This window comes from Spirosoma flavum, assembly GCF_042686045.1.
GTDB lineage: Bacteria > Bacteroidota > Bacteroidia > Cytophagales > Spirosomataceae > Spirosoma > Spirosoma flavum.
Genome location: NZ_JBHUOM010000035.1, coordinates 1 through 52,555, shown reverse-complemented (window position 1 = coordinate 52,555; position 52,555 = coordinate 1). Strand labels below are relative to the sequence as shown.

46 protein-coding genes and 1 pseudogene are annotated in these 52,555 nt (G+C 51.2%); 21 read left to right on the top strand and 26 right to left on the bottom strand.

What is annotated here, in order from left to right; all coding sequences use genetic code 11:
- Nucleotides 1-361: 361 nt before the first annotated feature.
- The 5 genes from ACFS25_RS27480 to ACFS25_RS27460 all read right to left on the bottom strand — a co-directional run bounded on the left by ACFS25_RS27480 (nucleotide 362) and on the right by ACFS25_RS27460 (nucleotide 3,237).
- Nucleotides 362-625 (bottom strand): hypothetical protein, encoded by a 264-nt coding sequence (locus ACFS25_RS27480; protein ID WP_381507736.1) that lies wholly within the window; start codon nucleotides 623-625, stop codon nucleotides 362-364.
- Between the two features lie 33 nt (nucleotides 626-658).
- The gene (locus ACFS25_RS27475; protein WP_381507734.1) at nucleotides 659-1,075 is read right to left on the bottom strand and encodes an Imm63 family immunity protein; all 417 of its coding nucleotides are present in this window, start codon (nucleotides 1,073-1,075) and stop codon (nucleotides 659-661) included.
- 57 nt (nucleotides 1,076-1,132) lie between these two features.
- Nucleotides 1,133-1,420, bottom strand: a complete 288-nt coding sequence (locus ACFS25_RS27470; protein WP_381507731.1) for an osmoprotectant transporter permease — start codon at nucleotides 1,418-1,420, stop codon at nucleotides 1,133-1,135.
- 94 nt (nucleotides 1,421-1,514) lie between these two features.
- Nucleotides 1,515-1,823 (bottom strand): hypothetical protein, encoded by a 309-nt coding sequence (locus ACFS25_RS27465; protein WP_381507730.1) that lies wholly within the window; start codon nucleotides 1,821-1,823, stop codon nucleotides 1,515-1,517.
- A gap of 463 nt (nucleotides 1,824-2,286) precedes the next feature.
- Nucleotides 2,287-3,237 carry an alpha/beta fold hydrolase gene (locus tag ACFS25_RS27460; RefSeq protein ID WP_381507728.1) on the bottom strand — a complete coding sequence of 317 codons (951 nt, stop codon included), beginning with the start codon at nucleotides 3,235-3,237 and terminating at the stop codon, nucleotides 2,287-2,289.
- Between the two features lie 1,080 nt (nucleotides 3,238-4,317).
- Here ACFS25_RS27460 and ACFS25_RS27455 point away from each other — a divergent pair.
- The 9 genes and pseudogenes from ACFS25_RS27455 (at nucleotide 4,318) to ACFS25_RS27415 (ending at nucleotide 16,443) form a co-directional block, all read left to right on the top strand.
- Nucleotides 4,318-4,929 (top strand): PepSY-like domain-containing protein, encoded by a 612-nt coding sequence (locus ACFS25_RS27455; protein WP_381507726.1) that lies wholly within the window; start codon nucleotides 4,318-4,320, stop codon nucleotides 4,927-4,929.
- 142 nt (nucleotides 4,930-5,071) lie between these two features.
- Nucleotides 5,072-6,253, top strand: coding sequence for a cytochrome-c peroxidase (locus tag ACFS25_RS27450; protein WP_381507724.1), 1,182 nt, complete (start codon nucleotides 5,072-5,074; stop codon nucleotides 6,251-6,253).
- 445 nt (nucleotides 6,254-6,698) lie between these two features.
- Complete coding sequence (locus ACFS25_RS27445; protein WP_381507721.1) at nucleotides 6,699-8,102, top strand: DUF3500 domain-containing protein; 1,404 nt, start codon at nucleotides 6,699-6,701, stop codon at nucleotides 8,100-8,102.
- A 100-nt stretch (nucleotides 8,103-8,202) separates the two neighbouring features.
- On the top strand, nucleotides 8,203-9,597 hold the full coding sequence (locus tag ACFS25_RS27440; protein ID WP_381507719.1) for a HupE/UreJ family protein: 1,395 nt from the start codon (nucleotides 8,203-8,205) through the stop codon (nucleotides 9,595-9,597).
- Nucleotides 9,594-9,866 (top strand): hypothetical protein, encoded by a 273-nt coding sequence (locus ACFS25_RS27435; RefSeq protein WP_381507717.1) that lies wholly within the window; start codon nucleotides 9,594-9,596, stop codon nucleotides 9,864-9,866. Before ACFS25_RS27440 ends, ACFS25_RS27435 begins: the two co-directional genes overlap by 4 nt.
- Before the next feature lie 451 nt (nucleotides 9,867-10,317).
- Nucleotides 10,318-10,656, top strand: a complete 339-nt coding sequence (locus tag ACFS25_RS27430; protein ID WP_381507715.1) for a hypothetical protein — start codon at nucleotides 10,318-10,320, stop codon at nucleotides 10,654-10,656.
- Nucleotides 10,586-12,826, top strand: a pseudogene (locus tag ACFS25_RS27425) (TonB-dependent receptor); the annotation flags it as partial. The gene ACFS25_RS27430 and the pseudogene ACFS25_RS27425, both read left to right, overlap by 71 nt.
- A 723-nt stretch (nucleotides 12,827-13,549) precedes the next feature.
- Nucleotides 13,550-15,205: an alpha-amylase family glycosyl hydrolase gene (locus tag ACFS25_RS27420; protein ID WP_381507713.1), complete on the top strand. Its 1,656-nt coding sequence runs from the start codon at nucleotides 13,550-13,552 to the stop codon at nucleotides 15,203-15,205.
- 74 nt (nucleotides 15,206-15,279) lie between these two features.
- Complete coding sequence (locus ACFS25_RS27415) at nucleotides 15,280-16,443, top strand: dipeptidase (RefSeq protein WP_381507710.1); 1,164 nt, start codon at nucleotides 15,280-15,282, stop codon at nucleotides 16,441-16,443.
- Nucleotides 16,444-16,485: 42 nt separating this feature from the next.
- On the opposite strand, the gene ACFS25_RS27410 is transcribed toward ACFS25_RS27415, so the two are convergent.
- Nucleotides 16,486-17,379, bottom strand: a complete 894-nt coding sequence (locus tag ACFS25_RS27410; RefSeq protein WP_381507707.1) for a helix-turn-helix domain-containing protein — start codon at nucleotides 17,377-17,379, stop codon at nucleotides 16,486-16,488.
- A gap of 137 nt (nucleotides 17,380-17,516) precedes the next feature.
- Here ACFS25_RS27410 and ACFS25_RS27405 point away from each other — a divergent pair, with 137 nt between their 5' ends.
- The 7 genes from ACFS25_RS27405 (at nucleotide 17,517) to ACFS25_RS27375 (ending at nucleotide 24,724) form a co-directional block, all read left to right on the top strand.
- Nucleotides 17,517-19,100: a subtype B tannase gene (locus ACFS25_RS27405; RefSeq protein WP_381507704.1), complete on the top strand. Its 1,584-nt coding sequence runs from the start codon at nucleotides 17,517-17,519 to the stop codon at nucleotides 19,098-19,100.
- A 44-nt stretch (nucleotides 19,101-19,144) separates the two neighbouring features.
- The gene (locus ACFS25_RS27400) at nucleotides 19,145-20,449 is read left to right on the top strand and encodes an MFS transporter (RefSeq protein ID WP_381507702.1); all 1,305 of its coding nucleotides are present in this window, start codon (nucleotides 19,145-19,147) and stop codon (nucleotides 20,447-20,449) included.
- Nucleotides 20,446-21,450 (top strand): VOC family protein, encoded by a 1,005-nt coding sequence (locus ACFS25_RS27395; protein ID WP_381507700.1) that lies wholly within the window; start codon nucleotides 20,446-20,448, stop codon nucleotides 21,448-21,450. Before ACFS25_RS27400 ends, ACFS25_RS27395 begins: the two co-directional genes overlap by 4 nt.
- Before the next feature lie 77 nt (nucleotides 21,451-21,527).
- Nucleotides 21,528-22,247, top strand: a complete 720-nt coding sequence (locus ACFS25_RS27390) for a PIG-L deacetylase family protein (RefSeq protein WP_381507697.1) — start codon at nucleotides 21,528-21,530, stop codon at nucleotides 22,245-22,247.
- Between the two features lie 5 nt (nucleotides 22,248-22,252).
- A complete protein-coding gene (locus tag ACFS25_RS27385) occupies nucleotides 22,253-22,852 on the top strand; it encodes a 4-carboxy-4-hydroxy-2-oxoadipate aldolase/oxaloacetate decarboxylase (RefSeq protein WP_381507695.1) in 600 nt (199 codons plus the stop codon).
- Nucleotides 22,839-23,645: an NAD(P)-dependent oxidoreductase gene (locus tag ACFS25_RS27380; RefSeq protein ID WP_381507692.1), complete on the top strand. Its 807-nt coding sequence runs from the start codon at nucleotides 22,839-22,841 to the stop codon at nucleotides 23,643-23,645. The genes ACFS25_RS27385 and ACFS25_RS27380 overlap by 14 nt, the downstream gene beginning before the upstream one ends.
- Complete coding sequence (locus tag ACFS25_RS27375) at nucleotides 23,645-24,724, top strand: 4-oxalomesaconate tautomerase (RefSeq protein ID WP_381507690.1); 1,080 nt, start codon at nucleotides 23,645-23,647, stop codon at nucleotides 24,722-24,724. The genes ACFS25_RS27380 and ACFS25_RS27375 overlap by 1 nt, the downstream gene beginning before the upstream one ends.
- Nucleotides 24,725-24,732: 8 nt before the next feature.
- On the opposite strand, the gene ACFS25_RS27370 is transcribed toward ACFS25_RS27375, so the two are convergent.
- From ACFS25_RS27370 to ACFS25_RS27330, 9 genes are all read right to left on the bottom strand, one after another.
- A complete protein-coding gene (locus ACFS25_RS27370; RefSeq protein ID WP_381507688.1) occupies nucleotides 24,733-25,419 on the bottom strand; it encodes a PepSY-associated TM helix domain-containing protein in 687 nt (228 codons plus the stop codon).
- Entirely contained in the window at nucleotides 25,364-26,887 is a 1,524-nt protein-coding gene (locus ACFS25_RS27365; RefSeq protein WP_381507687.1) for a DUF2271 domain-containing protein, read from the bottom strand. Before ACFS25_RS27365 ends, ACFS25_RS27370 begins: the two co-directional genes overlap by 56 nt.
- Before the next feature lie 37 nt (nucleotides 26,888-26,924).
- Nucleotides 26,925-28,775, bottom strand: coding sequence for a TolB family protein (locus tag ACFS25_RS27360; protein WP_381507685.1), 1,851 nt, complete (start codon nucleotides 28,773-28,775; stop codon nucleotides 26,925-26,927).
- 32 nt (nucleotides 28,776-28,807) lie between these two features.
- Complete coding sequence (locus ACFS25_RS27355) at nucleotides 28,808-29,902, bottom strand: DUF3500 domain-containing protein (RefSeq protein ID WP_381507683.1); 1,095 nt, start codon at nucleotides 29,900-29,902, stop codon at nucleotides 28,808-28,810.
- Nucleotides 29,903-29,935: 33 nt separating this feature from the next.
- Nucleotides 29,936-32,392, bottom strand: coding sequence for a TonB-dependent receptor domain-containing protein (locus ACFS25_RS27350; RefSeq protein ID WP_381507681.1), 2,457 nt, complete (start codon nucleotides 32,390-32,392; stop codon nucleotides 29,936-29,938).
- A 171-nt stretch (nucleotides 32,393-32,563) separates the two neighbouring features.
- Complete coding sequence (locus ACFS25_RS27345) at nucleotides 32,564-33,340, bottom strand: LytR/AlgR family response regulator transcription factor (protein WP_381507679.1); 777 nt, start codon at nucleotides 33,338-33,340, stop codon at nucleotides 32,564-32,566.
- Nucleotides 33,337-34,452: a sensor histidine kinase gene (locus ACFS25_RS27340; protein WP_381507677.1), complete on the bottom strand. Its 1,116-nt coding sequence runs from the start codon at nucleotides 34,450-34,452 to the stop codon at nucleotides 33,337-33,339. The genes ACFS25_RS27345 and ACFS25_RS27340 overlap by 4 nt, the downstream gene beginning before the upstream one ends.
- A 113-nt stretch (nucleotides 34,453-34,565) precedes the next feature.
- Entirely contained in the window at nucleotides 34,566-34,934 is a 369-nt protein-coding gene (locus ACFS25_RS27335; RefSeq protein ID WP_381507675.1) for a T9SS C-terminal target domain-containing protein, read from the bottom strand.
- An 849-nt stretch (nucleotides 34,935-35,783) separates the two neighbouring features.
- On the bottom strand, nucleotides 35,784-38,000 hold the full coding sequence (locus ACFS25_RS27330) for a catalase (RefSeq protein WP_381507673.1): 2,217 nt from the start codon (nucleotides 37,998-38,000) through the stop codon (nucleotides 35,784-35,786).
- 292 nt (nucleotides 38,001-38,292) lie between these two features.
- Between ACFS25_RS27330 and ACFS25_RS27325 the strand changes: the two genes are divergently transcribed.
- Both ACFS25_RS27325 and ACFS25_RS27320 read left to right on the top strand, forming a co-directional pair.
- Nucleotides 38,293-38,619: a hypothetical protein gene (locus ACFS25_RS27325; RefSeq protein ID WP_381507670.1), complete on the top strand. Its 327-nt coding sequence runs from the start codon at nucleotides 38,293-38,295 to the stop codon at nucleotides 38,617-38,619.
- A gap of 493 nt (nucleotides 38,620-39,112) precedes the next feature.
- On the top strand, nucleotides 39,113-39,427 hold the full coding sequence (locus tag ACFS25_RS27320; protein WP_381507667.1) for a hypothetical protein: 315 nt from the start codon (nucleotides 39,113-39,115) through the stop codon (nucleotides 39,425-39,427).
- A 102-nt stretch (nucleotides 39,428-39,529) separates the two neighbouring features.
- Here the strand turns inward: ACFS25_RS27320 and ACFS25_RS27315 are convergent, their stop codons facing one another.
- The 6 genes from ACFS25_RS27315 to ACFS25_RS27290 form a co-directional block, all read right to left on the bottom strand.
- A complete protein-coding gene (locus ACFS25_RS27315) occupies nucleotides 39,530-39,808 on the bottom strand; it encodes a hypothetical protein (RefSeq protein ID WP_381507665.1) in 279 nt (92 codons plus the stop codon).
- A gap of 587 nt (nucleotides 39,809-40,395) precedes the next feature.
- Nucleotides 40,396-42,972, bottom strand: coding sequence for an AMP-binding protein (locus tag ACFS25_RS27310; protein ID WP_381507663.1), 2,577 nt, complete (start codon nucleotides 42,970-42,972; stop codon nucleotides 40,396-40,398).
- Nucleotides 42,930-43,874, bottom strand: a complete 945-nt coding sequence (locus ACFS25_RS27305; protein ID WP_381507661.1) for a hypothetical protein — start codon at nucleotides 43,872-43,874, stop codon at nucleotides 42,930-42,932. Before ACFS25_RS27305 ends, ACFS25_RS27310 begins: the two co-directional genes overlap by 43 nt.
- A 96-nt stretch (nucleotides 43,875-43,970) precedes the next feature.
- Nucleotides 43,971-44,279 (bottom strand): hypothetical protein, encoded by a 309-nt coding sequence (locus ACFS25_RS27300; protein WP_381507659.1) that lies wholly within the window; start codon nucleotides 44,277-44,279, stop codon nucleotides 43,971-43,973.
- 74 nt (nucleotides 44,280-44,353) lie between these two features.
- Complete coding sequence (locus tag ACFS25_RS27295; protein WP_381507656.1) at nucleotides 44,354-44,485, bottom strand: hypothetical protein; 132 nt, start codon at nucleotides 44,483-44,485, stop codon at nucleotides 44,354-44,356.
- A gap of 98 nt (nucleotides 44,486-44,583) precedes the next feature.
- Entirely contained in the window at nucleotides 44,584-44,769 is a 186-nt protein-coding gene (locus tag ACFS25_RS27290; RefSeq protein WP_381507654.1) for a hypothetical protein, read from the bottom strand.
- 488 nt (nucleotides 44,770-45,257) lie between these two features.
- Here ACFS25_RS27290 and ACFS25_RS27285 point away from each other — a divergent pair, with 488 nt between their 5' ends.
- From ACFS25_RS27285 to ACFS25_RS27275, 3 genes are all read left to right on the top strand, one after another.
- Nucleotides 45,258-47,000: a sensor histidine kinase gene (locus ACFS25_RS27285; protein ID WP_381507651.1), complete on the top strand. Its 1,743-nt coding sequence runs from the start codon at nucleotides 45,258-45,260 to the stop codon at nucleotides 46,998-47,000.
- Nucleotides 47,001-47,062: 62 nt separating this feature from the next.
- A complete protein-coding gene (locus tag ACFS25_RS27280; protein WP_381507649.1) occupies nucleotides 47,063-47,677 on the top strand; it encodes a response regulator in 615 nt (204 codons plus the stop codon).
- A 131-nt stretch (nucleotides 47,678-47,808) separates the two neighbouring features.
- Complete coding sequence (locus tag ACFS25_RS27275) at nucleotides 47,809-48,279, top strand: BLUF domain-containing protein (RefSeq protein ID WP_381507647.1); 471 nt, start codon at nucleotides 47,809-47,811, stop codon at nucleotides 48,277-48,279.
- Nucleotides 48,280-49,009: 730 nt separating this feature from the next.
- Here ACFS25_RS27275 and ACFS25_RS27270 read toward each other — a convergent pair.
- The 5 genes from ACFS25_RS27270 to ACFS25_RS27250 all read right to left on the bottom strand — a co-directional run.
- A complete protein-coding gene (locus ACFS25_RS27270; RefSeq protein ID WP_381507645.1) occupies nucleotides 49,010-49,804 on the bottom strand; it encodes a hypothetical protein in 795 nt (264 codons plus the stop codon).
- A 92-nt stretch (nucleotides 49,805-49,896) separates the two neighbouring features.
- Nucleotides 49,897-51,030 carry an AraC family transcriptional regulator gene (locus tag ACFS25_RS27265; protein ID WP_381507642.1) on the bottom strand — a complete coding sequence of 378 codons (1,134 nt, stop codon included), beginning with the start codon at nucleotides 51,028-51,030 and terminating at the stop codon, nucleotides 49,897-49,899.
- A gap of 476 nt (nucleotides 51,031-51,506) precedes the next feature.
- Complete coding sequence (locus ACFS25_RS27260) at nucleotides 51,507-51,725, bottom strand: integrase core domain-containing protein (protein ID WP_381507640.1); 219 nt, start codon at nucleotides 51,723-51,725, stop codon at nucleotides 51,507-51,509.
- On the bottom strand, nucleotides 51,700-52,410 hold the full coding sequence (locus ACFS25_RS27255; protein ID WP_381507638.1) for an IS3 family transposase: 711 nt from the start codon (nucleotides 52,408-52,410) through the stop codon (nucleotides 51,700-51,702). The genes ACFS25_RS27260 and ACFS25_RS27255 overlap by 26 nt, the downstream gene beginning before the upstream one ends.
- Nucleotides 52,367-52,555, bottom strand: a 189-nt coding sequence (locus ACFS25_RS27250; protein WP_381507635.1) for a hypothetical protein, incomplete at its 5' end; no start/stop codon positions are given. The genes ACFS25_RS27255 and ACFS25_RS27250, both read right to left, overlap by 44 nt.

Here is a 52,555-nt window from a genome sequence, read left to right as displayed (position 1 = left end):
TAGTCTAACAAGCCTGTCCATAAATTGACTGTTTATGGTCAATATTTTTCAGGACAAGTCATAGCTGATTACTGCAAGTTCAGTTAATGATGATCATTGACCTTTTCGTGAACGATTACAAATGAACTAATATATACGAATCAACCAACATGAGTTACATCTTAAGGCCGCTTGGTAATCTGGATATTGGCACAACAAACGGCCTAATGGACTTGCTCTATTTTACTGGCCACGACTCTGATTAATCTTAACGTATTGTCCAGTAAAATAGAGCAAGTCCAACCGAGCAGCGAAAGCAGAATGTGTAGTGATTTCTTGGCTAAGCACCCGATTAGCCGGGTAAAATTGCAGACGTCTTTCATCAGTCCGTAGTGAGGTTATAGACCAGCAACAGGAGCAGCACTTCGAGCAGGAACACAAGGATTTTACTCCAGTGATAGGGCAGCAAATTAAGTCCAATAAGGGCAAGGAGCAGTAGAACAGCCACGCCTTTAACAACTGTTCCCATACCCTGCATTTCATGGCCTAATCCACTACCTATTTGGAAAAGCATGTAAAGCACAATCGCTCCATATGAGATGATTAACAGCCAATTGACATAGGTAAGTAGTTTCCAAAAAGTCATGTTTTCGGGGGTGGAAGGGTTGAGTAACTCATTTTATGAATTAAAGACACCATCCCTAAAGGGATGCTTCGCTAAAATCAGGATATGCTGCTCCTGTTTCTTTTCCTGCCAACCGATGTTGAGGCACCCTAACAGGTCTTCTTGTTTACGGAACAGGATGCGTCTGAAATCCTGGGTGTGGTTTCTGTTTTTCAATTCAAAAGCGCAGGCCATGGAAAAGGTTATGGTGTCAAAAATCCAGTATAAAAGCTCATCGGGTATAGTGGTCGTTTGTCTTTCCAACTCCCTACCCCGCTCAACCACCACGAAATGAAATGTTTGGGAGTGGTCAATCTCAATATGCGGAAGTGCACCATCCATTGAATAGCCATACGTTGGGTATAGCGTTTGGGTGGCATCGATCTGAGCACCCAGAGCTTCCACCTGTTTCTGTATGTCCGAGAGCGTCACTGTCCTAATTTCTAGTGATTTGTCTGACTGATTGCCCGGAAGCATTTCCACTCCCGCTCATTTCCAGCCGGAAGGGTTGCCGGAGAGCATAAGCAGCATGAACAGGCCGTAGAGTATGGCGGGCACCGCCAGCAGAGCCATCAGGAGAGTGGCAGCAGTCGTGTATTGATGCATAAACAGCCAATAGCCCCCCAGTAACAGAGCGGCCAGACCAAGTAGCAGGACCAGCCAGACTAAACTGTTGTCCGAATCTACGGTGCCATCGCCTAAGCCGACAAAAAAGACGAAAACAAATACCAAGGCAAGCAGCGCGTCGATACCCCACAAAATCCAGAATAAATACATGATTAGACGGTATTTGAAGTTTATAAATTGGCGGTCAGCTTCTTATTCTTCACTGAGGTTTAAAATCTCATTAATCAGCCTGCGGTCAGCCTGCTTAACCAGCCACACTGTTGCTGCTGGCCAGCATGGCCGTTCTGGGAGCATCGGTCAAAAAACGTGCTTGCCAGATAGGCGCTTTTTTACCGGCACTAGTGGTCACCACCACGCGCTTGCCCTGGTCGTTGAGGTTGACATACGAAGTCGTGTGGGAGCCAATCAGTTTGCCATTGTTATTGTTGGTAAACAGGTTCAGGCGGTAGTCCCGCTCAAGCCCATAGCTGATGGCCATTGGACCACGAACCACCTGATTTTTAGCGGTTAACGAACAGCCCAATAAAGCAAACATACTGGTTAAGCGTGCCATTATAGGAAAAGAATACATACGGATTAACTCATTTATAGTAATTTTTGTCAGCCCCGTCAGAATTGATACGTATTCAATTGAAGATAGGGATAGGGTTTAGAAAAGGTATTTTGGGCTCCAGTAAGGTAGCCCTAGTCAGAAGGTTACTGCGTTAAAACTAAGCTGGTATGGGCGCATCAATCAGGGAGAACTGCTAGCAGGTCGCTTTTGGGCAACAACAGGTTCGGTCGAGTTGATGACGAACAGGAGCCGTTTTCTGGCGCTCAGCTAAAAAGGTATAAAAAGGCAAGTTTATCCGGCAAGACTTAGGGTGGCTTTTCCGTTTCATACCTTACCGTAATCGATAGGGCTTAGCCTAGCCTGTACATTAGGATAGTAGCTTTTGTTAGTCACGGATATAGGTTGCCTTTTAAGGAGGGAGGTATCATTCGGATAAATCAACTCTACGAACGGTCCACCTTATTCAGGCACCAACGAACTGCTCGATTCTGTCTTTTATGACCTGCAATGCCTCCCGATACGTTTCGATGCCGTGTCCAACTTGGGTAAAAACAATCACTTCCCGTAAGGACGCTAGCTCACCCTGAGCGTTCGCGATGGATTGGTTATAGGGAAATAATAAATCGTTATCGCCAACCAGCAAGAAAATAGCCGTTTTAATAGCCCCTAACTCGCCTTTCATAGAATAGGGCTTTTGGGTGTTATCGGTATATTGCGTTATCGCATATAACTCATACGTCACTAACAGCTCTTTATAGGCGGGCGACAAGTCGTGAGTAGGTGGGCATAAGACCGCTTTATCCAGAAATTTCAGCACATTCCGTTTGCTGGGCCAGAGAATGGGCAGTAAATTATAATACAGATTTTTGGCTGCCAATGAAAAGGGCTGCAAGCAGCCTGGATTCAGGAGAAAGGTGGCTTTTATCCTTTCGGGGGCAATTTGGCAAAGTTTCAGGCAAATAAGGCCCCCAAAAGAAGCCCCCGCCAGGTAGACTTTTTCTACCTGTAATTGGTCCAAAATTTCCAATGCCCATTGGCCATAGTCAGCGGATCGAATGTCGGGGGTATCCCCATCACTTAAATTGGGAAGTCCATTGGTTTCTATTAGAAAGAGACGGTAGTTTTTTCCAAACAGGTGAAGATTATTGTTAAAATCCCAAAACAAACTGCTGGTTCGCGCACCCGGAAAGATGATAATGGTTTCTGCCTGGGTATCCTGGGTGTTTATGGCCCAAATATGGGTTGTACCTAGGGACGTTTGTAGTTCGATCCGATCATAGCGTTTGTGGTTTAGCTGTTCGAGTTGGGAAACCCATTGCTCAAACCAGGTAACCGCTTTCTGTCGATCCTTAAAATACGAGTGCTTCTTGAGGTGCATACCGAGTGATAACTTGAAAAATAGTGAATGAACCATTCGCATTGCCCGGCCAGGCGTAACATCCAGGTATGGGTGGGCATTGATGAACCCTGTTCACCGGCCTATACGGGGTTAAATTTCCCTTTATTGACCAGATTTGTTCTGTCTTTTTGGCCAAAGCCTTTTAATCCAGACGCGCTTCGAGTAATGGACAGTTAATTAGTAGTCAATTTGTTTCGATGGACGTATAGCTCTAAAACACTCGTTACGTATTGGCGACCAATCCGTATACTGGGCAGTCTAGAACAAGAAGGTTGATCGGGTTGAAGTTGGCGTCAGTGCGGCAAACATAGACGTAATTAAGATCGTTGCCCACCGCGACTGAATAACGGGCGGGGCTCGATGAATACTGGCCGCGAAAACGGGGATACCTACCATCCGTCTCCAGGCCTCAGCCAGTGGGGCCAATGCCTGGAGACGGATGCGACCGCTTATCGTTGACAGCTAGTACAATTTGCGCCTGAGGGCCTGATCCTAATCAGAGGTTTAAATGAACGATTTTAGCGGTAGTTGACCTTAACACAACCCATTCATTGATAGTAACATAACGAGTTCATTAAATAGTATTCACTACCCTTATATTGGACGGAAACGGCCACTTGAGAAGGAGGGTGACTGTACGGATAAAAACAGGTGAGTTGCGTAAAGAAAACGCGACGCTACCTATACCAGAAGCCTGACGAGGGGCTTACGAGCTATTTTTTTCCTGAAGGAAACTGAGAAGTACTGTGCCGATGAAAACACTTGATTAACTATTTCTCTGAGAAGAGAGGTTAAGGACCCGAAAAGTATTTAATTTCTACTGAATCTACATTGGCTAAGTTAGCGGATCAAGACCTTGCCAAAGTCGCTACTATATATAACAGGGGCGACTTTGGCGGTTTAAGAAATCAGATAGTGCTTGCCTTACCGGTCATTTCTGATTATGTTCTAAAAGGTTCCATTTAGGTTGGAATTGTATCTAAGCCAATCGCAACACTCGCCGGCCATTGTTCGTACTGTTTAGTGAAAGTGGTTTTTACGGAGCGCGCCCGACAAGACCTCGCTTGTTCACTTTAAACAAATGACTCCAACAAAATGAAACAGTATCTTATTCTGGCCTTAACAGCCTTTATAGCTATTGGGATCGTCTCCTGCAATCAGAATAGTGTGTCCCCAACCGATTCAACGGTTGCTTCGTTGACCAGCGCACGCATTGCGGGTGTTACCAGCACGACCGGAAACAATGGTACGCTGACCTGCGGCAACAGCGAAACCGTTATTACGGCAGACCAACTCCCCGCTGCGGTCTTAACTTACCTGAGTACGAACTATGCGGGTTACGCTCTGGTACAAGCCGAACAGGGAACCAACCTACAGAATAGTGCTACGTATTACGAAGTGAAGTTTACCTTAAATGGTACAACCAAAGTATTGCATTTTGATATGACGGGCGCGGTGCTGGCTTCGTCAACGGGTGGTGGGAAAGGCCACGGTGGGGGAAACGGTTCGTCCACCGAGGTAGTAATAACGGCGGATAAACTTCCCGCAGCAGCCCTCACCTATCTGACTACAAACTATGCCGGCTATACCTTAGTGCAGGCCGAGCAGGGAACCACCACAGCCGGTGCTGTTTACTACGAGGTTAAGTTTACCCTGAATGGCAAAACGAAAGAGATTCATTTTGATGCGAATGGCGCTTTGATTTAGTTGTAAAAAGAGAGTCCAGAAAAAACCAGACCGACTGGCCTGGTTTTTTTTGCTTTAGCCGGTCAGACTACCGATTGCACGAACGTAGATAGGTAAGAAATGGGCAATTCTTTGTGCCAACTAAACGCATTAAAGCCAATTGATGATGAAAAACAAGCTGCCCTTCTTTGCGCTATCAGGCTCGATTTGCTTATGTATGGCCGTAGTCTTGAATGCCTGCAACCGGCAAACGGATGGGGTTGCCCCCGTTGTTCTGACCACGGTGCCTACCTCCGCCACGAGTGTCAGCACCTCTTCTGACGTTACCAGTCTTGCTCAGATAGCCCTGGGTAAAGCCTTATTTTGGGACCCTATCCTGTCGGGAGGCAAAGACGTAGCCTGTGCTACCTGCCATCATCCCAACAATGCCTATACCGACGGACTGGACCTCTCATTGGGAGAAAACGCCGTGGGCTATGGGAGTGCCCGCCGATTTATACTGCCCAATGATGTATCGTTTACCAAACGAAACTCGCCAACTATTCTGAATACTGCCTATAATGGAATGGATGCCAACGGCGGGTTTAATCCGACAACGGCCCCCATGTTCTGGGATTCCCGCATGGCCAGCCTTGAGCTTCAGGTAACTGGCCCAATGACTACGTTTGAAGAAATGCGGGGCCATGCCTACACGGAAGGCATGGCATTGGATAGTCTGGTAGCCCGTCTGAAGGCCATTGTCGACTACCAGCCCTTATTTCAACAGGCGTTTGGTACGCAACAGCCCATTACACCCACCAACATCGGCAAAGCGATAGCGGCCTTTGAGCGAACGCTGGTTGCCCTAAACTCGCCTTACGACCGCTACCAGAAGGGTGATAAAACCGCCATGACGGCAGCCCAGATACAGGGCATGCAAACCTTCGCCAATGAAGGCTGTGCCGTTTGTCATTCGGGGCCTATGTTTTCCGATTACCAGGCCCATGTGCTGTCGGCGCCGGATAATGCGAAGTTAGCGGCTTCGGATGCGGGGGTCAACGGGACGTATGCCTTCCGAACACCCACCCTGCGCAACGTTGGTTTAACCGGCCCGTATATGCACAACGGTACTTTCCAGAGTCTGGCTCAGGTAGTTAACTTCTATGACCAGATTGGTGATGGGAATTCGCAGAATCCGCACGTGGGCAGGCAACAGTTAGACGCGAACGTACGGCGCATCAACCTGCGCAACAATGAACAGGCGCAGATTGTCGCCTTTCGCAACGCCCTAACTGATACGGGCTTCGACAGGAGCATTCCGGCCAGTGTGCCCAGCACTCTAAATCCTGGGGGAGGCATTCGTTGATTGGAATAGCCATCTAACGGACATTGTATACCTGACTGGCGTTGTTCTAAGGGCATAAATCGCTACTAAAAGTAGTACTATGCTATTTAAAAGCAGTACTATATAGTGTTTGGTAAGCAGCCGCTAAAAGATGTTCTGAATGTATCCATCTGGGTTGGGTTTGTATCTGCGATTCAGGCAACAAAAACAGACATTAGCTTATTAAATAGGTAGAGTTAATAGGTTGTTCTGAGATGCATTCTTCTTCTTGAGTTTATCTGCGTTAGAAGATGACCCGCATGCTGTCATTAGCCCATGTTTGGGAATCGACACGGCAGTATGGTGTCCTCGATATCATGTTCTAAAAGCTTCCATACTGCCGGGATACATATCCAAGACGGCAGTAGTGCCTGTAGTTCCACTTTGTCAATATCATCTGATCACTCAGTTTCTTTTCGCTTGATTTATGAAAAAAATACTTGTTAATACAGCAGGCTGCTTACTAATCGCTGTGTCTTGTCTGGTGGGCTGTAATTCTGGCACTGATTCGACGGTTACACCGACAACCTCGGCAGCCATCACATCTCTTGTTTGTTCTTCGGCTACTTTTTCGGCTACTCCAGCGGCAGGTACAGCTTTCACGGGTACGGCCACAGTGCCCTACGCCGGTGGAAATGGGGTAGCCTATTCGGCTGGCGCGGGAGTGGCTTCGACCGGAACAACCGGTTTAACTGCAACCTTGACGGCAAGCACCCTGACAAGTAGTGCCGGCAATTTGATCTTTGCGGTTACGGGTACACCGAGTGCGGCAGGTACAGCCACTTTTGCCGTAACTTTTGGTGGGCAGTCGTGTAGTTTCACCATGACCGTGACAGCAGCAGCTTCCACTACCAGCCCAACAACGGGTACGGCTTGGTCAATGAATAGCAATATCAATGCTATTGTACTGGCAGCACAGGCATTCCAGGCAACACTGACAACGGCACAGGTAACATTGCTTCAAGATGCTTCTTACAACAAAGCGCATGCACAAAAGTGGTCTAATTTCCCGATCCAGGGTTATAAAGATCGGGTTGGACTGCAGACTAATTCGTTAAGTACGGCCCAATTTGCCTCCTTTTATAATCTGTTGAAAGTGGCCACAGGTACAGCAACCGACGAAGGTAATGATGAGTATTTAGGGATTATGGCGGCTGACGACTATCTACATGACTTTAGTGGTGAAACCTTCGGATCGGGTTATTATTTTATTGCCTATATCGGCGTACCAAGCACGACCGGGCTTTGGTGTTTACAAATTGGCGGGCATCACGGAACCATTATTTATACGTTCAATGGAGGTAAAATGACCGGGGGCACCCCATCGTTTCGCGGTACAGAACCCTATCCGACCTGGACCTATAATGGTAGACTTTACCAGACAATGGTCAACGAAACCACTGCTTTTGCTAATGTGATGCAAAGTTTAAGCGCTACCCAACTGGCCACCGCGAAGCGTTCGGCTGCTCAAAATGACCTGATCGTCGGACCTCAAAAAGACGGCGCTTTTCCTACAGCCAAAACCGGCATTAAAGGGAGTGACCTTACCTCGGCGCAAAAAGATGTGTTGCTGGCAGCAATTAATTTATATGTGGATGATTTAGACGACACCGCTGCCGCTGCGGTACTGGCCAAATACAAGGCAGAGTTAGACGATACGTACATTTCATACTATGGTGGAACAACCATGGCCGCGTTGGGCGATTACTTTTTAATCGATGGGCCTGGTGTCTGGATCGAATGGAGTATACAGGCCTCACCAACGCTTAAAACGGGCGTTCATACGCACACACTCTGGCGAGACAGAATAGCGGACTATGGTGGAAATTAAAAAGCTGGGCTTGAGCAAGCCAACGCCTGGGTGTGTATTTATACTACACGCCCAGGTACCTAAACAAGCAAGAATAGCCAAAGACGATAGCATCCTGAACATGCGATTCAACTATCTTTTTACGGATTTAGCCCATTGGGTGATGAGATATGTCAGGCAAGGCATTTTCTTACTTGTCTTGATTTTCCTCTGCGGAAAAGGAGGCCCTGTTTCTGCCCATCCCATGCCGAATTCAGTAGTCGTTTTGACTATTCATGAAAAAACTATTTCGGGCGAAATTCAGTTGCCGCTTGGCGAATTGCAGTCTGCCATAGGCATGAAGGTCAATGATCAGTCTAATAGGTTGATTGAACGACTGGGCGATTCGCTGCAACTATATCTGCGGCAACACATCCATCCCAAAACGTTGGATAACCAGAACTGGCCTATTGACATCGGTGCTATGCGCCTGTCAATTGTAAGGAACAAATTAACGGGCGACTACAAAGAATTAATCATCGCGTTTACGATGTTACCCCCGGAACACTACGACTTGCGTAATTTTTATTTCGACTATGATGTAATTTTGCGCGAAGTGGCCAGTCATAAAATTTTGATTTCTGTAAAACAGGATTGGGCGCAAGGGCATCTATCAGACAGTGAACCCATGCAGGTAGGCGTAATCGAACTGGATGTTCCGTCCGGAAAAGTAGTCCCGCTGCAAATCAGTTTGGAACAGGGAAGCCTATGGAAAGGGTTTGCTTCCATGGTGAAGTTGGGTATGCAGCACATCAGAGAAGGAACCGATCACCTGCTGTTTCTGCTGGTGCTGCTACTGCCCGCCCCACTGTTGGTGGCTGGCAACAGGTGGAGTCGGTTTGGCGGAGTTCGCTATAGTGTCAGGCGATTATTGCTGATCGTCACCGCGTTTACCATCGGTCATTCGCTCACCCTGCTGCTGGGGGCATTTGGTTTATTGCGGCTGCCAAGCCAACCCGTTGAAGTGCTCATTGCCGTGTCTATCCTGGTATCGGCCCTTCATGCCCTCCGACCTTTGTTTCCCGGCCGGGAAGCTTGGGTAGCAGCTGGATTCGGCCTGGTTCATGGACTGGCTTTCGCCGGTACGCTCATGAATCTGCACCTCGACACCGGCCCGATGGCTCTGAGTATTCTGGGCTTCAACCTGGGCATTGAACTCATGCAGGTGGGGATCATTACCCTCGTCATTCCCTGGCTAATCCAGCTGAGTCAGACACCGTACTACAGCGGATTACGGCGTACCGGTGCCGTGTTTGCCGGAATAGCAGCCACCGCGTGGGTCGTTGAACGCCTATCCGGTGAGCCAAATGCCGTGACTGTCGTTGTCGGGCAGGTAGCCCGGCAAGCTTGGTGGCTCCTGGCGGGGCTGGCTCTGCTTGCGTTGCTTGGCTGGTGGCGCTTGAAGAAGGCCGGACCACATTCGGCTAAACGCAGCCCGGCCTGTCAGAGCCCGGCTAAACAACTTCCTTTCTTATGACGACGTACGAAAATGCTTTTTTCTGCCTTCAGCAGTATTTAACCCGCACATTCACCCTGCCGTGTCGGTCGCTTGCTGCCTACCAGCAACTACAGGGTACGTTAGGATTGAGCGAATGGGAATTTACAGAAGCAGTCGTGGGGCTGGAAACCCGGTTTGGCGTTTTGCTGCCCGACGAGTCGCTGACACCTAAGCTTACCGTTGGCGAATTATGCGCATTAATCGATCAATACGCCGGACGTTCCTACTGGTATCATCAACATACATGAAATCATGGTGGCTGAACCGCCCGGTGTCTTCTAAGTAGTACGCCAGTACGTTTAACAGGGCATTCGTGTAGCTGATTCAAAATCGGAGACAACATTAAACGGAGCAAAGTGAAAAGAAATATATGCCTGTTTCATTGGGCGATTTTACCCCTTACCGGACGACTTCGCAGACCGGTGTGTATGGTCGTCGGATTGAGTTGTTTTTATCAGTCAGGCTTACTTTGGATCAATGTACCGGATGGATTGACCGGCCTGAGTTGGTACCGCCATTCGGGAGCGCACCGGGCTGGCTGAACCGGGTTGTCGTGGAATTCCTGAGTACGATGAATCAGAGTGGTCCCACCTTTGACGTACCTGGTTCCTCCTATCAGGGGCCGACAATTACTTCGATCATGGTCAGTATCGGGAGGACTGGTCCTACCTGGGCCGCCCGATTGGTACGCCCTTTATTATGCCGCAGAGCGATGCACAGACCGCAGCCAAAGGCAATGTATTCTTCCCTAACAATCGGGTGGCGATGGGATATGTGGGGGCCGGTGGACAAGACGGAAAGGCACTGGACTGGACATTCCGTCTCTCGTATAGCCGGAATTACGGTACGTTTTCTAACCCCTATCCCATTCCCTATGGTCAGTTATCAGCCCTGGCCAGCGTTCAATGGGTACTGCTCCGATTTGCCAACACACAGTTGACGGCTTCCGTAGCCATGGATCAGGGGCAACACCCAACTGCCGCTGCGTGGGGTAACCGTGCAGCTTGTCGGACTGGAGAAGGCCACGCTAACCGATGAACTGGGCCGATACCATTTTGGTCAACTGGTATCCTCGCCTTACAAACTGGAATTTTCGTACGTGGGTTATGCCTCCCTTGTGCAGGAAGCAACGGTCATCGACGACAAAACGACGCATATTCAAACGAGTTTGACCATTGCGCCGGTAACCTTAAACACGGTAACAGTATCGGCCCTGAAGGCACATGACCAGCAATTAATCAGCAGCCTGGATATTCGATTGCGTCCGATTATCAACTCACAGGAAATCTTACGACTTGTACCCGGTTTATTCATTGGGCAACATGCAGGGGGCGGTAAGGCTGAACAGATATTCTTACACGGTTTCGATCTGGACCACGGTACTGATATTCGCCTAACTGTCGATGGCATGCCGGTTAATATGGTTTCGCACGCGCACGGACAGGGATATGCTGACCTGCACTTTGTGATTCCTGAGTTGGTTTACGGTGTGGACTTTAAAAAAGGGCCATACACCACCGATAAAGGCAATTTAGCGACGGCCGGTTGGGTTGATTTTAGGACCCGCATCACCTTAGACCGGTCGTTCGCCAAACTGGAAGCGGGGCCATACAATACCGTCCGGGCTGTCACGGGGCTGAATCTGCTGGGACCGGGCCGCGTTCGGCCGAAAGGTCTGTTTAGCCGCCATAAAGACAGCGCTGATTATAACCGAAATCCGTCGGCTTATGTAGCCTCGGAATACGCCTACAGTGATTCGTATTTTAATAACCCCCAGCATTTCAAGCGACTCAATGTACTGGGTAAATACCATGGTCATCTGGGAACCAATACGAACCTGACGCTGACAGGCTCAACTTTCTGGAGCAAGTGGAATCACTCCGGTCAGATCCCGGATCGGGCGGTTGACTCAGGAGTAGTGGACTGGTTCGGCTCTATTGACCCAACTGAAGGTGGCGAAACCAGCCGGATCAATGTCAATGCTCAATTGGTAACAGTTACGCCCCGCCACCATACCATCAAAAACCAGTTCTTCTACAGCAACTACAACTTCGAACTGTATTCCAACTTCATCTTCTTCCTGAAAGACACCGTCAACGGCGATCAGATTCGGCAGAAAGAACGTCGGAATCTGTTTGGCTACAATGGCAGCTATTCTACCCAAATGAGCGTAGGAAAAACCAACTGGACAACGACAGTGGGCGCTCAATACTGCTAGGACTTGAGGCAAGGGACGGAATTGTCGCATACCAATAATCGGGTTGAGATAGTAAATCAGATTCAGTTGGGTAACGTTAACGAAATCAATGTCGCTCTTTATGCCGATGAGGTGGTGGCCGTATCCAATCGTTTCACGGTCAACGCGGGCGTTCGCGTCGATTATTTCCGCAGTCAGTACGAAGACATGCTGGCCCTGTCGAGCGCGGCCTCAGCCAGTACGACCAAGCGGGCAACCCAGGCTATCGTATCCCCTAAACTCAATGTCTATTACACCATCAACCCAAGTCTTCAGCTTTATTTGAACACGGGTAAAGGATTTCATTCCAATGACGCTCGGGTGGTTACAGCCCAGAACGGCCGGGAGATTTTACCCGGTGGGTATGGGTCAAACCTGGGGATCATCGTTAAGCCGGTCCCCAAACTGCTCATCAACGCGGCTGCCTGGTATTTATGGCTACAGCAGGAATTTGTCTACGTGGGGGATGAAGGGGTGGTTGAGCCAAGTGGTCGATCAAGGCGGGCAGGGATTGATGTTTCGGCCCGTTATCAACCCACCAACCGGGTGGTCGGCTCCAATTTGTTTGCGGATATTGATCTGAACACGGCTAATCCCCGATCATTGGATGCCGAAGCCGGTAAAAACTATTTACCTCTGGCGCCCTTGTTTACCTCAACCGGTGGTCTGTCGCTACAAACCGCGCACGGGTTAAATGGCTCGTTACGCTACCGGTACATGGCCAATCGACCAGCCAACGAAGAGAATACGATAATAGCTAAAGGCTATTTTGTAACTGATTTGCAGGTGAATTATGCGCTTCGGCAGCACACGTTTGGGCTGTCAGTTCAGAACTTGCTCAACACGCGCTGGAAAGAAACGCAGTTAGATACCGAGAGCCGCCTGAGAGGAGAAGTAGCCCCGGTCGAAGAGATTCACTTCACGCCAGGTACGCCGTTTTTCGCCCGGTTAAGTTACACACTGTTTTGGTGAAATAGCCAGTCGGGTGGCGCTCCTTACCCTCGGCAAAAGCAGAAAGGCCCTCAAAAAGACTGAAATAATTCGTTACCTGATTTTATAAATGTCAGGAGTGAGCTGCCAAATGGACACAGCCAATTTCTTTATTAAGCAGGGACTTCAACTAACCTAATGAGTTAACCTATCTTGGGTCAGCGACAAACCTGATCAAAACGGATACTATTAGAACATCGCTCCGTAAAATTCCCGACCAACGGCTATATTTACCATAAGCACATACGCTTTAGAAAACTCCGTTACCTGATAGGCAGTAACTGCCGTATGCAACCGGAATTTGACGTAGACAATGTGTATCGATATTAATCAGCCAATCGGTTGTCATGTACAGCCTGAACCGGGACGGCAGTATGGTAAAGTACGCCAAACCGCTGCTGGAAACCCCTGTTTTCAACGGGTATTTCCTCAAGTGAGCAGCCGCTCAATCACCAGTTCAAATTACTCCGGATGGGCTGTGGGCCGGAGGATAGGGAAATTAAGTAGTCTGCCGAGTTTAAACACTGACTGGGTGCTAAACAAGTCAAGTACACTTATATAATGACACCAGGGGGCATACCTGGCTGTTTTGGGAACGTAATTTACTTTCGTTTGTGCACCTTCTTTTCCACTGATCCCTTACGGATAGTCCCTTTTAGCATCCGTAAGGGATCAATTTAAAGTAACATGTCTTGACTTAAAAATATGAGAACCCTTTTTTGTTTTTTGATTGGCTGGCTTACAACGACGCTGGTTGCAGCACAAACCCATCCCAACTGGATTAAACAGGCCGTGTTTTACCAGATTTACCCCTCCTCGTTTCAGGATAGTGATGGAAACGGTATCGGGGATCTTAAAGGTATTCAGTCTCGCCTGGACTATATTCAGTCGCTCGGCATCAATACCATATGGCTTAATCCCATTTTCAAATCGGCGTTTCAAGACGGGGGTTATGATGTTATCGATTTCTATGAAGTTGATCCACGATTCGGATCAAATACTGGCCTTGTAGACTTTGTCAATCAAGTGCACAAACGAGGCATGCATGTGGTGCTCGATCTGGTGGCCGGCCACTCCTCTAACCAAAGCGAATGGTTTAAACAGTCCATGCAAGCCGATACCAATTTGCGATATAGTAATTATTATATATGGGCTCCCCATAAACCGACTGATTTAACGCAGCAGGAAGCCTCTCGTTGGGTGGAGGCTAATGCGCCAAGAGGTAAGTATTACATAAAAAACTTCTACGATATCCAGCCGGCCCTGAACTTCGGCTACGCCAAGCCCAATCCAAATCATCCCTGGGAACAGCCAGTAGACGCCCCCGGCCCCCAGGCGGTACGGAGTGAACTTAAAAATGTCATTACCTTCTGGATGGAAAAAGGGGTTGACGGTTTTCGGGTGGATCTGGCCGCCAGCCTGATTAAGAACGACCCGGATAAAAAAGCCACTATAGCTTTGTGGAACGAGTTGAATGCCTGGTTCGACGAAAAATTCCCTAACGGTCTGTTGATTGCTGAGTGGTTTAATCCCAAACAATCGATCGCTGCGGGCTTTGATATCGATTTTCTGAAGCCCGGTCACCTGTTTTCCCCCTTTGAACGAGGTCAAAAAGCACCGGCCAAGGTCTATTTTGATAAAGCTGGTGAGGGAGCTATTATAAACTGGTATACCGATTTTAGGGATCAGTATGAGAGTACATTAAACAAAGGGTATATCTCCCTGCCAACTGGTAATCATGATTCTCCCCGGATTGCCGATTCCAGCCGTCATGACCCTGACCAATTAAAAGTGGCCATGACCTTTCTGCTCACCTTACCCGGCATCCCCTTTGTTTATTATGGGGATGAAATCGGCATGAACTATATTCCTAATTCGCCGGATGTAGAAGGCAGCCATGCCCGGTCGGGCACGCGTACACCTATGCAGTGGGATGGGAGTCAAAATGCCGGTTTCTCGGCGGCTTCAACGAACAAGATTTATATACCCCAGGACCCTGATCCTAACCGGCCAACGGTTGCCAAACAGGACAAAGACTCTAATTCACTCCTGAACTATGTCCGGAAATTACTAGCTCTTCGGGCCTCTTCTCCGGCACTAGGTAGCGAAGGTGAATGGGCCTTGGTTAGTGACGTGAATAAGCCGTATCCAATTATTTACCGCCGGTTTAATGGTGCTGACCGCTATATCATTCTCATCAACCCATCCGGCAATCCCGTGAAAGCAGATGTACCCACCATGAAGGCGAAGCAAGCCCGCTATGTGTTTGGTACTTCCGAAAAAAGCAACTACACCATTGGCAAGGGTACCGATGCGGTCACGGTACCGGCCGTTTCAGCCGCCATTTATAAACTCGATTAAACGTAAACGGAAGATTTCGGAACCGTTAGTCCCAAACCACTTTGGATGAAACCGGCCATTCTTACTTAAACCATATGAATACGTCAAAACAGGAATACTCCCGGCGGAAGTTTATTGCCACCGTAACCGGGGCAGGGGCAGCGATAATGCTAAACCCGGTATTGTCATGGGCAGTCAACGAACCCGACCCACGGGTAGCGGACATTGTAGCCAAAACGATTGGCATCGATACCCACAACCATATCGATGTTCCCGTCACCGCAGCCGAGGTCCCCGGTCCCAAACTCGACTTTGCTGGCGAGATGAAACGCTCGGGCTTATCGGCTATCTGCATGACCTTCTCCGTCGACCGGCCCGCGCTGGTCAACCCGGGAGAAGCCTACGAGCGGTACAAGAATGCGTTGGCGTCAATGGACAACATGCTGACCCAAAACGGCGTGAAGCGCTCCTTGAACATGGCTGACTTAGGCGCAGCACATTCTACGCACCAGCCGACCGTCATCCAATCGGTGGAGGGTGGCCACTTTCTGGAGGGGCATTTGGAGCGGCTGGAAGAGGCTTATAAACGCGGATTGCGCCATCTCGGGCTGCTCCACGACAATGATGCGTCAGTGCCGTTGGGCGACGTTTACACAAACCCTCCTCAGTGGGGAGGGCTGACCGCGTTTGGAGCTGACGTCATCAGGGAGTGCGACCGATTGGGTATTCTGGTCGACCTGACGCACGCCAGTAATGAAACGGTGAACGCGGCCCTCAAGGTAGCGACCAAACCCGTGATCCTATCGCACACGGGCCTCGATACCCAATTGGGTCAGAATGAGCGCATGGCCGGTATGATGAAACCAAGGCTCATCAGCAAAGAGCAGGCTAAAATCGTTGCCAATACGGGTGGCGTAATTGGCGTATGGACACACTTAGCCGACACGCCACTGGCGTATGCCCGGAATGTCAGGGCGTTGGTGGATGTCATCGGTATCGACCATGTCTGCATCGGCACCGATACCAAGCTAACTCCGTCTTATAGACCTCCAGGTGCCCAGAATGGCCCCGGCGGTGGTCAAAAAGGCGAACGGATCGGCGAACGCACAAATGGGGCCTGGGCCGACCAGACGGTCGGGTTCTATTACGCCGTTGTCGACGCCTTGTTAACGGTTGGCTTTTCCGAAGATGAAATCGGCAAGGTAGGCGGTGGTAACTTCTGCCGCGTATTTGATGCGGCCACGGCGGGTCACCGCTAACGGTCGACCGGTAACCGGTCTTACGTAGCCAGTTTGGGGGAACTAATCATTTGGTTTCCCCTCCCGAAATTGGGTAGGCGACACGCCCATGTGCTTTCGGAAAAATTTGGCGAAGTAGTTCGGGTACTCGAAATGCAGCAGGTACGCAATCTCCGACACCGAATAGGTGGTATAGGTCAGGTACTTGCAGGCTTCGTCCAGAATATGCTGCTGCACCAGTTGGCTGGCCGACTTTCCGGCAACTGCCTGACAAATCCGGTTTAGATGAACGGGCGTAATGGCCAGTTCGTCGGCAAATTGAGTAATCGTATGGGTAGTTCCTACCTGCCTGACCCGTTGCCGAAACTGCCGAAAATAGCGTTGGGGCAGGTTGTTGGGACTGTTTTGTATGGTTTCGTTTTGCTGCTGTAGCCGATACAGAATAATAAAGAGTCGTTGTAAAATCAGGTGCAGCATGGCACGCTTTTCAAGCTGTTCACCGAATAATTCCTCGTCGATCTGGGCAATTAGTTGCCCAACGGCCTGAGCCGAGTAAGGCTCCTCAAACGCCTGAATGCACTGTACCGATCCCAGCATGGGCTTCAGGGCCGAGGTATCCGGGAACAGGCTCTCCAGCAAGGCATCGGATAAGGTCAGGATACGGCCTTTGGTATCCGGCGTATAGATGAGACCGTGCAGCGCCGTTGGCGGAATCAACAGTACCACCGGCCCCGTAAGCTGGTGTTTTTGCGTAGCTTCCGACAACTCAACTCCGCCCGATTCGACAAAAAAAAGTTGGAATAAGTGGGCGTGAGTGTGGGGGTGAATCACCCAATCGAAGGTGAGGCTACGGGTTTCGAGCAGTTCAGAGAACAGGTACTCGCTATCAGGCCGAGCCCCGTCAGGCGGAGCGGCAGCCTCACCATATAATCCGTCGAACTGGGTAATGCGTTTCATTAGGGCAAAGTTACGGGACGGCCACTAAAGCTTTGCAAATAATGTTCGATTTATAGCTACCAAAGGCTCATTCGTATCCGACGTAACCAGAGAGCAGTACCCAACTTTGTTGTTATATTTCTTATTCATTCATACAGATGGCTGTAGCCCGTTTATTTCTATTGCTAACTACACTGACAATCTGTGCTGTTTGGGCGCAGGCCCAACCACCGGGCGATAGGCTAACGGCTAACCCGGTAGACAGCCAAAAAAACTTGTCTGCTGTGGTCTATGCCGATAAATCAACGGCTCATGCGTTAGATAGTTATCTGTCGGTTCAGAATGTCAGTTCCCCGCCGGACGATCCGTTGGCCTTCAACCCCAACCGTAAATCGACCACAGGTACCCTCACCTTTTTGGATGGAAAAACGGTTAACTACCGGTCCTACGAAGTCATTTACTACGTGGCAAATGTGGCTGATTCGGCGTATCAGTACCTGAATGTATACATCCCCGAGTCGGCCTATACCAATAACAGCAAAACGCCTGTTTTCTTCAGAACCTATGTAGGCGGTTATTTTTCGTCCAAAGCGCAGGCCCCGGTCAACACCGATGCGTCGGGACGAGCCTTGCAGGAAGGGTATGTCGTCGTTATCCCCGGTGCTCGCGGCTGGAATGCCAACGTGACTAAACCCGATGCCAGTACGGTTTATACCGGCCGGGCACCCGCTGGTATTGTGGACCTGAAAGCTGCCATCCGGTACCTGCGCCACAACGACGCGGTGATGGCGGGGGACGCCGAACGCATCATTACCGACGGCACCAGCGCCGGTGGGGCCATGTCTTCACTGCTGGGCGCTACGGGCAACCATCCGGCCTACGAACCTTACTTGCAGGCGTTGGGTGCGGCTCAAGCACGAGATGACGTCTTTGCCACAGTCGCTTACTGCCCGATCATCGACCTGGATCATGCGGATATGGTTTATGAGTGGCTGTACAGCGGAACGAACACGGGTGTACGTTCCCTATCGTCGGCTCAGGCAGCGATATCCAATGAACTGGCCGCCCAGTTTCCTGCCTATCAGAAAAGTCTCGGCCTGAAAATGCCTGATGGCACACCCCTGACCGCCGATAACTACCGGGATTATATCAAGTCTTTCCTTATTAAATCGGCTCAGAAAGCAAAGGACGCGGGGGCAGATATGCCAGCCAATTCGGGTGTAAAACTGAACACCGGCTTTAGGGGGTCGCCGGGCGAATTCGTGGTAAACATTGACCTCGACACCTACCTGAATTATGTTGTCGGTAAAACTCCGCTGAAAACTCCCCCGGCCTTCGACAAAATGGGTACCCTTGGCCCGGATGCTACACCTGAAAATCAGGTATTTGGCGACGTGACCGGCAAGCCCACGAACTACACCGACTTCAGTCTGCGAAAAGCTACCGGTAACCCGGTAGCGACCGTGGATAAGACGATCAGCGACCGGGTATATCTGATGAACCCGATGAACTTTATCGGCGACACGAAGGCCACCTCGACAAAGAACTGGTACATCCGCCACGGAGCCAGTGACCGCGACACGGGCTTCCCCATCCCGATTAATCTGTACACGAAGTTGATTAACAAGGGGTATGAAGTAGACTTTGCCCTGCCCTGGAATAGACCGCATAGCGGTGATTATAACCTAGATGATGTATTCTCGTGGATGGATAAAGTGGTCAAAGCGGCAAAAAAACGATAATTTCAACGATAGTCTTGTCCTGACCTAACCTACTCATTTTTGCCATGATCACTACGCCCTCCATCGTTGCAAATATCCCGACAGAGCGGCTGGTGGGCATTCGCCTATCCAGTATACTCATCTGTTTTCTGATGAACCTGCTCGATGATATGGATGTATTGGTAATTTCCTATACGGCCCCGGCCATTGCCAGAGAGTGGGGTACTGCACCTGCTAACCTGGGTTTGGTGTTTAGTGTGGGCTTGCTGGGCATGGCCGTAGGGGCGATGTTCTTAGCCTCGCAGGCGGATGTAATCGGTCGGCGACGGATTATTCTACTGTCGGCCGGGCTGATGGGCGGATGCGTATTGGCCACGATCTATGTGCAGTCGGTGCCCATGCTGGTGGTGGCCCGGTTTGTGAGTGGGGTCGGTATTGGCAGTATGCTGGCGAGTACGACCACGCTGACGGCCGAGTATGCGCCCGTTCGCACCAAAGATTTCTGGGTGAGCTTCGTTATGTCGGGATACCCGATTGGGGCGGTTCTGTCGGGCATTGCGGCCGCCCATATTATTCCCGACTATGGCTGGCGGGCTATGTTCAGTATGGCAGGTATGGCTACGCTGTTTACAGTACCCATCATCTATTTCTTTCTGGCCGAATCGCTCGATTTTCTGCTCAAGACCCAGCCTAAAGGGGCATTAAAGCAGGCCAATGAGCTGATCCGAAAGATGGGCCGCACGTCCCTTGCTGAACTTCCTCCGCTGCAAGCCACTGTAACAAAAGCCGCTGTCAACGAACTTTTTTCCGGCCACCGCCGAACGGCCACTTTACTTCTCTGGACCGCCCTGTTCATGGCCTTTGCCACCTTGTATTTCCTGACCATGTGGATACCTAAACTGGCGGCCAATGCCGGTCTGCCCATGCGTTTAGCCATCTATGCCGGGACCGTATTTAATCTGGGTGCTTTTTTTGGCATCGTCACGCAGGGGTATCTGTCGGCGCGGCTGGGTTTACAACGGGTTATTTGCGGATTCCTGCTTGTAACGGCCAGTCTGATGATTGTTTTCGGCTTCGTGAGCGGCTCCGCTTTTGTATTGGTGCTGTTCGGGCTGATTGGCTTCGGAGTTCAGGGAGGCTTTGTGGGTATGTACTCGCTGGCGGCCAAACTTTATCCTACTCGCGTCCGGGCAACCGGTGTAGGCTGGGCGGTCGGGGCCGGACGCATTGGCGCCGTGGCAGGCCCACTCGTGGGTGGCCTGCTGATTGGTACGGGGTGGTCAATGTCGGCTAATTTCATGCTGTTTGCCATTCCGGCACTCATTGCCGGGTTCATTATCTTACGAATACGTTTATCCGATCCATTATGAACAACCCTATTCACGACACTGTCTGGGATCTCGCCCACCTTGCCCATGTCGAAATGCTGACCCCCAAACTCGACGCGAGTACCCGCTTCTTCACGGAGATTATGGGCATGTCCATCAGTGCAGTACAGGGTGACTCGATCTATCTGCGGGCGTACGACGACTACGAGCATCATACCTTGAAATTAACGGCCAGTTCGCAGGCGGGTATGCGGCATTTTGCCTGGCGTACCCGCAGCCCGCAGGCCCTAACCCGGCGTGTGGCGGCAATTGAACAAACCCCGTACGCCATCGGCTGGAATGAAGGCGACCTTGGCCACGGCCCGGCTTACCAATTTCACTCGCCCGACGGTCACCTGACCGAGATCTATTTCGAAACGGAAAAGTACCGCCCCGACCCGCAAGACCAGTCAGCCCTGAAAAATACGGCCAGTAAGTTTCCGGGCCGGGGTATCAACGTCCGGCGTATCGACCACCTTAACCTGTTTGCCGCCGACGTACGGGCCTTCCGCGATTTTCAACTGGAAACGCTGGGCGGCATCCTAACCGAAACTATCGTGGATGATCTGGAAAACCTGAATCCCCGTGCCGTGTGGTTTATGGTCAATTCAAAATCATACGATCTGGCCGTTACGCTTGATTATTTGGGCCTTCAGGGGCGCTTTCACCACGTTACGTATGTGGTTAACAGCCGGGAAGAGGTGCTGATCGCTGCCGACATCTGCTTGGAAAACGGCATTTCTATCGAGACCGGGCCCCACAAGCACACTATTCAGCAGACGTTTTTTCTCTACGTCTACGAACCTGGTGGCAACCGCGTTGAAATTGCCAACACAACCGCCCGGCTCATCACCGATCCCGATCACCAGACGGTTGTCTGGACACAGGAAGAGCGTAGAAAAGGGCAAGCCTGGGGCCTGCCCACCATACCCAGTTTTCACACACAAGGCACCCCAATGCCGGTATCAACGAGTGAATTGGGGAATGGGCGAATGAGCCAATAACTCCTGTAAAGCAACGCATCTACCCAGCAATCACTCACCGCGTGGGCGGCCCCGTCGCTCATTCACTACCTCACTCCATGCAAAAGAAACTACTTGTCATCGGTGCTCACTCAGGCGATTTTGTCTGGCGGGCGGCTGGCACTATCGCGAAGGCGCTGGAAGAAGGAGCCGAAACACTCGTCGTTGCCCTGTCGTATGGCGAACGGGGCGAGTCGGGCGAACTCTGGAAAGAAGACCCTAACCGCAGTGTCGAGAGCGTAAAGGTGATCCGTCACGAGCAGGCGCAGCGGGCCGCCGACATCCTGGATACGCCCATTCAGTTTCTGGACTGGGGCGATTATCCGGTGTTATTGACCAACGAACGCGTTGAACAACTGACCAACCTCGTTGGCGATTTCGAGCCGACCGTCATCTTGACCCACTCGGAAAAAGACCCATTTAACCCCGACCATCCGCTGGCGTTTCAGGCGGTGCAACGGGCGCGGCTGCTTTCGTCGGGCGCGGGGGTACCGAGTGCGTTCAAGAACATCGACCCGCCCGTCTGGTATTCGTTTGAGCCCCACCAGCCCGAATTATGCGGATTTGTGCCGGATACGTTCATGGATATTACGTCGGTGATGGAAAAGAAGCAGGGTGCTATGGTCTGCATGGGGGCACAAACCTACCTGCGCGACTACTACGCCGAACTGGCGGCCCGGCGCGCCAACCATGCCCGCCGGATTTCGGGCCAGAAACACATTCAGTTTGCGGAGTGCTTTCAATGTCAGGTGCCAAGGGTGACGGCCACTATTTTTTAAAACGTATGGACTACTTACAACTGGCTAAATTCTCGGCTGCCACGCTGCACGAAGCCCTCGGCAAGATCGGTAACCTGCCCTCTGCCGTCAAGCCGATTGCGTCGAGCATGAAAATTTGCGGACCCGCCTATACGGTACAGACGATGCCTCGCGATAACAAGATTTTGCACCGGGCTTACGCCAATGCCCAGCCTGGCAACGTGCTGGTAGCGCACTGCTCGGACTATTATGAAGCCGGGTACTGGGGTGACCTGATGAGTCTGGGAGCTAAAACCAGAGGCATTGCCGGACTGGTCATCGACGCCTGCGTTCGCGATGCCGACGACATCGAAGCCATGAATTTTCCGGTTTTCAGCCGGGGACTTTGTATTCGGGGCACGTCGAGCTTTGAGGACGGTACGTTGAACCAACCTATCGTATTCGGCGGAGTTGTCATTCATCCGGGCGATATCATCGTGGGCGATCGCGACGGGGTGGTCGTTGTACCGCAGGGGCTCATTGGAGAAGTTATTGAAAAAGCCCATGCCCGCGAGCTACGAGAAGCAACCATCCGCGAGCAGTTACGGCAGGGTAAAACGTCGATTCAGATATATGGGTGGGAATAAGTTAACCATCGCCATTCTTGGCTTAGGCGAAGCAGGGAGCCATTTCGCCAATGATTTGGTCGGGCCACGCTTGGTGGCATTCGGGGTGAATGTCGTTGGCCACGATCCAGCTCCCAAACATACCCTGCTCCCGTCAGTTAGGCTGGCGGCTAATAATGCCGATGCTGTTCGCGGAGCCGATATTATTCTAAGCGTCAACCTATCGGCTGTGGCCGAACTTGTGGCGGCCGAAGTGCTACCCGCATTACAGCCAGGACAGATTTACGCCGAAATGAACACGGCCTCGCCCGATACCAAACGAGCTGTGGCCGCGATTGTGGAACAAGCTGGTGCGATGGCTGTTGATGTGGCCATTATGGCTCCGGTACCACCTAAAGGCATTCTGAGTCCGTTTTTAGTGTCGGGTCCCGGTGCAGTTCTGTTTGCCGAAAAGCTGCGTCCATTAGGAGTAGATATTACGGTGTTGAGTGATGAAATGGGCGAGGCTGCTACGCGCAAGTTGCTCCGGTCGATTGTGTATAAAGGCATGGCGGCTGTGATTGGCGAGGCCGTGGAAGCGAGCCGGGCGTTTGGGCTGGAGGATTACATCCGCGAACAAATCCGGTCGATTATTGGGGATAATGATGCGCTGATCGACCGGTTTCTGGAGGGTAGTAAAACCCATGCCCTGCGCCGGAGCCACGAGCTTGAGGCCGTTGTCTCGATGCTGACGGCCTGCGCCGTAGAGCCGGTTATGTCGCGGGCAACGCTGACGAGTTTGGAAAACCTCATCTTACAAAACCAGCTTTCCTGATGCCACAACGCGCCATACCGTTTATGTACTTTCGGGGGGGCTCTTCAAAGGGCCTGTTCGTCAACGCCGATGACCTGCCCACCGACCCGGCCGAACGGGACCGACTGATTCTGGGAGCGATGGAGGGCGTTGGCTCCGGCGATCCACGCCAGATTGACGGGCTGGGCGGAGGAACTTCCCTGACCAGTAAGGTAGCGGTAGTCAGCCGTTCAAAACGCCCTGATTCTGACCTGGATTACCTGTTCTTACAGGTAGTCGTCGGGAAGGGGCACATATCAGCCGGGCAGAACTGCGGCAATATCCTGGCTGGGGTATTACCGTTCGCCATTGAATCCGGGCTGTTTCCAGCGAGTGAACCGATAACTACCGCCCGCATCTACATGGTTAATACGGGTGGCCGCTGCGAGGTGATGGTACAAACCCCCAACGGGCAGATGGACTATGCAGGTTTAGCCAAAGTCGATGGTGTACCCGGCACGGCGGCTCCCATTCTGTGCAACTATCTGGATATTGCCGGATCGAGTTGCGGGGCGCTGCTCCCCACCGGTAACGTGCTGGACAGGGTGGAAGGCACCGCCGTCACATGCATCGACAATGGTATGCCCGAAGTGGTACTGCGAGCGGCTGATTTTGGGCTGACCGGCTACGAAACCCCCGCCGAACTGGAAGCCAACGACGGGCTGCGCCATCGGCTTGAACGCATCCGGCTGGCGGCCGGACCGCTGATGAATCTCAGTGATGTATCCAGTAAAACCGTACCCAAAATATGCCTGATTGCGCCACCCCGGCAGGGGGGCATGGTCAGCACCCGTACCTTTATTCCGCACACCGTTCACGAAGCCATCGGCGTTTTAGGGGCCATCTCGACCGCTACGGCCTGCTTGCTCCCCGGCTCGGTTGCCGAGGGGATTGCGGTGTTGCCATCAACGTCTACGGCTGGCTATTCTGTCGAACACCCAACGGGTGAGTTCACCGTGCAACTCGAATTTACACTGCAAAATGACACGATGCAGGTGGGCAAGTCGGGTGTTATCCGCACCGCGCGGTTGTTAAGCCGGGGCGAAGTACTGGTCCCTTGATTGAATGGTTAAACGACCAACCACCAGTATGCCAATCCACTCGCTATGGCACCCGCCAATAACCACCCAAGGCCACTTACCCGGCGTTTCTTCAACACCAGCATCAGCAACAGGCCCGTTACCGACACCAGCGTCATAAACACCGCAGCCACGTCGATCACCCAGGCCCAGCTCCGGCCTGTGTCGCGGCCTTTGTGCAGGTCGTTCAGCACGGCCACTAGCCCCATGTTGGTTTCGGTTAGCTGATACGTTCCAACCGGGCGACGGATGAACGCATCGGTGGTATAACCGGGTCCCCGAAATGAGATACTGACCTCCCGGTCATCGATGCGAACATCACTCACGGCGCCCCGAATCCGGTGCGCCGACCGCAGGTATTCGACAAGGGCTAACTTATCCACCGTTATCGTATCGGCACCCTTTACCCAGGCGGGATTCAGACGCCCCCGGAATTCATTCGTTATGGAAGCTCCATCAAACCAGTCGGCATGATTGAGCGTCAGGCCCGTAACGGCAAAGAACAGGACCAGCACAAAACTGACCACCGACAGATAAAGGTGTAACCAACGCACCAGCCCCGCCCAGCGCAGGCCGCGAACGGGTTGGGGTGGATTGGTTGACGCGCTCCCCGGCTGACCGTTAGTGAGCCGCTGATTTCTCGCGGTAATCCAGGGCTGCGGCTGTGATTTCGACATTGCCGTTGAAGGGTTGTTGTTTTACTTTTCCGTTAAAATCCATCGTCTGCCGCATTAACTGGTAGCTGCCGTGCTCGCGGGCCGCTTCAATTAATACCGTGTATTTGCCCTGCTTCACAAATTGGCCGCTCTCATCTTTACCGTCCCAAACGAGGGTATATTCACCCGGCGAGCGGGTCGCGCTTGTCACCGAAGCGGCATTGCCGGTATCGATGCGCAAATTGTACCACTCCCGCAGTTCATGCAGCCAACGGGGTTTATTGTACCACAGGGCCAGTTGTCGTACGGGTTTTCCGGTTTCATCCTCGACCCATGCTGCCATAAACGGCCGGTGCGACCGGCCTTCAAAGCGCGCCAGTTCAACCGTGATGAGCAATTCCTGACTGGGATTCCACAGTTTGTCCTTCGCCGGTACTGAAAGCAGATGTACGGTCGTCAGTAACGTTGGGGTCGGCACAACCTCAGACGAGGGCTGGGCAACGCCCGGCCAGCCCGCACTGGTGATCGATTGCCCGTCGCGGTTGACCAGCAGGTATTCTGAACCGGGCAGCCGGGCAGCCAGTGATGCGCTGTCGGACGGTGCCAGTACGTTAAAGGCCGTAGCCAGTGCACCCGCCGTGACGGCATCGGGATGTAGCACCGTGGCACTGATGATGGCGTGGGCAGGCAATCCCGTACGCGGGTCCATGATATGCGACACCCACTCACGTCCAATTTGTGTTCCCCTGCGGTAATCGCCACTCGTGGCAACAGTCTGGTTTTGTACGAAAAACCGGGCTAGAGGTGCCGCGTTTTCGGCATAAGCACGGGGATTAGCAACGGCTATCGACTCCTGCCAGTTGCCGCGTACAAGAATGTCACCCCCGCTGTTAAGCACCAGTCCATTGAGGCCCGGCTCGTTCAAGGCAGTTTCAGCCGCCCGGTCCAGTATGTAGCTCTTGACGAAGGTATGCAGTCGAAGTGGGGTCTGGGTCAGGCGGGTAGCGGTCCTGGCGTTGGCATCAAGCTGCCAGTGGATTTGGCCCACTTCGGTAACGGTCCGCAGAAGGTCCGTGTCGGCGGGTTTCTGACCCGACTGAGCGGCTTTCTGCCAAAGCTGGCCTATGTGTTCGGCAGCGGCATTGAGCGCACCGTTTGTTTGCGTCCGCCATGAATCGAACCGGCTTAAGACGTCAAACAAGTCGTCAGATAATACAGTGGCTTCACCCATCGGAGCGGCTAACCACCGGCTAAACTCGCTGTCGGGCCGGTAACTGCTCAATACAGCGTTGAGCCGGTCGATCTCGGCCAGAATCGACCGTTCCGCCTGCCGGGCTACAGCCCACGATTGGGCTGCCAGTTTGACGCTGAATGACGTACCAAGCACATGGTCAAAGTGAGCGATGAAAAGCCCCGGCGAATCTGCATGAACCGGGACTGCTGCTACAGGCACGAGCAGCGACAAGGAGATGAAGGGACGTATTTTCATAATTTTGAGAGGCCCATGCTGCTGTTAACAAGACAATTTAGTGATGGGTATTTTGGGGGACAAAGCGGGGCATCGAGTCTTCCCAGGGACTGTCAGTCAAGGCCCGCTTATGGGTACCGTCTGCATTCATCATCCAGATAGTGCCATAGGGCTGAAACGTGTTGTCGAGCAGGGCTGTTTCTTCCCGAAAACCGTACTCGCCACTGTTCCACAGGATATGTTTCCCATCATCCGTCCAGACCGCGTGCGCATCGTTGGTGGGAGCAGTTGTCAACTGCGTGAGTTGCTTCCCGTCGGGGGTGATGGTGAAAACGTCAAAGTTGTTGCCCTCATGTTTGCGGGTAAACAGGATTTTTGTCCCATCCGGCGACCAGTACGGCACATTGTCGTAGTCCTTCGTCAGCACCTGCACCGAACGGTCCTCAACGTTCATAATTCGCAGCCCATGCTGATCGTTTCCCCACACCCGGTACACAATGTGCTTACCGTCGGGGGAGAAGCTTGGGAAGCCCGCGTTGGGCGTACCGTCGGTTAGGTCTTTTAGCCCGGTGCCGTCGCGTTTGACCAGCATCAGTTTAGCCTGCCGTGTCGTACGATTCTGAAAATAGCCACCAACCCCAAACACCACCGATTGGTCGTCGGGCGACCAGCCCGGCGAAAATGCTTCACCTTTGCCACTGGCGTCAAAAATACGCTTCCTATTGGACCCGTCAGCGTCCATAACCGCAATCGAGGAGTTGTCGTTTTTTTCGGTCAGCAGCAGTTTGCCATCGACTGAAAAGCTGGGGAACACGTCGGTGTAGCGGTATTCATGCTCGGAGTCCCAACTGTAAAGCAACTGGTTCTGTAGGCGGGGTTTCCAGTCCTGGCGTTCATACACTATCAATTTTCCATCGGCCGACCAGGCCGGTGACCGCAGCTTACCCTTCACTGCTTTGCCGTTGGTGTAGCCAATGCCTTCGTTGGGACCGGCTTTGGCCATAAAGCCGATGTTGTCGGCGGTCACAAACTGGGGTACTAATTTTAAGCCTTGACCAGTTGTATGCACAGTTCGCTGGCCGGTATGCACATCTACCGACACGATCTGAGCCGTTGCTTTGGGTGCCCCAAATGAAGTGCGGGCATTCCACGTATCTTCAACGGGCATTTCGTAGAACACGACCCGCCGGCCATCGGACGACCATTTAGGCGAACCCGAACAGACGCTATCCCGGGAGATTTTGCGCAGGCCCGTACCATCCGGTTTGATTAAATAAACGCGCAGTTCCTGCACATGTTCCCAGCCCGCACCGTTGCTGTGGCCTTTCCACTCTGTATTTCGGTCGGATGAAAAAGCCAGCCACTTGCCATCGGGTGACCACGCTGGCCGGAAGTAACCGTTGGGCTTATTCGGTGCGCCCGCGATGCCCTCTTGCCCCGTCAGGTTGCGCAGCTTGCGGGTTTTCAGGTTCAGTAGCCAGATGTTGGCTAAGTACTGCTCACGGGTTGAGACGAAGGCAAGCTGCGTACCGTCGGGCGAGAGGGTTGCCTGATCGTCTAAGGCAGTGCTATTGGTTAGTTGTTCCAATTCCGTACCGTCGAGATGCACTCGGTAGATATCAGCCTGTCCATCGCCCGCCCGCTCGGAGGTAAAGACAATCCATTTCCCATCGGCCGAAAACGACGGGTGGTAATCGAAGCCCTTGGTGGGTAGTAGTTTATGCTCCGCCGTACCGTCGGTATTGGCGAGGTAAAGCTCGGATACGGAGGGGCCAATCCGGTTCATCAGCATCACGTTCTTCGGCCCCGACTGCCGTTTATTCGCGCTCGACGGCGTAGGTTGGGCTACACCATACGCCCACAGCAGGGTCAACAGGGGCAGGTAAATGAGTGTTGTTCTGGTTTTCATCGTTTATGTATAGTTGATTCAGTTCGACAGGCTTAGTTGCCGCCGTAATCACTGCGATGGTCGCGCCAGACCGAGTGGGGATGCGTTGTTCCCGGAAAATCGCGGCTGGGCTGGGCCGAATATTCAATCCAGAGACCCGGCCCGTCCAGCCGCACGTAATCGCCGGGCTGATTCATGGTGCCACTACCCGAGTAGGCTACGTATGTGTCCGCTAACTCGGCCGTGTATTTAGCCAGCACCGGAGCGGCTGTTCCCGGGTCCAGATCATTGACGTACAGTTTAATGGCGTTTAACACCAGTGCTTTCTGAGCCGCCGACAGGGTGCCCACCTTCAGACCCTGTTTGGCCGTGGGAAACTGTCCGTCTCGATCGGGCCCCAGCAAAATATCCTGGAACGTCGACGACAGTTTAGCCGTGGTCTGTTCAGGGCTGCTCAGACCCGCCAGCAGCGTGGCGAAGGCCTGCCGCTCCTGCTCGACCGGCTGGTAGGTCCGGCCGTTGGCCGTTACAGCCGTCATTGGTTCGACCCCCCGGAATGAGGGGGTTACGCCGGTGACCCTGCCGCCAGCATAGGTATTAGCAAACGCGTAGTGGTGACCGCCAAACTGCAACTCCCAAAGTTCCGTGGTGCTGGGCGTGCCCAAAAAGGCCATAAAGTAATTGCCCGGTGAGAAGGTATCCGTTTTGCCGGTAGTCTTTCCGAAGTACTCGTCGGCGGCTAAATTACCTTCCAGTTCATCGAAACCCTCATTGGGTACGTGTTGGGCCATCACGTCGGCCATCAGGGCTTTGACGGCCTTAAGCTGGGCGGGATTGAGTAACCCCAGACGGATACCCACCCGCCGGGGTCGACCCGCAAACTCCGGAAAATTTGACCATTTGGTTGCATTGGCTTTTGAGTAAGGTAACTGCACAAGGGCGATCTGGTCGCTGCTCAGAGTGGCCTTGAACGCTTCGGCTAATCGAACCAATCGGGCAAGGTCACCGATCAGCACCAGGGGTGACGGGGTACCGATTGGCCGTTGGGGAGCAGGCACGGTAGTCTGCCCAGGAGTAGTCGGGCGAATGGGCACGCTGGTGAGCCAGCTAAACAGCAGCATGGCCAGCATAGACAGGGGAGAATTCATAAAGACATGGTTTAGGTGATTTCAGGGAGGAATTTAAAATGTTTTTACGCGGTCTTTCTCCTCGTCGGCGCTGCTTTTGGCCCTTGGCGTGGCACCTTTTACGGGCGTACCAAACCGGTAGACGAATGAGACGTTGGCGACCCGTGTATCCCGCGTGAGCTGGATGGTCGAGACTACGTTCTGGAAGTCCTGAATTTCGCGCGATACCTGCGAGTGGAACACGTCGCGCAGGTTGAACACCAGGCTCGCCCGCTTTTCCAGCAACTGCTTCGATAAACCCAGCGATACCTGGCTGATGGACCGGATGATGGCCTGCCCTTCGTCGCGGTTGCGGCCGTGGTAGAAACCCGATACCTCGGCGGCCCAGCCGTTGCCCAGCGTAAACTGGTTCGTCAGGTTCAGGTTAAGGCTGAACGCCGATGCGTTGAACGGGTAGTCCGCAATGGTACCGTTGAAGTGCGTGTAGGCCCCGTTGGCAAAGGCGTTGACCGACCAGGCCCGGGTGATGGGTAGTTGCAGGCTCACGGCCAGTCCGGCGTTGTCACGGCTGGCCACGTTGCCCACGCTGCGGATAATGACACCCGCCTGCTGTTGCAGCGTCTCGGTGATGAAGCCGTCCGTTTTGCTGTAGTTAAGCGTGGTCGTCAGAAACCCGCCGTAGTTATGACTCACTTCCACGTTGGTGCTGAACTGGGGCCGCAGAAACGGGTTGCCCGTGGAGTAGCTGTACTGGTCGATGATGCTCAGGAACGGGTTGAGGTCCTGATACACGGGCCGATCGATGCGTCGGCCGAACGACAGGGCCAACTGGTTTTTTTCGTTCGCTTTATAACTTAGAAACACCGTCGGGAACAGGTTACTGTAGTGCCGCAGAAACAACGAATCGGGTTTTACGGGGTTGCCCAGTTGGTGGCCGGTGTACTGTGTGTTTTCGTAGCGCAGTCCCACCTGCGCGAACCACTGGGCACCCAGTTGCCGACTGCCGTTCAGGTACAAAGCGTTGATGTTTTCGCGGTAGTTGAACTGGTTGCTGCGCTGGTAGTCGGGTTGTTCGATGCCGTTCACCTGCGTGAAATAATTCCCCTGATTGTTGGTCTGAATCAGCGCCGTTTTCAGGCCCGTTTCTAATTTAAAAAGCATACCCACAGGCTGGCTGTAATCGGCTTTGGCGGTGTAAATGCTGATGTTCAGCGGAATGTCGCCCCGGAGCGGCAACTGACTGATCAACCCGCCATCGGGTGAGTAGGTGTTGCTCAGCAGAGTCTGCGCGTTGGTCGATTTATAACTTAGGTAATCCGCCGAGGCCGACAGTTCACGGTCCGGGCTGAACTGATGGCGGGCGTTCAGGTTAACGGCTCCGTTGCGCCATAGGGCGTCGCTCTGGCTGGTGGTGCGGATGGTGGTCGTCGTTACGCCATTGGCATCGGCGAGGGTCGTGGTGGTGTTACCCGTGGGCCGCTGCGGATTCAGGAAGCCCGACAGGGTGAAGCCGAGCGTCGTTTTGGCACTGGCGAAATAATCCAGCCCCACTTTCAGGCTGTTAGTCTGACTGTGCGAAAGCCGATTCGCCGATTGATTCAGCTCACTGATTCGCTGCCCTGTGGCGTCCACAAAACTTCGTTGGGTAGCAATGTCAAACGAGCCGTTGTTCTGGATAAAGCTGTAGTTGGCAAAGGCGTTAATCTTGCCCGTCCGGTAGTTGAGGTTCAGTCCGTCGTTGCTCTTGAAATAGGGTGAATAGCCCGCTCCCAGCGTCAGCGTACCGTTAAAGCCGACGTTACCGGTCTTTTTGGTTTTAATGTTGATAATGCCCGCATTGCCAGCCGCGTCGTATTTAGCCGAGGGGTTGGTCATGATTTCGATCTGATCCAACTGCGTCGCACTCATCGACCGCAGCAGGTTCGCCAGTTCATCGCCTGACAGGTAGGTCAGCTTGTCATCGAGCATAATCATCACTTCTTTCTTGCCCTTCAGACTCACCTGCCCGCTCTGATCGACAGTGACGCCGGGTGATTTTTCCAGAATGTCGAGGGCCGTGGCACCCGCGTTGGAGGCCAGGGCCCCCACGTTCAGCACCATCCGGTCGATTTTCTGTTCGATAACCGCTTTCTGTCCCGTCACAACTACTTCGGCCAGTTGTTTTGACTGCGGCACTAAGGCAATCGAGCCTATTTTGACCACCGGCTGCCCCGCCGACAGCGTGAAAATCGGGGTAGTCATGCTGGTATAACCGACATAAGAGATGGTAATCTTGTAAGTTCCGTCGGCCAATCCATCGAAACTAAACTGCCCGGCGGCATCGGTGTAGGTGGCTTTTACAAGGGCCGCATCGGCCGCTTTTAGCACAGCGACCGTAGCAAACTCTACGGGTTGTTGTTTCTCGTCGGCGAGGTGACCGGTAATCTGAACCGGTCTGGGTTGCGCCCGGCCTGACAGGCTCAGCGTAATGAGCAAAACTAGTAGCGTGACTTGTTTGGTAAAGGCTTTCATGGCAAATCGAATCTGTATGGCCCAGACTTAGTGGCCCAACGACATTTTTTTATGCTACAAAGCTGTCGCCCCGCATCTACACCCGAAAAAGAACCGGATTGAATGCCCGTAAGTAAGGGTCAGGTGGGCTGTTTTGCTGGTTGGAAGCCGGACCACCGGACTGCAGGCCCCTTACTTACCTAACCATTCTTTGAAGGGCGTAATCCGGTCGCCACTCACAAACACCTCGTCGTTGGGTTTGGGATTCAGGTCTACTTTGAGTTTGCCGCCCGAAAAAGCGTGAATCGTCCGAATCGAGTCCAGCGCGACTAAATATGCCCGGTTGACCCGGAAGAATCGGATCGGGTTGAGTAGCTCGCTTAGCTTATCCAGACTGTATTCGATGGATACGTGCTGGCCTTCCCGTGTGGTCAGCCAGGTAGCTTTGTCAGCAAAGAAAAAATAAGCAATGTCAGCGGTTTCGATGCTGCGAATCCTGGGGCCAATGGTCACCATGAATCGCTCTTTGTACATAACTTGGGGTGATCCCACGGGCGGGGTCTGACCCAATAACTGGAGCAGTGCGGTCAGGTCCGGGGTAGGTGATGAACGTAGGGATTTGAACTTGTCGAGGGCGGCTCCCAGTTCGACCTCGTCGATGGGTTTAAGCAAATAATCGATGCTGTTGGTTTTGAAGGCCCGCAGGGTGTACTCGTCAAAGGCGGTCGTAAAGATGATGGGCAGGGTGAGTTTCGCCTGCTCGATAAGCTGAAAGCCTGATCCATCTTCGAGGTGAATGTCGAGCAGGAGTAAATCCGGTTTGCCGTTGGCCGGGTCAGCAAACCAGGCAAGCCCTTTGGCAACCGAGGGTAACTGGGCCAGTACCCGGATGGTGGTATCATACTGCATCAGCAGGCTTTCCAGACGCTGGGCGGTTCTTTTTTCGTCTTCAATAATGAGTACGTTCATAACAGGGGAAGTTTAACGACAAACACCCCATCCTCCTCGCCCACCCAGACGGGCTGCGGGGTCAGCAGGCGGTAGCGATTGGTGATATTTTGCAGCCCGATCCCCGTCGAGACTTCCCGGTCTGGCCGTGTCTGAATGGGGTTGCTCACCCGCAGGCAATTGCCCTCCAGTGAGATGCTCACCCGGAGCGGCTCTTCCTCCGACAGCCGGTTGTGTTTAACGGCGTTTTCGACCAGCAACTGCAACGTCAAGGGAGCAATGGCATAGCGGTCACGGGCTGTTTCGGGCACCTCAATGGTGACAAAGAGTTTATCCTCGAAGCGAAGGGTGAGCAGGAAGGTATAAGCCGCGATGAAATCAAGCTCCGTCCGCAGACTCACCCGTTCATTATCCTTCTGTTCCAGAATGTAGCGATATGCTTTGGACAATCGATTGATAAACTGAACCGCTAACTTAGCATCGGTATCCACTAAGGAGGAGAGAATACTGAGACTGTTGAAGAGAAAATGGGGGTTCACCTGATTTTTCAGGGCGTCGAACTGGGCCTGCACGGCTTCTTTCTCTAAGCGTTCGGCCTGGATCTGCAATTGCTGGATGCGTCGGGATGACCGTCGATTCGCCGTCAAATAAAAAGTCGCCAGTAAGGCAAGGACGGTTAATCCATTGTTCATGCGTCGGCGTTGCCCTCTAGTGTCCGGGTGGGCGTCGAAGTGATCGTCCGGCGCCCGCCCCAATCGGGGGAATTCCCGCTCCAGTTTCCGCTCCGAACGCTGGCGTAGTTGGCCAAAGAGGCCATTAAACAGAAGGGCCAGGCCGACTGCCACCAGTAAGGTGATCAATTGAATCGGTAGCCGAAGTTCGCCCGTGTCAGCCTGCCCAAACTGGTGCATCAGCCGCCCCTGCAGTTGATCCATCAGAAAAACCCAGCCCAGCAAAAGGCCAAAGGTCAACACTCCTTCCATCGCAAAAAAAGGCAGATTGTGACCCACTACCGCCCAGCTTAACGGGCTGACATTAACATATACCCGAATGGGCCAGTAGATGGCCAGCACGCTAAGGGCCAGCCGAATTTTCTGGCTAAGGGTGAGGTAGTTGGCAGAAAATGAGTCCATACTGGGTAAAGCTACGGTGTTAAAACGAAAATCCGGCCAACCGGACCAATGTCTGTTATGCCAGATTCGCAGCCACTTTCTGGCTGATGAGGATGACCCGCATGCTACGCTCATCAAGCTGTCTGAACGATGAAGGTCTGATTGGGTACGGGTTGAACGATAAACGTTTTCGTTGCCGTCGCGGTGCCGGTTGTAACCGTCAGCCGGTAGGTGCCAACGGCCAGATCGGTGATGTCGAACTGCTGGCCGAAACCCTCTTTCAGCGTTACGGTGGCGGTGTAGAGCGGGTGGTCCTGAGCGTCGCGGAGTATAATAAGCCCCTTGGTCGACTGCGGCTGGATGTACAACCTAATTTTTTGATTGGCCGTCACCAATAAGCGGGCCTGATAAGTTGAAGCGGCTGGCGTTTGTAGTATGGTCTGTTGAGCGAACGGTGCGGTAGTGGCTACCAGTCCCAGCATCAAAACGAGTAATTTTATCATGGTCTATATCAGTTATTTGCGTTGTTTAACTGATACAAAATTGCCTCACCCCGACTGCTCTCGAAACTAAATCGGACTGGATGCCGGAATTGGCTGGTCAGCTAAGGCATTTAGCGGGATGAGTGGGCTAATCCATTCCTGAAATTGGTAGGTCAACCAAGCGGTTCGATCGGGTAGTATGAGGCCCACTCCGCCTGCCGCCAAAATTGGCTGGTGCGAGGAATACTTTATCGTTTCGGCCTTTATTAACTCGTTTAATCGTTAAAAACGTCCCTTGTCGTTCAGAGAGCGAAAGCTGCATCCTGGCGCAAAAATGGAAAGCATATAAAAGCCTAGGGTCAATCAGGTTAAGTGGCCATGGGCATTGCTGCGCCCGATTCAGTCACTTGGCATTCCGAACGAGTTAGCGGTTAGAGGAATTGGCAACAAAAGCCGTTGAATACTCAATATGAATTATTTATTTGACAGGCGATACGTCTAAACAAAATTCACCCGGCTCTACTCTTCTTTGTATAGAATTGAAAATCAATAGTTTGTAAAGAGTGACGGATTTTGCGTTCCGCCGTTGCAACCGTGCGCGGCTGCGGTACGAAACGGCAGATGCACCCGAGGATCGAAATTTTGACGAAAAATATAAACACGCGTTTACGAAGATCATAGCCATCGGACGGATCAGCTTTCGGTCCGTTCAAGGCGAGTGGCTTTACCAGGTGAATTGGCTTGGTAGACCATTCTGCCGGAATGTTGGCACCCCCTTGTAGTAACAAGGGTAGATGCCCTAGTAAACCGTGACATTGGATAAGAGCACGGCTTACTAGGGGTGTCTACTGGGTCGTAAAGTCAACCTGGTTAGGCCGCGACCAGTTCCAGGGCCGGTCGTTTCCAGTGGCGCGACCCCACGCTGGCAACGAACTGATCAATGGCTTGATCCTGCCTACTATCATTTTGTTCCGAAACCACACCCAGCTTATTGAAGGCGGCTCCTTCGGGCAATGCTTTCGTCAACAACTCTACCGCTTCGCCTAAAACGCCAATGGCTTTGCCGTGCTTGTAGGTCTGAGCTAAAAAGACGCAGGCATCTCCCTTGGATTTCAATGTACTGGCTCCCGCACCACCCGGTACGAATACCGCATCGAACAGGGCCGGGCTAGTGTTGGCAAACGTTTTGGTGATTTCCATTGACTCGCTGAGCATACCCAAACTTGAGCCAATCAGCTCACCTATGGCACCCGCTTTTTTGAGCGCTTTTTTGAGCGCAACGATCTGATCAACATCAATATTATCGGCTACCAAAATGGCTACTTTCCGACCTTTAGGACCGCCCGGCTGGCCTTCCATACTCAGCGCTTTGGACGTTTGTAGCCCGCCCGACGCGGTTGTTTCCGACATCGCGTCGGCCAGCTTCTGTGCTCCCTCAACGGAGTCGGCGGAACCCCGTGCCAGACCGTCCGTTTCCGGTTCGCCTAGAGCCGCGGCTACCTGATCAGCCAGCATTTTATTGACCTGTTGCAGGTTCTTAAGCATTCGCTGACGAATAGAACGGGTTTCTACTTTGCTCAACTCGAACTGAAGCGCCTTGACAATGTGCTCTTTCTCGGGGCCGCTCATGCTGTTCCAGAATAGTTTAGCTTGTCCGTAATGATCGTCAAACGTTCGGCTGCGTACCCGAACCTTGGGGCCACTCACAGGTTCAGGGTAAGTCTTGTAGCCGCCCTGGCTGGGAGTTACCTCGTCGGGGGAATGACCATCGAGCGAGGCAGGCGCGTACGACACCCGCCCTTTGTCGATGGTGTACCGCATCTGGGCATCGCGCTGGTTATTGGACACAGAAGCAACCGGACGATTAATTGGCAACTCAGTAAAATTGGGACTGCCCAGTCGGCTCAACTGTGTATCCAGGTACGAGAAGTTACGGCCCTGCAACAGTGGATCGTTACTGAAGCTGATCCCCGGTACCACATTCGTCGTGTTAAAAGCCACCTGCTCAGTCTCGGCAAAGTAATTGTCGGGATTGCGATTTAGTGTCATCTTACCCACCCGGCGAACCGGCAGTAACTCTTCGGGCCACAGTTTGGTGGCATCCAAGATGTCGAAATCGTATTTCTGTTCGTCTTCTTCGGCCAGCGTCTGAATTCCCAGTTCCCATTCCAGAAAGTTCCCTTCCTTGATAGAGTCGGACATATCACGACGGTGGAAATCTGGATCTTTCCCCGCAATCTGCTGGGCTTCATCCCATACAAGGGAGTGAACACCAAGTACGGGTTTCCAGTGAAATTTAACGAAAGTCGATTTCCCCTGTGCATTGATCAGTCGGAAGGTGTGCACCCCGAACCCTTCCATCATGCCGAAGCTGCGGGGGATCGAGCGATCACTCATAATCCACATGATCATGTGCATGGATTCAGGCGTAAGCGAAATAAAGTCCCAAAATGTATCGTGGGCCGTAGCAGCCTGCGGAATTTCGCGGTCTGGCTCGGGTTTGGCCGCGTGGATCAAATCGGGAAACTTAATGGCATCCTGAATAAAGAACACTGGGATATTGTTACCCACAATGTCCCAGTTACCCTCGGGGGTATACATCTTGACGGCAAAACCACGAACGTCGCGGGAGGTGTCAGCCGAACCGCGCGAACCGGCCACGGTCGAGAAACGCACAAAAACGGGTGTTGGGCTAGAGGTATCGGTCAGCACTTTTGCCGTAGTAAGTTCTTCCAGTGATTTATACAGCTGGAATTGCCCGTGAGCGGCAGCGCCCCGCGCATGGACAATGCGCTCGGGAATGCGTTCATGGTCGAAGTGCTGAATTTTCTCCCGTAGCAAGAAGTCTTCCAACAGCGTGGGTCCGCGCTCACCAGCGCGCAGGGAGTTCTGGTCGTCGGCAATGGGTTGCCCCACGTTCGTCGTTAGGGGTGAGCGGTTGTCGGTTTTAAGAAGCTTATCGACGGGTATGGTATGACCTGATTTTGCTGGAGCTTCGTGGGCCGATGGGTCATCCGTTAAAGTACTCCTGTGACTATCTGCATCGGTTGCCACTGGGTACTTCGCCTCTTTTTGCTGTTGATTCATTATCGTTGAGTTTTTGTTTTACTACTTTCCCAATAAGTCCGTGTACGCTAGTATTGTTTAGCCTTTGGGTGACTAAAATGCTTCTCTTGATAGGTAGCCAAGAAGCCTCCCTGTCAATGCTTGTCTTAACGCCGGTTTAGCTGAACTGTGTGTGGGCCTAGGCCAAGACTTTTTACATAGCAAACTGACTAGTCGTTCCCCTCAAGAAGTTGACCAAGTTACTTGCTTAAGCTATTTACTGTTTCATTTCCGTCATGTTGATCCCGCTCGTTACATTTCAAGCAGGGAACTAATGGCGCACATTGAGGAACGGCGTGGCAGTTTGCCCACCCTGCACTACTTTCAAACGCGGGTGATTGCTCCGCTTTGGGATGCCGGTGTCATCATTGCCAGCAGCACCAAAGGTTACAAAATCCCCTCCTGTGAGGGGGACCTTCACGATTTTGTTAATCATAGCAATACCATCATTCAGCCTTTATTATCTCGGATCAGCCAATACCGGGATCGAATCTGTTTAGCTACCGGGGAAGCGATTGAACTGTTGGATCGAGAGGAATATGCGAATCTAAAACAGTTACTGGCTGATCCAGCGCTAACTGGATTTGTCGGTAATGGGTAGGGGTTACAAACCAGAACTACCGTTGCAATTCTGCAACTTCATTCGTCTGGACTTAATGACAAAACTGTCACTCTATAAATTGGAATTTCTACGGTAAACGGGACAGGATGATGCTTAATTCAGTGTCCACATAAATACAGCCAGTCCAAGAAGTTGTGCATACCTAAAATTGGACGGATGTACTTGGTCAATCCCCTGAGGAATCGACTGCTCTGGAGTTGACGGAATCGGCGGGGCAGTCCGAGCTGTGGTCAGTTTGATCGTAATAACCACTTGGTGCAGTAGACTCGATAGCTCAACTCCGGCGCGCTATTCCTCGCCCTACGCAGGCGGTTTTTGTCGCGACAAAAACACCTATTGCTTTTGCCATAACAACCCTGCTTAGTTAAAGCGTTACTCACCAAAAACCGATCGTCTTTTGGCCTGAACAGTGGCGCTATACAAAGTCCCTGAACAGTGAGCGTGTCGCTTTGGTTGTTATAGAAAAAACAACATGCAAACGCCCTACGAGTATCTACAAGCACAATTGGTATCCCAGCAACCCCTAATGGAGACGGAAGAAGGGGGGTATTTAGTCTCGGAGGTGACTGTCGTTGATGAGACGACGAATGCCTTTACATTTAGCTTGGCTGGTTATGGCCTGATGGCTGGCAGAACGTTGGCCGGACGCGTAGAGGATTCCCAAGATGTCAACTATCCAGGCACCTATAATTTTGTGGCTGGCGACGCTGATGCAAACAAGCCCGTGCACCAAAACTACAGCCATGACAACGTCCTGTTGTTCTTTACACAGGGAATCACAGTCTAGCTGCTAAGCGTATCCGTAGCTCGATCAAACATGAAACCGTTAGGCGGCTGATGACGGTCTGAAATGACTTCGTCAGTGCGGCCAGTTTCTTTATACGGACGGTCAGCCGCCTTTTAAGATATACGTGGTGAACCGGAAGGGGTGACAATGCGGCCCACCCTTGTCACTGCCCCTAAAGTGATGCACCACCATGTGAAAGGGGTTTAGCTTACCCTTAAAATCGAACAGGTGTTTGGTAAACTCCTGGCTCATTTTTTCTTTTCGGTACTTCAGGTGTAAACGATGTGGTGCGGGCAGGTTTGTTAATCCAAGTAGGTTGCCGTGAAAATAGGCGTTCGAGGCCTTTAAAGCGGTAGATGACCAGCTTTTAATGCCGGTCATGGCAATTGGCTGCGAGTAGGTAAGCCAAGCCTATTTTGCCAGCACGATGACATGATCCGATGGTTTGTTTTAACTTTGATAACCCTTTTCAATGCATTTCTGTGCGGTATCGTAAGATAGTATAGACATAGATTATTTACCATAGTAGGGCTTGGTTTCATGTATGGAGTCTTATTTATTTACCTGCATCCTTTAGCGGTCCGCTATGACGCTGGCAAAATATTAACATCTTAATCTGATGGCCACCTATAATCCTGTGATATAACGAGTAGCGGTATTGGTTGAGCCAATTGCATAGGTTATGGTAGATAAGTCTTTTTTACTGGGCCTAAGAATTGTACAATCCTGGCTTTTTTTTAATTTATTTATAATACGGATTGACTTTTCTAGAAAAAGTACTAAATAGCTCAAACTCAATTTCGTCCAGCTAAATGCTTGGCTAAATGGACGCTTTTTGTTGAGCAGAAAAATAATCTGACTCTTACTACAAGTAAGTTATCAAAAGCGTTCACGAAATGGCTATCTAAATTGAGAAATTACTTTTTTATGGCTATCCTACTCAATCAGAGACAGATGTATTCTATAAACTATACCTTTTTTGGCCATAGTAAGGTCTCATGGAGAAGGGCTATTAATTGAGAAAAGTAACTACCACCCTGGAATAGTTGACCGTGTTCACAAGCTAGTTCGGCTGTTCGTAGTTCACTGACATACCGGGACCACGACTCCTGATGGTGAAAGTAGGCACTCGTGTCAGCACACTGAATTAAGAAAACCGGTTGCTTGACATACGATGGACGCGTCATCAGACTTAGTAGGCGGGTAGCCGCTTCGGCTCGGTCCCGTCCAGCTAGTGATGTATACTTGGCATAAAGAAAACGATAAACGGAGGGCGATAATTTGCGAATCAGACGCATAGGACGCAACGACCGTTGCTGCCAGACATCAGCCCGTATTGTACGCCAGCGCAGGTCTTCACCAGCGGGTGGATGATCCACATAAATAAGGTGTCCGCCGATCCGGCCCTGAGTTTCCCGCCAATGGGCAACCTCGTGAGCAATAGTGCAGCCACTACAAATGCCAACCAGATGGACCCCCGTCGGCAGCTGATCAAACTGGGGTTTGATGAATTCCAGAAAAGTATCGGTCGATAACGTGCTGAATAGCGCGTCCAGGGGTTGACTGATTAGGTCCGGGTATTGAATAAGGTGGACACGACCGATCTTTCGTAGCTCCTGAATCAAACGGTAGCTACCCTCACGCATTCCGTATATGGGACGAAAAACGGCAAACGAAAGGGATGACTTCTGAGCATCCAGCAGTGGTTTGTCCGAGGCTGTAGTCAGTCTAGCCAATAGCTGGGTTGGCCGCATGTCGACATGAAACCAGGCCGTTGGCAATTCGCGTTGACAATAATCTTCCAGATCAACCAGGAGCAGCAAGGCGTTGTACGAAGATCCTCCACCCTGTCGCCAGCTAGCATTCTGTTCATACGAATCCATGGAGGCTGACTGGCACCAGGCCGCTCGCAACACCTGCTCGGTCTGACTCAAATGGGTTTGACTCTTAGCTACCCGTTGTCGACAGCGGGTAGCATCAATCTCAAGGAGGGCGTTAAAATCTATTTTAAGATTGGGTAAGCGGGGCAGTGCCTCAATGATTTCCCACTCGACAGGTATCATGTGCGTAGGTAAATGCTCGGCCGCAAACTGACGTAGCTGGTCAATAATAACTCCATTCTCGACCACTATATAAGCCACTAAACAGGTTTGCGTGGGTTGCGATCGCATCAGTACGGCGGCCTGGAGTACGCCTGATGCCCGCAACAGGACGGCTTCGACTTCGGCGGGTTCAACCCGGTAGCCGGATAACTTTAATTGTCGATCTTGCCGACCAATAAATTCCAGCAGTCCATCGGCCCGCAATCGACCCAGATCACCCGTTCGAAAGGTACGAAGTGCTCCCTTGGTCGTGAACGAGCGGCTGGTTCGTTCATCATCCCGCCAGTAACCCAATGATAGAAAAGCACTGGTAACCACGATTTCGCCGATTTCACCCCTCTCTACTTCTGTGCCAGTCAAACTCAATAAGCGCATAGACCGGTCTGGAACGGCGTATCCTACCGGAATGAGTTCATCGGTCAGGGGCGTTTGATGATCGATAAACCACTGTCGATAGATCGTTGCATTCTCCGTCGATCCTATTCCGACATAGAGCCGGGCAGTCGACGGAAAGCTAGATCGATATAACTCCACGTCAGCCCGGTAAATCCGATCCCCCGCCAGGTAAACAAGCCGGACGCTGGGGAAAAAGGCACCACGGGCCACACTGAGAAATCCTCGAAACAACAGGGGTAATGAATGATAAATTGTAATTTGTTGATCCTCAATGAACTGGGCTAAACCCGCTAGTCCCTGCCGGATCGGGTGGTAGAAGTGAACACTACCCCCGGTTAGCAAGGTGCCTAACACGTCCCGAATGGACCCGATCACCGATAAAGAATACAGGAGGGAATGTCGATCACCAGCCCCCAGGTGAATCGAGTGTACGTACTGAGCAACGTCATGCAGGACGCCCCGCTGATGTTGATAGACGCCCTTTGGTTGCCCGGTCGTTCCGGATGTGTAAAGAATATACGCGATGTCGTTGCCCCCCCCTGCCGCCTGATAGTGAGCGGTATCTCCTTCTGTATTGATCTGATCGAGTACTAGTTGGGATATGGTCGGCGGGGCCGATGGCAACTCGGACGCATAGCCGATCAACAAGTCAACGCCCGCGTGCGTTAGCGTCGACTCGTTACGCTGGACAGGCACCGTCAGGTCAAGCGGTACATACGGATGCCCCTCCGCCAATATAGCCAGTAACGCGGCTATCGCCCCGGCAGACTTGTCCATCCATAAACCAATTGGCACACCGGCCAGAAGCTGTCGTGACCGTAAAGCCAGGGCAATCTGCTGGGTTTGTTCCAATAGCTGACCGTAGCTAAGCTGAATCTCGCCATCCACCAATGCGATCCGGCTGGGTTGACGGCTGGCTCGTCGCTCAAAAAGAGTGTAAATGTCCGTCTCCAGATCCTGAACCGTAAACTCTTCAAAACGAATCGTTTCGGGGCCTTTATAGTCTAAGGGAGGGGGAGACCCGAATGACGGGCGGCTTGCTTCCATACATTAATCTGATGATCGGGAAAAGAGAGAGGAAGAACACATTCGGCCATCAAGTGACTATTTCCGCCCGCCGAGGCTGGGGAATAATAGGTTCTTATAACCTGGCGAGTCTGATCTGCGTCCTGACAGGCAGCCAGAATGTTTGTAGAAAGGCCCGGTAAGTGAGTTTGGTGGGCGGGCAGGTTTACGGATGAAACCCCTCCCTGGGTAGTCGTCCCATAATGAAAACGAGCCTTGGGAGATACCGCACTCAAGGGATTATAAACGCCCTGTCCGTGCAGGTGAATGATCACGTCCCGGAACAGGCGGCTGGCCTCCAGCAGGCAAGGCTGGTCGGACAGTTTGCTCAATGGACCATGAAGCGCTGGTGGCAGGCCGTCGGTTCTGGCATGTTGGATGACATAATAAAGCTCCTGAATGGATTGACGACTGAACTCCTCCAGAACAAAATATAAGTTTTCAGTCAGCTTCGCTAAGCCGACCGATACTAACTCCGGGAAATCAAGCCAGTGCCGCATGAACTGCTCTAGGCCCGCCAGCTGAATGGCCTGTGATACAGGGCTAAAGACGGTGGCATAAACCGGCTGATGGGGGAAGGCCGCTCGGGTGAGTTGAGCGGCCAGTAGTTGTTCTTCCAGCATACGAGGTACGCTGGTCCGAAAATCAACCAACGTGCACCAGTCCTGTGGGTTGGTAATCAACGGCTGAATAATCTCCCGACGGCCCAGAGCATCGCCCCGCCAGGCATCGGTAAGGCCATAGCATACCGCCAGCCAACTTCCGGCTGGGGTCAACTTGATGTAATTAAAATCAAACTGGTGCTGAAAAGCGATCGTCTGTTGGGCTAGCTGACGACCGTGCTGATCAGCCACAGGATGATGCTTCCAAAAAGAAACGTTCATAGAGTGTAAAGGTAAACCTAATTAACTTGTTCGTTCATTTCATCGACGTTACCCGTGGCAATCAGTCGGGGGTCCATCCATTATCGTACGGATCGGTTAGAATTCATCATCCATCATCAGGTTCAGCATGTGCAAGTTATCCTGGTAGAAGGTCTCGGCCTGGGTCTGATCGAACGCTTCGTAAAGCAGATTACGTTCGTTAGGCTCTGCATAGTGGCTTGTGGTGGTGTAAGCCAGGCCCGTAATTCGCTCCAGGCTGATCAGGAGCTGAAACGGGACGTCAGGATCGGGCGTTTCAGCTCCTGATCGATCAATGGATACGCGTAAGCCGTTGGTGACCGAGTACGTTTTCATCTGGGTTTGCCGGCCACGGGTTGGGATTGGCGGTAGCGTTTCGAGAGTCATTTTACAGGCTCATTAAGCCGGAAGAGGCTTGGGTAAGGGATAGGCATCCGGTGGAGTGTATGGCAATGGGTTAACTAAAATAACGGCTCATTCAGTTGTTTGCTTAACTCCATAGCAACCAGTTGTTGGTTGGCATTTTGTTGTTGAGCACGAACGGGGCCATAAAAACAGACCAGCAGGGCGAAAGAGAGGGTAAAGAATTTCATTCAATAGATTTCGGTTAAAGTTAATTAGAAAAATGAGGTGCGGATAGATAATGGTCAATGCACAAAAAGGCGTATGGCTGATCGATACGGCCAATGGCTCAATGGATATCTGTGTTTTTCTCCTCACTTTTGTCGGGGAAATCGGCTACAAACAGCGAATAAAAATAGTCATGAACCCGGCTACGGTATAGCGCAAAGACATACTCAAACGAGTCCATAGCGGCCGGAGTGATGGGAGGATATTCGTTTGTTTGACCTTTATTTACTGTATCGTCTTGGTTCATGTTCTGGCGTTTTGTTGTTTAATCCGGTTATCAAGTGGTCAGCTCGTCGCTATTCACGACGGGTAGGAGAAAATATGTGTTTTAACGCTTAGAGGGGACAAGAAGGGAATGGGCGGAAGTAATCCATCTTTAGTTAAGTTTACTGTTGAGGCAAAAGTAGCCCATGCTTTATTCGAAAAATATACCTGGTAGCAGGTAGAGAAACACCTTTTCTGCAAAAAAAAGCAGGTTGTATCCCGGTTGTTTACTACCTGCCATCAGGTATATGTTTCTGTCTCTATTGATGTGAACTTTACGGCATCAAACCACATCTGTACAAGGCTGTCCTTTTTTGGACGTAACTCAATAAAGCCATCGACTCCAACCTTGTCCATATCGGCATCCGGACCGGCCTGTTACTAGCGGTTGTTGCCAGCATTAGCTGTGCGAGCCGGCTTTATGGGCAGCCAGGTAGGCAGGCGCGGCCTTCGCCTGTCAAGCCAGTAGTCGTGGATTGCCGATTTGGTACGGTATCGGTGAATGACCGGGTGCTGGTTTATACGGTGCCCGTGAGCGCAAAGCGCTCTTCCCCCCCAACTCCCCAGGTAAGTCCAGCAGGCTTTTCCTCCAATAAAGACTCACAACACGTGCTGATTGGACCCGCGTATGCGCATCCAGAGGCCTGGGTATACCTGCCGCTGGTCAATTTAACCCGGTTAAACCGACGAATGATCGTCGATCTGGATCACAATCGCTGTGATACGCTGGACGCGTATTTGATGCGTGGTCACCAGGGGCCACCAGTCCATATCGGCAAACTGTTTCGGGGCCTTCCGCTTGGCAGGCGTGCGGTGCCGGTCAGGGCTTTCGCGCTCTCTTTTGAGATGGCACCTCAGGATAGCGTAGGGCTATTGCTGCGCAGTCGGCGCACAACGGGCATTCACGAATTATCGATCGCGGTCTCGACCGAAAACCAGTTTATCATCAAGAGCAACCAGGAAGCCATCACTCGGCTGGCGGCCCTGACGAGCGCCTTCTTTTTCATGTTTACGGTATGTTCTCTGGGACTGATTTTTAAACACCGGCTGTTGGTTTATTTCGGTTTGTACGTGTTTCCCATCGGGTTGGGCCAACTTAATTACAATTACTTTTTCGACGGCTTTCCTTTTCCACCCTGGCTGGGTCTGAACGCCAATTCAATCGGGCTTCTTATTATATTCCTGGCCAACGCTCTGCTGCATCCATTTGGGGTAGCCTACCTCGAAAGCCTTACCTTATATGGTCGATGGCACCGGTACGTAGTGTTGGGTTTAGTGGGGGCTAACCTGCTGCCGATACTCCTGTTGCTTTTTCCACTCACTCCCCTCACCAATGCCGTGGTGACTCAGGCCAGCCTCCTGTTAACGACCCTGAACATCGGCTGGCTGTTTTATATTTCGTTAGCTGGTTTTATCAAAAAACGGGAGATGTACTTGCTATTGACGGCAACGCTGATCTTTGTACCCGTACTCTACCAAACGTATGGCCAGTCTACGCCGGCCCTGAGCTATAGCCATTTCCAGCCTTTTTATCTGCTGCTGGTTTTTGGATTTTTGATTGTTGCCCTGTTTCGGCGGGAACTCATCAGTCGGCAGATGACTGCACAGTCCATCCGGCTGGTACAGACCAACCTGGAGCAGTTGCGTAAAGCTGAAATCGAGCAGATCGGGCGCAACCTCCACGATCAGTTGGGTAACACCCTGGCCTCAGCTCTGGGTTACCTGACCATGCAGTCTCCCCGGATCGCGCTCGCTCGGGACATGATCCTGGAAGCCATTAATGAAACCCGGGTCATTAGCCATAACCTGGTCAAAGACGACGAGCGGGCATTGACCGAAAAGCTGGCTGATCTGGCTGAACGGTTCAACGATTTTTCACCCATCTCCTTTGACTACATTGACTTTACAGAAGAGAAAATCAATCACTTACCGGCTCTTCAACAGCAGGGTATTTATCTGATCGTTCAGGAAGTGCTCAACAATATCATCAAGCATTCTCAAGCCAAGGAGGTCACCATCCAGGCCTTTTTGAGTGAAGGCCTGGTGCGGGTGAGTATTGATGACGACGGCATCGGGTACAAGGCCAATGCGCAAAGCCGGGGCATTGGCCTGAGTAATATGTATAAACGGGCAGAGCTGGCCAATTTAACGCTAGTCATTGATGGAGGCTACGGTGGCACCTCCGTGAGTATCGAAACGCCTTTACTCTGGTGATGAGTGAACAACCCGCGACCACTCCCAAAGCAACCCCAAAACGGTGACCACTCGCTGTACACATGAAAACAAGAACAGTTATTATTGACGACCATGCCTTATTCAATGACGGATTAGCGCTGATCCTGAAGGCGTCGGGTTTGTTTGAAGTAGTAGGCCAAGTCTACGATAGCCGTCAGGCGATGTATACCTGCCAGGGCATTTTATTGGATTTGATTCTGGTTGATTATAACATGCCCCATTTGAATGGGCTGGAAGTGGTAGCCCAGTTGCAAACCCTGCTGAACAAACCACGCATCGTTATCATCAGTATGTACGCTGAAAAGAAAGAGCTGAGCCTGTTTTCAGCCGCCAATGTCAACGGGTACCTGGCGAAGACCACCCCTTCAGGCGAGCTGATTACCAGTCTGCAAAAGATCATGTCCGGGGATCGTATCCTGAGCCTGGGTCGTCCGCAAAAAGAGAGTACGGTCAATGATTTTTTTGCGTTAAAACACCAACTCACCAAGCGCGAGTATGAGATCGTTTTGTTGCTAAAAGAAGGCCAAACGACCGAACAAGTTGCGCAGACTATGGGCTTGAGCTATTTGACGGTAGAAACCCACCGGAAGAATATCAACGCTAAATTAAAGCTAAGCAACAAGCAGGCATTTTATGATTTTCTACAAAGTCTATGATTCGTAACGAGCTGACGTACAGTTTTAATACAGTTTACCCGTCGAACAAAGGGATCGGCAAATTGACAGGGCCTGTTTCAGCATCGATACGCAACTGATTATTTTAGGTAACTCACCAATTCGGTCTTGCAATGTATAGGCATGAGAACATCCACGAAAAGTATCAATTATTTTTGTGTAAGGATGTCTGTCTGATTTATTTCAGTACTGCCGTAAAACTTCTTCAGGAAGAGGAGTTATTGAGTTTGCTTGCCCATAGTCGAAGCCAGAATAGCCAGGTGGGCATTACCGGGGCTTTACTCTACGTTAAAGGGAATTTTGTCCAAGTGCTGGAAGGGGATAAACAAGTGGTTAAGGACCTCTATGTGTGCATTGCGCAAGACCCCAGACATACTAATGTTTCATTGGCCATCAATCGTCCCATCACGCAACGTCTGTTCGCTACGTGGTCCATGGGCTATGAAACCATTACACTGAGTGAGTTAGCGGAGATTCAGGCCATCGTGCAGTTGAATGCGGGTGATCAATCGGTGATGAATTCAGCTGACAATGCCATTTTACGAACCCTGCAAGTATTTTACCAAGGGAATCATTACAACTAAGTACAATTTAAAAGAGACAGTCGATTCAATATTGGAAATATACTATTTAAGTAGATCAATTTTTTGATGTCAATAGGGATATTATTTATCAAATAAATACAATTAATGATTTTGCGGATTTCGTTCACGAAAATGCTTGGCCAAGTGGATGCCAGTATAGATTCAGTGAGATAGACTAACCTAAGTCTTGAAGGCCATGATTCGTCCACGAAAAGGTCGCCTTTTATGGACGGTCACTATGAAAAGTACAAAATTTGAAAAGGGGAGAAGGGCTTATTCTTTAGCGACAGAATACCATTTTAGGGCAGATTTAGATTGGCTATTGGCTCGTAATTAGCAACGCTGTTCACAAGCTGATGGACGTACGTGTTGTAACAACTTCGTGATGTCGTTTCGTACTTTACTTCCCAAAGTACGAAACGATCAACTGTCTAGCTCGGCTTGTTCTTGAGAATGCCGTGCTCTAATCGCTTCGCAAATAAGCTTACCCCAGTACTACTCATTTATCGATTCGAAAAGACGAGTCGGCAATCAGCCATGTTCAGGCTGCTGATAATTGGTGGGGAGTCTAGTTCTTTACCGACAAGTCGAATTGGCAGTGGGTGATGGCCATGCACAGCCAAAGCATTGCTTCAAACGAGGTTGCAGGATGAGTTATGGAGAAATACCAATAACTATGGAAAGCCTACCTGAAAAAGGTAAATCCGCAAACGGAAAAGATGGGTCGTTTTTAATTTCCTTTCGATTTACGGTTTGAAGGCCAGCATAGAATAACCGATAAAGGAAGTAGCAGGTAAACCGACATCGACGATAACCAGTAAGCGGCCACTCCAGCCGGTCGAACCAGACCCGCTAAGCCACAATACCCGAAAACCACTAAGCTACACAAAACCACGTGCAAGCGCGGCAAAAATAGGTCGGTCGGGTAAAGATGAGAAAGCATATCAGGCAAAAGCTTTGTAAATAAATTCCACATGGCCAGACTGGTGGGAAGACCAATGAAAAGTAGAATGAGCCAGGGTGAGATCTGCAAACCTGCCACTACCGTGGACATATCTTCAGACGAACTAAACGTTCGGATAGGTACGTAACTGTAAAAGCCGCCAATACTCATGACACAGAGCCAAAAATAGAACAGTGCATGGGTCGGTTGGTTGTTTTTTCGGCTAATCGAGTAAAACAGTCGACTTAGGGTATAGAGCAACCCTGTACCTAGCAAGATGCCAGAAACGGCAATCCAGGCGGCATACCACCCGTGTCCATCAGCGAATATGGGCGCATAATTGACATTTTCATCTATCTTCAGCATGCACAGTACATTGACGACACTCCAATCGCCGTAGTTTAATGCCCAAGGGTCCTTCTTATAGCCAAGGGCCCAGGCGGAAAATGAATGGGCATACTCGTGCAGAAAAAAAGCGATGGCATGGGTCAGCCAAATGAGAAAAAGAATTTCTAGGGCTTGAAAAGCCTTCCCTACGAGTGGCGCTGTTGCAGGATTATTGTTCATACGATTGGTCTTCATGGTTGTCCACAAAGTAAGGACACAAACCAATCAGAAACGTCCGTTTAGTCCAGTCGGACGTCCCGCTACCAGTAGACGGACCAGTCAGTTGATTAGGGTAACCGTGAACGATGCGCTTTTTGATAATCCGAAGGGGATTGCCCCGTAAACTCCCGAAATGTTTTGTTAAAGGTCGACTTTGAATTAAACCCAGCCTCGAAGGCAATGCCAAGAATACTGTAGTGAGCCAAAGTTGGATCAACCAGCAAGTGCTTACTTTCCTCAATGCGGTGTCGATTGACAAAACTGTAAAAGTTTGCCCCGACGCCTTCGTTGAGTACCTGGGATAGTGAAGTGGGGGATAAGCTTAGTTGATCGGCGAGCGTCGTTAACGTCAGATCTTTATCCAAAAAAGGTTTTTCTGACCGCATGAATTGGCTTACTCGTTCTGAAAGCGTTCTGACATCAGCCGATGTCAAGCCTGAATTACGGTAGCGAATGCTAGGTGGTTGGTCTAAACTAACCAGCGAAATTGTTGGCGTAACGTGGGTATAAATGGCTTTTTGATTCATAACGAAATAGGCCAGCCAATACGAAAAACCTACCTGAGCGAGGCCAAAATACAGTCTATTGGGTAGCCAACTCTCGTTATTAAGCACCCAGATACTATATAGGATCATTAATGACCAGATGAGGCCTTTGACCCACTGCAATGTGTTCTGATCCAGAGCCGCCAGTACTTGCCGAACGATGCGTTGATGACGATGAACCAGCCAGTAAGCGCTGATAAGATAGCCAATAATGATTCCTTTAGAATAATAGATCGTCATGAGCGGAGCTGTCCGGCGGTCACTCAGCCAGTGGTGAAACTGGGCTATTTGGGTGGCCATCGGCTGTAGTTTAAATGGCAATAGCCAGAGTCCATATACCAGGATGGGCAGTAGATGAATTAACTGTCTGGATTGAAGCTTAAACCGTACTTGGGTCATGGCCTGTACATACAGGTAAACCAGCGGCCCGAAAGGAAGTAGTAGTAGTGTATCGGTTTCAATTAAGATCGGGTAGGCGTCATAAATATTTTTTGAAACGATCAATTCGTAGGCGTCAATACTGGCATAGTTGAGACAAAATAAGGCTAGTAATCGGTTAGCCACTCGATTGCGGTTCTCTTGGAGAATAAGCAATAAAAATGCAATCATCACTAAATTAGTCAGTGTGATACCGACACAAAGTGAATAGATATACATGATCAACGAGTTGTAAAACAGGTAAGTACTTCCTTAACTAAGGATCTAATAAATTATCAATATAGTTCCTTAGTCTTATAAAGGTACGAGCAGGGTTACATTGTTGAAAAATTTGGCTTTTCGCCGGGGATAGTTACGTTACTTGAGTGACCCGTATGTTATTGGTAGAATTTGACAGTGGTTAAACATAATTTAGCCCAACAATACGCTCCTCCTACCCGGTCCCCGTTCAGAAAAACGCCCATTTTTTGAAGCATACGTATGAAGATTCTATCGTCTCAATTGGGAGCCTTATTTGAGAATTCGAATTTTTTCTAGCTTACCAACTAGTTCTTGAAAGAGTAACTCATTGGCCCTTTAGTAACCGAGAAGGAGCGATTCTCTGCACATCCTTTTAACAAATTGGTTGCTTTAAAAATGGTACTTTTCGTAGTCATGTATTACCCTGATTTTACTTGACAGATTTACACTCGTTTTCATGCCGCAGTCATTGACTGCGTCGATTGCATTTTTGCTGCTTGTCGGCGTTTCGTTACCCGCCATTTCTTGACCAATTCGCCTTGCATTCGATGCGCTTGTTCAGGCGTATAGTAGCCACAGCTCCGATGCGGCCGTAATCGATTGTAGTTTTCAATTGCTCGTTGTACCCCTTCTTCGGCAGCCGCGTAACTAATAAAGCCCCGGTTCAGCAACATATCCTCCGCACCGGCGGCCCGGCTTTATCGTCCGATTGACCCGCTCAGCCAACGCATTTTCGTAAGGATCACCCTGTTCAGTCATACTGATGGCAATCTTGTTTTTTCGTAACAGACCTGTATAAGCATGACAGCAATACTGAACGCCCCGGTCCGAATGGTGAATTAAGTGCTGCCATGTTTTATTGGCTTTCAAAGCCATTTTTAAGGCACTTAATGGTCCCTCCATTTCTAAAGTAGGATGTAGTTTCCAACCTACAATCTTTCGCGAGTAGGCATCGGTGATCAGACTCAGATAAGCAAACCCACGAGGCAGGGGAAGGTAAGTGATATCGCTTACCCATAACTGATTAGGGGCATCTACTTTCTTCCCTTTCACCAGGTTAGGATACTTGCGGAAGGGGTGATTCGACCAAGTAGTCTTCGCCCGTCGCGTTCTTCTCCTTATTAATAATCCGTTATCCCTGAGCAGTTTAGCAAACTTATCCCGACCTAGTTTAATCCCATGTTGCTGACGAAAGTCAGTCAACTGGTGGTGCAGGATTTCCGCTCCAACTGAGGGCAAGTCAAGACGTAACCGGCGGACTTCGGCTAACACCATCGCACTTTTAAGATCCGCTTTCTGAGATCGTTTCTGCTTTTCATACCAAGCCTGACGGCTTACCCCGCAGCGGCGGACCGTCAAACAGCCCGCAGAGTGTTTCCATGCTCACCAGTGGGTGATGCAGGCTGAGTTGATTTACTGTTTGGGACCGCACGGGCGGCCCCGCAGGCTTTTTTCGGATCGGGATCTTGAGTTCTTTTTCGGCAATGTTGATCATGATCTCCAG

What these genes read in the sequence shown, in the direction of transcription:
- ACFS25_RS27480 (WP_381507736.1), bottom strand. Translation starts at nt 625, where the DNA reads ATGACTTTTTGGAAACTACTTACCTATGTCAATTGGCTGTTAATCATC.
- ACFS25_RS27470 (WP_381507731.1), bottom strand. Translation starts at nt 1,420, where the DNA reads ATGTATTTATTCTGGATTTTGTGGGGTATCGACGCGCTGCTTGCCTTG.
- ACFS25_RS27465 (WP_381507730.1), bottom strand. Translation starts at nt 1,823, where the DNA reads ATGGCACGCTTAACCAGTATGTTTGCTTTATTGGGCTGTTCGTTAACC.
- ACFS25_RS27460 (WP_381507728.1), bottom strand. Translation starts at nt 3,237, where the DNA reads ATGGTTCATTCACTATTTTTCAAGTTATCACTCGGTATGCACCTCAAG.
- ACFS25_RS27455 (WP_381507726.1), top strand. Translation starts at nt 4,318, where the DNA reads ATGAAACAGTATCTTATTCTGGCCTTAACAGCCTTTATAGCTATTGGG.
- ACFS25_RS27450 (WP_381507724.1), top strand. Translation starts at nt 5,072, where the DNA reads ATGATGAAAAACAAGCTGCCCTTCTTTGCGCTATCAGGCTCGATTTGC.
- ACFS25_RS27445 (WP_381507721.1), top strand. Translation starts at nt 6,699, where the DNA reads ATGAAAAAAATACTTGTTAATACAGCAGGCTGCTTACTAATCGCTGTG.
- ACFS25_RS27440 (WP_381507719.1), top strand. Translation starts at nt 8,203, where the DNA reads ATGCGATTCAACTATCTTTTTACGGATTTAGCCCATTGGGTGATGAGA.
- ACFS25_RS27435 (WP_381507717.1), top strand. Translation starts at nt 9,594, where the DNA reads ATGACGACGTACGAAAATGCTTTTTTCTGCCTTCAGCAGTATTTAACC.
- ACFS25_RS27430 (WP_381507715.1), top strand. Translation starts at nt 10,318, where the DNA reads ATGCCGCAGAGCGATGCACAGACCGCAGCCAAAGGCAATGTATTCTTC.
- ACFS25_RS27420 (WP_381507713.1), top strand. Translation starts at nt 13,550, where the DNA reads ATGAGAACCCTTTTTTGTTTTTTGATTGGCTGGCTTACAACGACGCTG.
- ACFS25_RS27415 (WP_381507710.1), top strand. Translation starts at nt 15,280, where the DNA reads ATGAATACGTCAAAACAGGAATACTCCCGGCGGAAGTTTATTGCCACC.
- ACFS25_RS27410 (WP_381507707.1), bottom strand. Translation starts at nt 17,379, where the DNA reads ATGAAACGCATTACCCAGTTCGACGGATTATATGGTGAGGCTGCCGCT.
- ACFS25_RS27405 (WP_381507704.1), top strand. Translation starts at nt 17,517, where the DNA reads ATGGCTGTAGCCCGTTTATTTCTATTGCTAACTACACTGACAATCTGT.
- ACFS25_RS27400 (WP_381507702.1), top strand. Translation starts at nt 19,145, where the DNA reads ATGATCACTACGCCCTCCATCGTTGCAAATATCCCGACAGAGCGGCTG.
- ACFS25_RS27395 (WP_381507700.1), top strand. Translation starts at nt 20,446, where the DNA reads ATGAACAACCCTATTCACGACACTGTCTGGGATCTCGCCCACCTTGCC.
- ACFS25_RS27390 (WP_381507697.1), top strand. Translation starts at nt 21,528, where the DNA reads ATGCAAAAGAAACTACTTGTCATCGGTGCTCACTCAGGCGATTTTGTC.
- ACFS25_RS27385 (WP_381507695.1), top strand. Translation starts at nt 22,253, where the DNA reads ATGGACTACTTACAACTGGCTAAATTCTCGGCTGCCACGCTGCACGAA.
- ACFS25_RS27380 (WP_381507692.1), top strand. Translation starts at nt 22,839, where the DNA reads ATGGGTGGGAATAAGTTAACCATCGCCATTCTTGGCTTAGGCGAAGCA.
- ACFS25_RS27375 (WP_381507690.1), top strand. Translation starts at nt 23,645, where the DNA reads ATGCCACAACGCGCCATACCGTTTATGTACTTTCGGGGGGGCTCTTCA.
- ACFS25_RS27370 (WP_381507688.1), bottom strand. Translation starts at nt 25,419, where the DNA reads ATGTCGAAATCACAGCCGCAGCCCTGGATTACCGCGAGAAATCAGCGG.
- ACFS25_RS27365 (WP_381507687.1), bottom strand. Translation starts at nt 26,887, where the DNA reads ATGAAAATACGTCCCTTCATCTCCTTGTCGCTGCTCGTGCCTGTAGCA.
- ACFS25_RS27360 (WP_381507685.1), bottom strand. Translation starts at nt 28,775, where the DNA reads ATGAAAACCAGAACAACACTCATTTACCTGCCCCTGTTGACCCTGCTG.
- ACFS25_RS27355 (WP_381507683.1), bottom strand. Translation starts at nt 29,902, where the DNA reads ATGAATTCTCCCCTGTCTATGCTGGCCATGCTGCTGTTTAGCTGGCTC.
- ACFS25_RS27350 (WP_381507681.1), bottom strand. Translation starts at nt 32,392, where the DNA reads ATGAAAGCCTTTACCAAACAAGTCACGCTACTAGTTTTGCTCATTACG.
- ACFS25_RS27345 (WP_381507679.1), bottom strand. Translation starts at nt 33,340, where the DNA reads ATGAACGTACTCATTATTGAAGACGAAAAAAGAACCGCCCAGCGTCTG.
- ACFS25_RS27340 (WP_381507677.1), bottom strand. Translation starts at nt 34,452, where the DNA reads ATGGACTCATTTTCTGCCAACTACCTCACCCTTAGCCAGAAAATTCGG.
- ACFS25_RS27335 (WP_381507675.1), bottom strand. Translation starts at nt 34,934, where the DNA reads ATGATAAAATTACTCGTTTTGATGCTGGGACTGGTAGCCACTACCGCA.
- ACFS25_RS27330 (WP_381507673.1), bottom strand. Translation starts at nt 38,000, where the DNA reads ATGAATCAACAGCAAAAAGAGGCGAAGTACCCAGTGGCAACCGATGCA.
- ACFS25_RS27325 (WP_381507670.1), top strand. Translation starts at nt 38,293, where the DNA reads ATGGCGCACATTGAGGAACGGCGTGGCAGTTTGCCCACCCTGCACTAC.
- ACFS25_RS27320 (WP_381507667.1), top strand. Translation starts at nt 39,113, where the DNA reads ATGCAAACGCCCTACGAGTATCTACAAGCACAATTGGTATCCCAGCAA.
- ACFS25_RS27315 (WP_381507665.1), bottom strand. Translation starts at nt 39,808, where the DNA reads ATGACCGGCATTAAAAGCTGGTCATCTACCGCTTTAAAGGCCTCGAAC.
- ACFS25_RS27310 (WP_381507663.1), bottom strand. Translation starts at nt 42,972, where the DNA reads ATGGAAGCAAGCCGCCCGTCATTCGGGTCTCCCCCTCCCTTAGACTAT.
- ACFS25_RS27305 (WP_381507661.1), bottom strand. Translation starts at nt 43,874, where the DNA reads ATGAACGTTTCTTTTTGGAAGCATCATCCTGTGGCTGATCAGCACGGT.
- ACFS25_RS27300 (WP_381507659.1), bottom strand. Translation starts at nt 44,279, where the DNA reads ATGACTCTCGAAACGCTACCGCCAATCCCAACCCGTGGCCGGCAAACC.
- ACFS25_RS27295 (WP_381507656.1), bottom strand. Translation starts at nt 44,485, where the DNA reads ATGAAATTCTTTACCCTCTCTTTCGCCCTGCTGGTCTGTTTTTATGGC.
- ACFS25_RS27290 (WP_381507654.1), bottom strand. Translation starts at nt 44,769, where the DNA reads ATGAACCAAGACGATACAGTAAATAAAGGTCAAACAAACGAATATCCT.
- ACFS25_RS27280 (WP_381507649.1), top strand. Translation starts at nt 47,063, where the DNA reads ATGAAAACAAGAACAGTTATTATTGACGACCATGCCTTATTCAATGAC.
- ACFS25_RS27275 (WP_381507647.1), top strand. Translation starts at nt 47,809, where the DNA reads ATGTATAGGCATGAGAACATCCACGAAAAGTATCAATTATTTTTGTGT.
- ACFS25_RS27270 (WP_381507645.1), bottom strand. Translation starts at nt 49,804, where the DNA reads ATGAAGACCAATCGTATGAACAATAATCCTGCAACAGCGCCACTCGTA.
- ACFS25_RS27265 (WP_381507642.1), bottom strand. Translation starts at nt 51,030, where the DNA reads ATGTATATCTATTCACTTTGTGTCGGTATCACACTGACTAATTTAGTG.
- ACFS25_RS27260 (WP_381507640.1), bottom strand. Translation starts at nt 51,725, where the DNA reads ATGTTGCTGAACCGGGGCTTTATTAGTTACGCGGCTGCCGAAGAAGGG.